Here is a 57,671-nt window from a genome sequence, read left to right on the forward strand (position 1 = left end):
CGCAACGTCCGCCGCCCACGTTTCTCTTTCTCATCTTCAATTGTCAAAAAACAGACAAACCTTACCGGTCCGTCACATCGCTGAATGATCAAAGCTTAAAGCCACAATCACCGCAAAATCTTTCCCGCAAGAGCCTCAAGCTGTTCTGCCTAAGACCGCCAACTCGCTACAAAGTCAAGAAACTTCAGAGCGAGTTCGTTGGTCGCCAGCAGCGCCGCCGCCCTCGTTGGTGTGCGGTTTATAGATCCGAGACAGATGGTTCGTCAACAGCACCCGTCCGAAAAACTTCATAAAAGTGACAAGTACCTGTAATATCTATGGAATTCCAACCGGATGCCATTCCAGCCCGTTTCCACAAACAAAAACGACGCCCGCAGCACAGGCTCGGGCGTCGGTCATGGGCGTTGCGCGGGGTAGCGCCTAAAAGCGAAATCGGCGCGGCTGCGATCGTGTCGCGGCCGCGCCGATGGAGGAGCCTTGCTGGTATCAGGCCGCCTGTTTGGTGGCGTCCAGCGGGATCTCGACGTCGATCTCCAGGATCGACATGTGTTCGTCCCGGTCCATCTTCACATGGACCTTGTCGCTGTCGATCTGCACATGCTTGGCGATGACAGCGAGGATTTCCTCGCGCAGGATGGCGACGAGGTCGGAGCCAGCGGCACCGCGTTCATGCGCAAGCAGAACCTGCAGCCGCTCGCGCGCCATCGGCGCGGACCTCTGTTTGGTGAAAAGGCGGAAAATGCTCATGCAGCCCTCCGTGCGAAGATCTTGCCGAACAGGCTGCGCTTTTCACCGGGGATCGTGACCGGCAGGGTTTCGCCTGCAAGACGACGGGCGGCGTCGAAATAGGCCATCGCGGGCGGGCAACGCACGTCTGCGAGTGTGACCGGTGCGCCGATGTTGGAAGCGCGAAGCACATCCATGCTTTCCGGGATGATGCCGAGCAGCGGGATGGACAGGATTTCGAGCACGTCCTCCACCTTCAGCATGTCACCACGCTCGGCGCGGATCGGATCGTAGCGGGTGAGGAGCAGGTGCTTTTCCATACGCTCGCCGTTTTCGGCCTTCAGCGTCTTGGAATCGAGCAGGCCGATAATGCGATCGCTGTCACGGACGGACGAGACTTCCGGATTGGTGACGACGACGGCGACATCCGCATGGCGCATGGCCAGCGTTGCGCCGCGCTCGATACCGGCGGGGCTGTCGCAGATAATCCAGTCGAAGTGCTGCTTCAGTTCGCCGATGACACGCTCGACACCCTCTTCGGTGAGGTTGTCCTTGTCGCGCGTCTGCGACGCGGGCAACAGGAACAGCGTTTCCAGCCGCTTGTCGCGGATCAGCGCTTGCGGCAACTTGGCATCGCCCTGAATGACGTTGATCAGATCGTAGACGACGCGGCGTTCCGCACCCATCACCAGATCGAGATTGCGCAGCCCGACATCGAAATCGACCACGACGACCTTTTCATTCCTCTGAGCCAGGGCGGCACCGAGGGCGGCCGTGGACGTGGTCTTGCCGACCCCACCCTTGCCTGACGTAACGACGATGACTTTCCCCATCTTGCTCTCCTGTTTTGGCCGTATCCGGCTCACTTGAGTTTCTCTGCCATGATCGCATCGTCCTCCAGCCACAGCTGGACGGGTTGTCCGCGGAGACCAGGGGCCATGTCTTCGGCCATTTTGTAGACGCCATCGATCGCGACCAGTTCGGCCTCGAGCTTCCGGCAGAAGATTCGTGCGCTGGCGTTGCCGACGGCGCCCGCCATGGCGCGGCCGCGCAGTGCGCCGTAAATATGGATCGACCCACCCGCGATGATCTCGGCACCCGAGGCCACGGAACCGACGACGGTGACGTCGCCTTCCGTAAAGACGACGGATTGCCCGGACCTGACCGGTTCGCGGATGACGAGCGACTGGAGCGCCGGGCGGGGTTCTTCCGCACGGACCTCACCGGCCTCACTCGCCATATCGTCCGTCGTCCCGGCTTCGGCCGGATCGCTGGTCGTGACCTCGAAGTCGGACGCCGGACGCCCACCCTTCAGCGCCGGGGGCATTCCGGGCGCGATCGCGGAGGGACGCGCGCCTTCGATGCCCATGATGCTGACATTGCGGCGGGTCAGTTCATCGACCAGTTCCTTCAGCTGGGTCCGGTCGAGCTTCAGGTCGGCGACGTCCAGAACGGCTGGGCGGCCGAAGAAGAAGCCGGCGGAGCGCGCAGCGAGGTCGTCCAGCCGAATCAGCCACGCATCAAGCGGCAGGTCCGGAGAGAGAACGACCGCGAGAAAGGAGCGGCCCTTGATACGGATCGAGCGGGCGTCTGTTGGCACTTTGTTCATCTAGGTTAAGGATTCGTTTACAATATGTATCGCTATGACGGTTAACGAAAGGTTAACAGGAACGGCCTTGCCCAAGGCTTGCGAAACGGTCGAAAGCGGCTGTTTCCATCCCATTTCAGGGGTTTCGTTGATGCGGGCGGAGCCTAGCGGGAACATCCGCGGCAGCGATACGTTGCGACCGCACCTGCAAATGAAGGGATCGATGATTGATGGGTACGTCAAAGACTGCGACACAGGATCAGGCCACCGGCCCCCTGACAAATGGAGCCCTCGACTTACCAGCCCTCATCATCGACGATTACAACATCGAGATTCGCGACAAGGACGGCTTCATCGGCGACAAGGCGACGAAGGGCGAGTTCCGTGAGAAGCTGCATCGCTGGCGAAAGGTGATGCGGGAGGTCGGCATCGACCCGATCGGCAAGGTTGCCACAGCCGATCTTCCCAAGCGCGATATCGATGCGCTGCTCAAGGGCAAGGACGCGCAGGCGGCCGCGCTGGTGTGGAGTGCGATCGAGGACTTTTCACAGGAATTCGCCAATGTGGTCACGCGCTTCCTGAAGCAGAAGCATTGGGCCGGCACCGAGCGGATCGTGGTCGGGGGCGGCTTTCGTCAGAGCCGCTCCGGCGAACTTGCCATTGCCCGTACGGAGATGCTGCTTGCCGAGCGCGACGTGCACGTCCATCTGGTCCCGGTCGTTCACCACCCTGATGATGCCGGGCTGATCGGTTCGGTACACCTGATGCCGGCATGGATGCTGAAGGGGCACAAGGCGATCTTCGCCGTCGATATCGGCGGCACGAACATTCGCGCCGGTGTCGTCGACCTCGGCAAGGCAAAGAGCGACGACAAGCATTATCTGGAAGAGGCGGCTGTCTGGCAGTCGGAGATCTGGCGGCATTCGGATGATCGTCCGAGCCGCAGTGTGGCCGTCGAGCGTCTGATCGCGATGCTGAAAGATCTGATCGCACGCGCCGAGAAGGAGAAGCTGGCGCCAGCGCCGCTGATCGGTATCGGTTGCCCGGGCATCATTCAGGCGGACGGCTCGATCGAGCGCGGCGGGCAGAATTTGCCAGGCGGCAATTGGGAAAGTGACATCTTCAATCTGCCGGCAGCGATCAAGAAGGCCATTCCCGAGATCGGCGGGCATGAGACCTTCGTGATGATGCACAATGATGCCGTCGTTCAGGGGCTGTCGCAGATCCCCTTCATGCACGACGTATCCAAATGGGCCGTGCTGACCATCGGCACCGGCCTTGGCAACGCCCATTTCGTCAACAAGGCGAAGACCCAAGCTTAAGTGCTAAACCCGTCGTTGCCGAACTTGTGAAGCGACGTTCTTCCCGTTCCGCTCTACCTTTGGCGGCAACAGGATGAGAGGGAGACTTTTCCATGACGCGTCTGACGGCCAAGGATTTCGATCCGGAACTGCTGGAACTCTACGATTATTATGCGCATGGAAAGATCTCCAAGCGTGAGTTTCTCGACAGGGCGGGCAAGTTTGCAATCGGCGGACTGACGGCTGCGGCCATCCTCTCCTCTATGAGCCCGGACTACGCACTGGCGCAGCAGGTTGCCTTTACCGATCCCGAAATCGTTGCAGAGTATATTACCTACCCCTCCCCCAAGGGGCATGGAGAGGTTCGCGGCTATCTCGTGCGGCCGGTCAAAGCGCAGGGCGAGGTTCCGGCCGTCGTGGTCGTGCATGAAAACCGCGGCCTCAACCCTTACATCGAAGACGTCGCCCGCCGTGTGGCGAAGGCCGGCTTCATCGCCTTGGCACCCGATGGTCTCAGCTCCGTCGGCGGCTATCCGGGTAATGACGAGAAAGGGCGCGAACTGCAGAAGAGCGTCGATCCGACGAAGCTGATGAACGATTTCTTTGCCGCCGTCGAGTTCATGATGGCGCACGACGCTGCGACCGGGAAAGTCGGCATAACCGGTTTCTGCTATGGCGGTGGTGTTTCCAATGCGACAGCCGTTGCCTATCCGGAACTGGCCGCCGCCGTGCCCTTCTATGGCCGCCAGCCGAAGGCCGAGGACGTACCGCGCATCAAGGCGCCGTTGCTCCTGCACTATGGCGAGCTGGACAAAGGGGTCAATGAGGGCTGGCCGGCCTACGAGGCTGCCCTGAAAGCGGCAGGCACGACCTATGAGGCCCACATCTATCCCGGCGCCAACCACGGCTTCCACAACGACTCGACGCCGCGCTATGACGAGGCTGCGGCCAAGCTTGCCTGGGACCGGACGATCGCCTGGTTTAATCGGTATCTGGCGTAGGACGAGGCTGACGACTGATTACGATGCTGATTCTCAGGCGCCCTCGGCAGACGGCGCCTGAAGACGGCGGTAGCGACTGTCGGGCATCGCAAGCAGGTCGGCATGCGTGCCCTGTTCGGCAATCCGTCCATCCTCCACCACCATGATCCGGTCGGCATTGGCGATCGTCGCCAGCCGATGAGCGATCACGAGGGTCGTGCGCCCTTCCGCAAGCTCGCTGAGGGACTGCTGGATGGCGCGCTCGGTTTCCGTATCAAGCGCCGACGTCGCTTCGTCGAGAATGAGGATCGGCGGGTTCTTGAGGAAGATGCGCGCGATCGCGAGCCGCTGCTTCTGCCCGCCGGACAACTTGACACCGCGTTCGCCGATGACCGTATCCAACCCCTCCGGCAACGCCGCGATGACCGCGTCGAGACGCGCGCGCCGGGCGGCCGCGAGGATGTCCGTCTCGGAGGCCCAGAGGCGCCCATAGGCGATATTCTCACGGATCGTTCCGGCAAAGAGGAAGACGTCCTGCTGGACGATACCGATGTTGGAGCGCAGCGATCGCAGCGTCATGTCGCGAATGTCGATGCCGTCGATGGTGATCGTCCCCTCGGTGACGTCGTAGAACCGCGGAAGCAGCGAGCAGATGGTGGTTTTGCCCGCGCCTGACGGCCCGACGAAGGCCACGGTCTCGCCTGCGCGCACCGAGAGGTCGAGATCGCGCAGGATCGGACGGCCCCCCTGGTAGCCGAAGCCGGCACCGCGATAGACGATATCGCCCCTCAGACGATCGACCGGCACCGCATCGGCGCGATCGGCGATGTCAGGTTCGGTCTGCAGGAACTGCTGGTAGCGCTGGAAGCCGGCAATGCCCTTCGGATAGGTCTCTATGACGGAGTTGATCTTGTCGATCGGCCGGAAGAACACGCCGACGAGGAGCAGGAAGCCGACGAAGCCGCCGGCCGTGAGTTCACCGCGCACGACGAACCAGGCGCCAGCCAGCATCACCGCCACCTGCACGAGGCGCATCGAGAGATAGGAGAGCGAGGTCGATGCGGCCATGAACTTGTAGGCTTCGAGCTTGGTGCGCTGGTAACCGGCATTGTTCTGCGCGAACAGCGCGCGCTCATGATCCTCGTTGGCGAAGGCCTGGACGACGCGGATGCCGCCGACATTCTCCTCGATGCGCGCGTTGAATTCGGCAACCTTGCCGTAGAGCGCATGCGAGTTGACCGTCATCCGCGTTCCATAGCGCGTGGTGACGAAAGCGGCGAGCGGCACGATGAGCGCGGTGATCAAAGCAAGCGGCACATGCACGAACATCATCAGGATGAAGGCGCCGACGAGCGTCATGACCGCGATGAAGACGTCCTCGGGGCCGTGATGCGCGACCTCGCCGATCTCATCGAGATCCTTCGTCAGCCGCGCGACGAGATGGCCGGTCTTCTGGTTGTCGAAATAGCCGAAGGACAGCTTCTGCAGATGGTCGAACGCCTTGCGCCGCATCTCCGTCTCGATGCGAATGCCGAGCATATGCCCCCAATAGGTCACCACGACCTGAAGGCCGGCATTGACGACATAGATGATGAGCAAGCCGAGGCCGGCGAGACCGATCAGGCCGAACTGGTTGGTCGGCAGCAGCCGGTCGATGAAGAGTTTGACGGCAAGGGGAAAGACCAGTTCGAGCAGGCCGGCCGTGATCGCGCAGGAGAAATCCAGCAGGAACAGGCGGCGGTGCGGGCGGTAGTAGGCGGCAAACCGCCTGAGAAGATCATTCATGCCGTGGCTCTTGATATGCGTGTGGCTGCATCGGCAGAACGCCGATGCAGCCTTCTACCGCATGTCGCCCGAAAGTCTGCAGCGGTTTTACGAGACCGTCATGCATGGCGCCAGAGGTCTAAAGCAAGTACGTCACAGGCTGAAAGCGACATGCGGGCAAGCTGGTGGGCTTGTCCGCATGTCCCTCTCCCTTGTGTCATCGCAGGCACGCCGGAGAGAATGTAAGCGAACCTTAGGCTCAGAACTTCTGCGTTAAGGAAATCTTGAAGTAGCGCCCGGCTTCCGTATAGAGCTCGGAGGCGTTGACGATATTCTTGACCTCGAGAGCGTCGAAATAGGTCTTGTCGAACAGATTGTAGATGCCGCCCTGGATGCGCAGGCCCTTGGTCTGTTCCGGCTCCCACCAGCCTGTGAGGTTGACGATGCCGTAGCCGCCGGGGCGGGTCGAGGCGATGGAATCGTCGTCCACGGCAGCCGCGGTGACGAGGCTGAGATCCGTTCCCCAGAACTCGGTGTTGTAGCCGACGCCGACGATCGCCTTTAGCGGTGCAACGGATGCGAGCAGTTCATCCGTGTCGAGATCGGTGCCACGGGCATAGGCCAGCGAGCCATGGAGGTCGATACCGGACGAGAAGGTCTTCTGCGCGCGGGCCTCGATGCCGGAAATCCGGACGCGGTCGCGGTTAAAGTATTCGATGCTCCCGACGCGATAGCCTGCCTCGGGCGTCGTTTCGAAATCGATGAAATTCTTGTAGCGCGTGGTATAGGCCGCAATCCGCCCGCCGAAATCCTCGTCGCCGAAGTTTGCACCCGCTTCGAAGCCGTAGCTCGTTTCAGGGTCGAGATCCGGATTGCCGATCTGCCGGTAAAGCGGCGCATTGTCATAGTTGCTGTAGAGTTGCGAGACGTTCGGCGCCTTGAAACCGGTGGTGACCTGCGCGAACAGTTCGACATCCGAATGGACCTGCCAGGCGGCTCGGAGCTTCGGAGAGAGCCGGAAATCGCTCTGGCCCTCGGGAAGATCCGGGCTGTTGCCGATGCTGGTGTAGGTCGAGGTTTCCTGAGGATCGTGGCGGTACCAGTCGAGGCGCAGGCCGGGGGTCAGGGAGACGCCGCTATTGCCGAGCCCGATCTTGTCTTCCGCAAAGAGGCCGACCATCAGGCTGTCGGTATCCGGCATGTCGGAGCGGTTGTTGTGGTAGTTGACGCAGGTCGGCACGAACAGGACGTCGCAACTGTCGTCACCCTTCTGATACTGGCTCGTCTGGGTGAAGTCGATATTGCCGCCGAAGGTGACCTGATGATTGAGCAGGCCGGTATCGAAGCTGGAATTGGCATAGCCGCTTGCGCCATAGGAGCGTGCTTCGTTATCGCTGGAACGCATGTAGTAGCCCCGCGGCGGGGTCAGGCGGATGCCATGCGTGCCTTCGACGCGCTCCGCCCTCTGGAAATAGACGGTCGCAAAGGCGCTGTCGATCCAGCTGTCGCCGCTCGTCGCGTCGAAGAAATAATCGAGCGACAGGCGATCGCGCTTCTTGTCGGAATCCCGGTCGTAGTCATCGGCCTGGTATGTCGAACCCTGCGTCGCGCGCAGGTCCGTGGTCGTGTTCTGGCCGTAATGCTCGGCGGTCATGCCGATCGTGTGTCCACCTTCGAGCGACTGGCGCACCTTGAAGAGGATATTGCGACGGTTGAGATCCATCGGCTCGGCTTCCGTGCGCGTTGCACCGTAACCACCGACATCCCCGCCCGTCTCGTCTTCATGTCCGTATTTGTAGGAGCTCTGGAAGAGCACGGAGGTGTTGTCGAAGCGCTTGGCGACCGCTGCGGCCCCAGTCAGCGAGCGGTCTGAGCCGTCATAGCCGAGCTTGGCGACGCCACCGACCGTCGCACCGTCCGCAATCAGGTCTTCCGGCTCCAGCGTGCGCAGGATAACGGCACCGCCGAGAGCGCCCGAACCCGCACGGCTGGAATCCGCGCCCCGCAGAATATCGACCGTGCCGAGCGATGCGAAATCATAGGTGTCGACGCCGCCCTGGGAGCCGCGCACGCCGTCCGACAGATAAGGCACCGGAATGCCGTCGATCGTCGTCAGGACGCGGTCGGCTTCCAGGCCGCGGATGTTGACGCTCTTCGTGGCGGAGACGAAGCTGACGCCCGGCTCGGTCGTATCGCCAAGATCGTCAAGATCGTCGATGTCTTTCTCGGCGATCTGTTCTGCGGTGGTACGGGTGGCGAGCGGCGTATCCTCCGGAGCCCCCTGCCGCACGCGCTTGCCCTTGACGATGATCGTCGGCAGCGCCGTCTGCTCCTGGGTCGATGCGGTGCCCTGCGCCGGCGGCGTATCCTGCGCGAAGGCAGGCAACGTCATGGGTGCAAACGCCCCGACGACCATAAGGGATGAGCAGGCAAGGAGTACGGACCGCGAGCCCCGGGATACCATGTTGTTTCCTTTCAGCGGACACACGAAAGCCTTTCGCCGCAGGGGTCCCGCGGAGATGACATGACGTGGCCGACACAATGAACTGACAGACGAATGCCTGCCCCCGGACGACAGCTATTAAACATGAGTATTTGTGTCAATATTAAAAATCAGTGTCTGCGAGGATCGCCGTCGAGGCACGGCACCTGCGAAAACCGGTGGCGACATGGACAAGATTGCGGCCGCTTCTAGTTGGTACGGGATACGCATCCGCGAAAGCCGGAGAACGCCAGACATGACGACGAGGGAGGACTGATCGTGGAAAAGACCGTGATCTCGAAAATCACCTGGAGACTGATGCCGTTTCTCGGCATCCTGTACCTGATCGCCTATATCGACCGTCAGAACGTCAGCTATGCCAAGCTCGACATGGTCGGCGCGCTCGGCATGAGCGAATATGCCTACGGCCTCGGCGCCTCCCTGTTCTTCATCGGCTACTTCCTGTTCGAGGTCCCGAGCAACCTGTTCCTAGAGCGATTCGGCGCGCGAAAGTGGTTCACCCGCATCCTCGTCACCTGGGGCATGGTCACGGTGGCGCTCGCCTACACGTCCAGCCCAACGATGTTCTACATCCTGCGGTTTCTGCTCGGCGTCTGCGAGGCCGGCTTCTTCCCGGGCGTGCTCTACCTGTTGACGCTCTGGTTTCCGTCGTCCTACCGCGCCCGCATGGTCGGCCTGTTCATGATCTTCAGCGCCATCGCCAATGCCATCGGCGCGCCGCTCGGCGGCATCCTGCTCGATCTCGACGGCATGCTTGGCTATGCCGGCTGGGAATGGGTCTTCATCGCGACCGGCATCCCCGCCATCATCGCCGGCATCGTCACGCTGTTCTACCTCGTCGACCGCCCGGAGAAGGCGAACTTCCTTTCTGTCGAGGAAAAGGCGTGGCTGCGCGATACGCTGGCGGCAGAGAATGCCGGGATCGACGACCACGCCGGTAACGGCTTTAAGGCGCTGATCAATCCTCAGGTGCTGCTGATGGCGCTCTGCTACATCGGTTTTCCGCTCGCAGCCTACGGCCTCAGCTACTGGCTGCCGACCATCGTGCGGGAGTTCGGCGTCAGCAACACGGTCAACGGCTTCATCAACATCATCCCATGGCTGCTCGTCGCCATCTCGCTCTGGGCGGTGCCGGCAATGGCCGACAAGGCCTCTTCCAAGACGCCCTACATCGTCATTCCCGCCTTCGTCGGCGCGGCCTGCCTCGTCCTCTCCGCCGTCGTTCCCAATCACACGCTGCAGTTTACTTTCCTCTGCATCGCCGCCGCCGGCATCTTCTCCGGCCAGCCGGTCTTCTGGAGCCTGCCGTCCCGCTTCCTGAAGGGTGCTGGCGCTGCCGCAGGGCTTGCCGCGATCAATTCGGTCGGCAACCTTGGCGGGTTCATCGCGCAGAACGTCGTCCCGTGGATCAAGGACGCGACCGGCAGCACCATCGCGCCGATGTTCTTCCTCGCGGCATGCCTGACCGCCGCCGGACTGCTCGTTATCATGACCGCGCGGATCACGGCCCGGCGGACCGCCAGAGACAGAACGAGCCTCGCATGAACAGAACCGTGCCAAGCCCCTTGATCGGACATTCATGCTCGTCGTCCTAGAAGATGTGTCGAAGAGCTACCGGACGGCGGAAGGACCGCTTACCGTCTTGCAGGGCATCGACCTCTCGCTCGATTCCGGTCAGAGCGTGGCGCTGACCGGTGAATCCGGCAGCGGCAAAAGCACGCTCCTCCATCTGGTCGCCGGGCTCGATCATCCCGACCATGGCCGAATCATCGTCGATGGGCAGGAGATCGGCGGGCTCGACGACAAAGGGCGTGCTGCCCTCCGCCGATCGACGGTGGGGATGGTCTTTCAGCAGTTCAACCTTATTCCCTCGCTGACCGTTGCAGCGAACCTGGCCTTTCACGCGCGCCTCGCCGGGCGTTTCGATGCGGCTTGGCAGCAGGCGTTGACCGCAAGGCTCGGGCTTGAACAACTGTTGGCCCGGTATCCCGAGCAACTGTCCGGCGGCCAGCAGCAGCGCGTCGCCATCGGGCGGACGCTGGCCGCGCGGCCGAAACTGGTGCTGGCGGACGAGCCGACCGGAAATCTGGACGAAGCCACGGGGGACGCTGTGATGGCGCTGATGCTGTCGCTCGTCGCGGAAACCGGATCGTCGCTGCTGATGGTCACACACTCCCATCGCCTCGCAGGACAACTCGATCGTCGCATCCATCTGCGCTCAGGCCGCATCGACCAGTCAGTGGAACGGCCCGCATGATGCGCCGCACGGCGATGAGCGCGCTCCTGTCGCACTGGCGCCGACGGCCCCTTCAGCTGGTCATGCTGCTCCTCGGCCTGTCGCTGGCGACCGCCCTCTGGTCCGGCGTGCAAGCCATCAACGCGGAAGCGCGCGCAAGCTATGATCGCGCCGCCGCAACGCTCGGGCAGGACCGTCTTGACCGGATCGTCAGCGGCACCGGGGCGCCCATCGCGCAATCCGAGTTCATCGCACTTCGCCGCGCCGGCTGGCTTGTCTCCCCTGTGATCGAGGGAACACTCCGTCTCGGGCCGACACGCCTGCACCTCATCGGCATCGATCCTTTGACCATGCCGGCCGAGGGGATGGCGGGAGATATCGGTGCAACAAACGATCTCCTCGCCTTCCTCACGCCACCCGGCCTTCTCTATGTTTCCGCGGAAACGGCGGAGAGACTTTCCGGACAATCCCTGCCACCGCTCAAGGTCTCCGCGTCGCTCCTTGCCGGCATCGGCATGACCGATATCGGCACCGCGCAGCAGCTTCTCGGCAAGCCGGGTGAGATCAGCCAGCTGATCGTAGCGCGCGGACAGCGGCAGGGCCTGCCCCCGGTCGAGCAGATCGCTCCGGGCCTGGTCGCCAAGGCGCCGGACGCGCAGGGCGATCTTGCGCGCCTGACCGACAGCTTTCACCTCAACCTCACCGCCTTCGGATTCCTCGCCTTCGCCGTCGGCCTCTTTATCGTCTATTCCGCCATCGGCCTCGCCTTCGAGCAGCGTCGTGCGACCTTTCGCACGCTCCGCTCGCTCGGCCTGCCGGCAACGACGCTGACCGGCCTGCTTCTTGCAGAACTGGTCGGGTTCTCGATCATCGCCGGTATCGCAGGCGTTCTGCTCGGCTATCTCGTGGGGTCGGTCCTTCTGCCCGGTGTCGCCGCAACCTTGCAAGGGCTCTACGGCGCCAGCGTTCCCGGCACCCTTACGCTGCGGCCGCAATGGTGGGCGTCCGGGCTCGCGATCGCACTTTTCGGAACGCTGGCTGCGGCAGCACAGAGCCTCTGGCGGGTCTGGCGCATGCCGCTTCTGGCACCGGCTCAGCCGCGGGCCTGGGCTCGCGCCTCGGAGTCCGGGCTTCGCCTGCAGGCGGCAGCGGCCATTGGGCTGTTTGTGGCGACAATCGCTCTTGCAGTTTTCGGCTCCGGGCTCGTCGTCGGCTTCTCGGTACTCGGCGGCTTGCTTCTCGGTGCCGCACTGCTGCTGCCGGTGCTCCTTGCCCTGTTCCTCGCCCTCATGCAGCGCCTGACCAGGCGGCCGATTGCCGAATGGTTCTGGGCAGATACGCGCCAGCAACTTCCGGGCCTGTCGCTCGCCCTGATGGCGCTGCTCCTCGCGCTCTCCGCCAATATCGGCGTGGGAACCATGGTTTCGAGCTTCCGGCTGACTTTTACCGGCTGGCTCGACCAGAGGCTGGCCGCAGAACTCTACGTGACCGCGCGCGACGAGGCCCAGGCAGCGGATCTGCGCACTTGGCTCACCGGCCGGGTGGATGCGGCCCTGCCGATCTGGAGCGTTTCCGGCGAGGTGCGCGGCGCGCCTGCAGAGATCTTCGGCGTTGCCGACGATCCGACCTACCGCGGCAACTGGCCCCTTCTCGCACGCGCACCGGACACGTGGGATCGCGTGGCGACGGGGACGGGTGCGCTGATCAACGAGCAATTGTCGCGCCGCGATGGCTTGGTGATCGGCGACAGCCTGATGCTTCCCGGCGGCTGGACGACGACGGTTACCGGCGTCTACTCTGACTATGGCAACCCCCTCCCCCAGGTGATGATCGGTATCGATGCGCTGACGACGCACTACCCGGATGTTGCGCGCCTGCGCTACGGTCTGCGCCTGCCGTCCGACAATGTCGGGGCGCTTTCTGAGGCGCTGCGCGAGCGGTTCGACCTACCGCCGGAAAACCTCGTCGATCAGGCGAGCCTCAAACGGCGCTCGCTCGACATCTTCGAACAGACCTTTTCGGTCACCGCCGCGCTCAACATCCTCACCCTCGGCGTCGCCGGCCTCGCCATGTTTGCGAGCCTCATGACGCTCTCGACCATGCGCCTGCCGCAGCTCGCGCCAATCTGGGCCATGGGTCTGACGCGCCGGCAGCTCATCCTTCTGGAGCTTGCCCGGACCCTTGTCCTCGCCGCGATCACGCTTCTGGCGGCCCTTCCCGTCGGGCTCGGGCTGGCCTGGGTGCTGCTGTCCGTCGTCAACGTCGAGGCTTTCGGCTGGCAGCTTCCGATGCACATCTTTCCCGCCGACTGGGTGCGTCTCGCAGCACTCGCGCTCGCCGCAAGCCTGCTTTCGGCCTTCATCCCCCTGCGCCAGCTTGCAGCGATCTCGCCTTCGGACCTTCTGAAAGTCTTTGCCAATGAACGGTAGGCCCATGACCGCTCGAACCGTCATTTCGTTCCTGATGGCTCTTCTGCTCGGCCTTTGCCCGCCGATCGCCGCAGTGGCTCAGGGATTCGCAGGGCTCGGCACGACGGCGGAAGGCTTTGCCGTGCCACAGCCCGGCAAAGCCTTCGCCTTCCCAAGCGACCATGGCGCACATCCCGACTTCCGCATCGAGTGGTGGTACATCACCGCCAATCTGACCGGCGCCGACGGCAAGGCCTATGGCGTGCAGTGGACCCTCTTCCGCTCGGCCCTGCAGCCGGGTGAGCGCGAGGGCTGGAGCAGCCCGCAGATCTGGATGGGACATGCGGCGGTGACGACGCCGGAGCGGCATTTCGTGTCCGAGCGCCTTGCCCGCGGTGGCATCGGGCAGGCCGGCGTGACGGCGGAACCATTCGATGCCTGGATCGACGACTGGCGGATGCAGGCGGCGGCTCCGGTGGCCGGACGCGATGCAGTGGCGGATGTGACGCTGAAGGCTGCGGGACAGGATTTCAGCTACGCGCTCAACCTCACGGCGGAGGGCCCGATCGTCCGTCAGGGGCAGGAGGGCTACTCGGTCAAGTCGGCGGCCGGGCAGGCGAGCTATTATTACTCCCAACCGTTTTATGACGTGCGTGGCACGCTCTCCCTCCCCGGCGGCGATGTCGCAGTCACCGGACAGGCCTGGCTCGATCGCGAATGGTCCTCGCAGCCACTCGCTGCCGACCAGACCGGCTGGGACTGGTTTTCCCTGCATCTCGACAGCGGCGAGAAGCTGATGGGCTTTCGCCTGCGCGACAGCGGAGCCGGCTACACCTCGGCCACCTGGATTGCGGCCGACGGCACCCCCTCCCCGCTTCCGCCCGGCGCTCTCTCCGTATCGCCGGTGAGTACAGCAGAGGTCGCCGGACGAACGGTGCCCGTCGGCTGGCACCTGACCCTTCCCGCCCGCGGTCTCGACATCACCACGACGGCCATCAACCCGCATGCGTGGATGGCGACCCGCACCCCCTATTGGGAGGGTCCGATCACCTTTGGCGGAAGCCATGCCGGACGTGGATATCTCGAAATGACGGGATATTGATGCGCTGATGAAGTGATGGCGACAACAGAGCATCGTCCGGAGCGGTATTAACGCTGAATTGACCGCATCGTCCCACGAATAGGATTAGACGTTTCAAAACGTAAGAGATAAATTTGCAGACAACGAACGCAGCGATTTCAGTCGAAAACAGAGCAGAGCCGGATTTTCGTTCTCAGGGCGCCGCAGATAAAATAGACGTCGGTGCGTGCGCCGTCGAGGGATGGAAAAGACGATGACCATAGACTTGGGTTCGATGGCCCTGATCGGCGTGAAAGGCCTCGACGACGTGCTTGCCGGTGGATTGTCCCGCCGCCACGTCTTTCTGCTGGAAGGGTCCCCCGGCACCGGCAAAACGACCATATCCTTGCAATTTCTGCTGGAGGGTGCAGCGCATGGCGAACGTTGCCTCTACATCACCCTTTCCGAAACGGAAGACGAACTGCGCAACAGCGCCGCGTCGCACGGAATGGAGCTCGGCGAGGACATCACCATCTTCGAGCTGGTGCCGCCGGAAAGTCTGCTGGATTCCGATCAGCAGCAGAGCCTGCTCTATTCGTCCGACCTTGAACTGGGCGAAACCACCAAGCTGATCTTCGAGGCATTCGAGCGCGTGCGCCCGAGCCGCGTCGTCATCGACAGCCTGTCGGAAATCCGCCTGCTCGCGCAGAGTTCGCTGCGCTATAGGCGTCAGATCCTTGCGCTGAAGCACTATTTCTCGAAATCCGGCGCGACCGTTCTTCTCCTTGACGATCTGACCGCCGACACGCTCGACAAGACCGTCCATAGCGTCGTCCACGGTGTCATCCATCTTGAGGAACTTGCTCCGAACTACGGTGCAGAGCGCCGCCGCATGCGCGTCATCAAGTATCGCGGCAAGGCCTATCGCGGCGGGTATCACGACTACATCATCGAGACAGGGGGCGTCGTGGTCTTTCCACGCCTGCGCGCCACCGAGCATCGCACGGACTTCGAACGGACGGTGCTGAGCAGCGGTATTCCCGCGCTCGATGGCCTTCTCGGGGGCGGCATCTCGCGCGGATCGAGTACGCTCCTGATCGGACCCGCCGGCACGGGAAAAAGCTTGTTCGGGATTCAGTTCGTCGATGCTGCCATCAAGCGGGGCGAAACTGCCGCCATCTTCGTTTTCGACGAGGAACTGGGCCTCCTCTTCTCCCGTACCCGCAGCATGGGACTGGACTTGGAAGCCATGCGCGACGCCGGGAGCCTGTATATCGAGCAACTGGATGCGGCCGAACTGTCTCCCGGGGAGTTCGCACAGCGTGTCCGCGAGAGTGTCACCCGCTTCAACGCGAAGACGGTTCTGATCGATAGCATAAACGGCTACCAGGCCGCCATGCCTGAGGAAAACGCGCTGATCCTCCATATCCACGAGCTGCTGCAATACATCAACCGCCAGGGTGCCAACACCTTCCTGACAGTTGCCCAGCACGGGCTGGTCGGCGATATGAAGTCACCCGTCGATGTCACCTATCTCGCCGACACGGTCATTCTGCTGCGCTATTTCGAGGCGGTGGGAACCGTGCGACGAGCCGTCTCCGTCATCAAGAAACGAACCGGGCAGCATGAGGATACGATCCGCGAATACCGCATCGGCTCCGACGGCCTCCGCCTCGGCGAGCCGCTTTCCGGCTTCCAGGGCGTGCTTCGCGGCGTACCGGTGCTGACCAGCGGCGGCCAGACGATGATGCCGCTTGCCGATGGGAGTGGCGACAATTTCTGATCGCGCTGCGACCGTTCTCGTTCTGGCGCCGGCCGGGCGCGATGCTCAGATTGCCGCATCCCTGCTTGCCGAAGCCGGGATGGCATCCAAGCCTGCGGAGACCATGGGCCAATTCGTTGAGGGGCTAAGCGACGACGTGGCTTTCGGCGTCATCACCGAAGAGACACTCCGCTCCGCCGATCTGAAACCGCTCTCTGGCTGGATTTCGGCGCAGCCGAGCTGGTCGGACCTGCCGTTCATCGTGCTGACACAACGCGGCGGCGGACCTGAGCGCAATCCTGCGGCGGCTCGACTGTCTGAGGTGCTTGGAAACGTCAGTTTCATCGAGCGGCCCTTCCATGCAACGACCTTCATCAGCGTCGCGCGCACGGCGATGCGCGGACGACGCCGCCAGTTCGAGGCGCGGCTGCGCATGCAGGCGCTGGACGATGGCGAAAGGCGGCTGGCAACGGCGCTCGAGGCGGGACGGCTGGGCGCATGGGAGCTCGACCTTGCAACGCAAACGCTCACAACCTCGGTCATGTGCCGATCCACGTTCGGGCGGAGTGCCTCGGAAACGCTGAGCTATGAGGAGCTGATCGCCAGCATCCACCCGGAGGACCGGGAGCGGATGATTGCGGCCGTCGGCAAGACCGTCGAGACGGGGCAGGACTATTCGATCGAGTACAAGGTCATCTGGCCGGATGGCTCGCTGCACTGGGCCGAGATCCGGGCGCAGGTTTATAGGGACCGGAGCGGACGCCCCGCAAAGCTCGTCGGCGTTTCCGCCAATATCACCGAGCGCCGACGAGTGGAGGATCAGCAGCGGCAGATCAACGAAACGCTGGAAGAGCGTGTGACGAAGCGGACGGCGGAGCTTGAGGAAGCCCACGCCGTCGTCATGAGCGAGGTGGCCCAACGCGAGAAAGCGGAGGAGCAGCTGCGCCAGGCCCTGAAAATGGAAGCCATTGGGCAGCTGACGGGCGGTGTCGCGCATGATTTCAACAACCTGCTGATGGCCGTGCTCGGTAATCTTGAGCTCCTCCGCAAACATGTCGATGGCGATGCCAAGGCGGTGCGGCTGATCGACGGCGCCGTTCAGGGCGCGCGCCGCGGCGCCTCGCTGACCCAGCGCCTGCTTGCCTTTGCCCGCCGGCAGGATCTCCAGGTCGGACCTGTCGATCTGCGTAAGCTGGTGAGCGAAATGGAAGACCTGCTGCGCCGCTCGGTCGGCTCCGCCATCACCCTGCAGAGCGAGATCGCGGACGATCTGCCGCCGGCCGAAGCGGACGGCAACCAGCTGGAACTTGCCCTCCTCAACCTCGTCGTCAACGCGCGCGACGCGATGCCGGACGGCGGAACGATCACCATTCGCCTCGATGTGGAGGATCGCCCGACAGCCACGGACGTTCTTTCGGCGGGTCGTTATCTTACGCTGTCCGTTACCGATACGGGCGTGGGGATGAACCCGGACACACTCCGGAAGGCGATCGACCCCTTCTTTTCGACCAAGGAGCTGGGCAAGGGCACCGGTCTTGGACTGTCCATGATCCACGGGCTTGCCATTCAGCTGAAAGGGGCGCTGCAGCTATCGAGCCGCCCCGGAGAAGGGACAACGGCCGTGCTGCGCCTGCCGGTCGCGCGCGCAAGCGATCCTAGCGAAAAGGCGCTGCCGCAGGAGGTTCCACCGGTGGAAAAGTCAGAGAGATCGGAAGCCCTTCGTATTCTCATGGTCGATGACGACGCTCTGATCGCGATGAGCACGGTGGATATGCTGGAAGATCTCGGTCACAGCGTCGTGGAGGCCAATTCCGGACGCCAAGCCTTGGGCGTTTTGGAAAGCGGGGATGCCTTCGATCTGATGATCACGGACTTCTCGATGCCGGGCATGAACGGTGCAGAACTTGCCCGCCAGGCACTTGCCATGCGGCCCGAGCTGAAGATCCTGATCGCAACCGGCTATGCCGAGCTGCCGGCCGGTACCGAGCTGAACATTCCGAGGCTCGGCAAGCCATATTCGCAGGATCAACTCGCAACCGAGATCGCAAGGATCGTCTGCCAGCCTTAAACTCGATGCTTCAGCCCTTGATCCTGAGGATCGTCTCGATCTCGACCGTCATGCCATTGGGAAGCGAGCCCATGCCGATGGCCGACCGCGCATGGCGACCGTCTTCGCCCATGACCTCGATCAGCAGGTCCGAAAAGCCGTTGATGACGAAGGGGTGCTCGGTGAACTCCGGCACGGCATTGACCATGCCGAAAACCTTGACGACCTCGACCACGTCGAGATCGCCAACCGCGTGCTGCACGGTCGACAAAACCTGCAACGCAACGATGCGGGCATGGGCGCGGGCCTCCTCGATCGAAACATCGCGACCGACCTTGCCGGTGTGCCATCCACCCTCGGCACGCGCCGCCCCCTGCCCTGCCAGATAGAGCATGTCACCGGCTCTCTTAGCCGGCACATAATTACCGCCGGGTGCCAGCGGCACAGGCAAGACCAACCCTAGTTCCTCAAGCCGCCGATAGACGCTCATCGCCTCCCCTCCCCTTCTCATACACTGCTTAAAAGCAGGCTCGTCTCGCTGTTCGACACGCCTTCGATCATCCGCACCTCGCGCAGCACTCGGTCGAAATCCGACAAGGTAGCGGACCGCATATTGGCGACGAGATCCCAATTGCCGTTGGTCGTGTGGAGCGCATAGATCTCCGGAATGTCGCGCAAACGACGAATGACCTGCGTTGTCGATTTTCCAACAACCTCGATCATCATGACCGCATGGATGGTCTGCGCATCGAAATCTTCGCGCACGCGCACGGTAAAGCCAAGCAGTGTTTCCCGTCTCCAGAAGGCGATCCAGCCGGTTCTGAACGGTGCCGCGGGCAACACCCAACGCGTCCGAAAGCTTCGACAGCGACGCCCGACCATCGACCCTGAGATGGGCGATGATACGCCTGTCGAGGTCATCAGGGACATAGGTCGCGGATGCGGCATTTCGGGTATATTTCACAGCGTGGCATTCCGTTTGTCCAATCCTCTGACGGATTGAACACTGCTTCTTGCGGCTTGTCATCCCAACTGGCGAATTCCGAATGCAAAATGCCGCCGAACCTTAAGCTCGGCGGCATGTCGTCTCTGACGTTTCTCTGATCCGCTACTCAGCCGGAACCAGATGCGTGTCGTGCGCGTCCGTCGAGGTCTTCAGCGGACGGTTTCCGGCGAGCTTGCGAACCAACACGTAGAAGACCGGTGTCATGAAGATGCCGAAGAAGGTCACGCCGATCATGCCGGAGAAGACGGCGATACCCATGGCGGCGCGCATCTCGGCCCCTGCCCCGGTCGAGATCACCAGAGGCACAACACCCATGATGAATGCCATCGAGGTCATCAGGATCGGCCGCAACCGCAGCCGGCTCGCCTCGACAGCCGCCTGAACCGGCGTTCGTCCTTCGAACTCGAGTTCGCGGGCGAATTCCACGATCAGGATCGCGTTCTTCGCCGACAATCCCACAAGGACCACGAGCCCGATCTGGGTAAAAATGTTGTTGTCTCCCCCCGTCAACCAGACCCCGGTCAGCGCTGCAAGCACGCCCATCGGGACGATCATGATGATGGCGACCGGTAGCGTCAGGCTCTCATACTGTGCCGCGAGCACCAGATAGACCAGCAGCAAAGCGAGCGGGAAGACGAGGAAGCCGGAGCTTCCCGCCAGGATCTGCTGATAGGTCAGATCCGTCCACTCGAAGTCGATACCCGACGGCAACGTTTCCCGGGCGATCTGCTCGACGGCCGCCTGGGCCTGACCGGACGAGAAGCCCGGTGCCGGTGCGCCATTCACATCGGCCGCAAGGAAGCCGTTGTAGCGTGTCGTACGCTCGGGCCCGGTGGTCGCATCCACCTTCAGGAGCGCCGAAAGCGGGATCATCTGACCCGTCTGCGAGCGAACCTTCAGCTGTCCGATATCCTCAGGCTTTGCGCGATACTTCGCATCCGCCTGGACCCGGACGCTGTAGGTGCGGCCGAACGCGTTGAAATCGTTCACATAGAGCGAGCCTAGGTAGATCTGCAATGCATCGAAGACATCGGTGACAGACACGCCAAGCTGTTCGGCTTTCGTCCGGTCTAGGTCCGCGAAAAGCTGCGGTACGTTGATCTGGAAGCTCGAGAAGATACCTGCGAGTTCCGGTGTCTGGTAGGCTTTGGCGATGAACGCCTTCGTCGCTTCGTCCAGAGCCTGATAGCCGAAGCCGGCGCGATCCTCGATCTGCAGCTTGAAGCCACCCGTGGACCCGAGACCGTTGACCGGCGGCGGCGGGAACATGGCGATGAAGGCATCCTGGATGCCAGCATATTTCTGGTTCAGTTGCATGGCGATGGCGCCGCCCGAAAGCTCCGGCGTCGTGCGCTTCTCGAAGTCGTCGAGGATGGCGAAGACGATGCCGGCATTCGAGCCGATCGTGAAGCCATTGATCGACAGTCCGGGGAAGGCAATTGCGTTCTTCACGCCCGGCTGCTGCAGGGCGATATCGCTCATCTTCTTGATGACGCTCTCTGTTCTATCGAGCGTTGCCCCATCGGGGAGCTGTGCGAAACCAATGAGATACTGTTTATCCTGCGCCGGCACGAAGCCCCCCGGCACCGCATTGAACATACCGTAGGTGGCGCCGGCAAGCGCGAGATAGATGACCATGACCACGCTCTTGCGTGACAGGAGCCCGCCGACGCTGCGGCCGTAACCGTTGGATGCGGCGCCGAAGGCACGGTTGAACCCGCGGAAGAACCAGCCGAACGCCTTGTCCATGACGATCGTCAGCTTGTCCTTCTTGGCGTCGTGGCCCTTCAAAAGGAGGGCTGCGAGCGCCGGCGACAGGGTGAGCGAGTTGATGGCGGAAATGACGGTGGAAATCGCGATGGTCAGGGCGAACTGTCGGTAGAACTGCCCGGAAAGCCCCGTAATGAATGCCAACGGCACGAAAACCGCCACCAGAACCAGGGCGATCGCGATGATCGGCCCGGAGACTTCCTGCATCGCGCGATAGGTCGCCTCGCGTGGCGCAAGCCCGTTCTCGATGTTGCGTTCGACATTCTCCACCACAACGATCGCGTCGTCGACGACGATACCGATGGCGAGCACGAGACCGAACAGCGTCAGCGCGTTCACCGAGAAGCCGAAGACATACATGACTGCGAAGGTACCGATGATCGAGACGGGAACCGCGATCAAGGGAATGATCGACGCCCGCCATGTCTGGAGAAACACGATGACCACGACCACGACGAGCGCAATCGCTTCAAGCAACGTATCGATGACCTTCTCGATCGACGCACGAACGAATTCCGTGGTGTCATAGACGATCTCGAACGTGACGCCTTCCGGCATGGCTTTCGACAGCTCCGCCATCGTTGCGCGGACATCGTCGGATATGGCGATGGCATTGGAGCCCGGTGCCTGGAACACGGGCACGGCCACGGCCGGCTCGCCATCCAGCAAGGAGCGGAGCGTGTAATCGGCAGCGCCCATCTCGATACGGGCAACGTCGCGTAGCCGGGTTATTTCGCCGTTGGCGCCGCTTTTGACGATGATGTTACCGAACTGTTCCGGCGTCTGCAGGCGGCCTTGTGCATTGACTGAGAGCTGCAGATCGACGCCGGGCAGTGTGGGCGATGCCCCGATGATGCCGGCGGCCGCCTGAACGTTTTGCTGGCGAATGGCTGTGGTGATATCGCTCGCAGCAAGGGAGTATTCGGCGGCCTTCTGCGGATCGATCCAGACGCGCATGGAGTAATCCCCCGCGCCGAAGACCTGCACCTGGCCAACACCTTCGATGCGGGCAAGCCGGTCCTTGATGTTCAGAACGGCGTAGTTACGCAGATAGGTGAGATCGTAGCGCCCGCCGGCGGAAACGAGGTTGACGACCATCATCAGGTCGGGCGAACTTTTGACCGTGGTAACCCCGAGCGCCCGCACCTCTGCCGGGAGACGCGGTTCTGCCTGCGATACGCGGTTCTGAACGAGCTGTTGGGCCTTGTCGGGATCCGTCCCCAGCTTGAAGGTCACCGTCAGCGTGAGGACACCGTCGGCCGTGGCCTGGCTCGACATGTAGAGCATGTCCTCGACGCCGTTGATGGACTCTTCGAGCGGCGTGGCCACCGTTTCCGCGATGACTTTCGGGTTGGCACCCGGGTAGGTGCCGCGCACGACGATGGATGGCGGAACGACATCCGGATACTCGGAAATCGGCAGTGCGCGCATGCCAATCAGGCCCGCGACGACGATAAGGACCGACAGAACACCGGCAAAGACCGGCCTGTCGATGAAGAATCGGGAAATATTCATGTCATAGCCCCTCTCCGGGAATGATCAGAAGACGAAAGGCCCCGGCTCGCGGCGTTGCGACCGCGAGTTTGGGCAGATGGATGGATGGCATGGCGGCGCAGGTCCCGGGTCGGACCGGCGCTCTGATGGTTTTGAGCAAACTGACCGGGTGCCTCACTCTCTTGAGGCACCCTTAGCTGAAGGCTATTCCGGTCTGACGCCTACTGTTGCGCGACCTTGGCCTCCGTCTGCGGATCGACCAGCGCGCCGGGACGAATGCGCTGCAATCCATTGACCACGATGCGATCGCCGGCGTTCAAGCCCTTCTCGACGATCCTCTGACCATCGACGGCACTGCCGAGTTCGATTTGCCGGTAGGCAACCGTGTTTTGGGGATCGACGACGAAGACGAACTTCTTGTCCTGATCGGTCCCGACGGCCTTTTCGCTGATCATCAGGTGATTTTCAGGCGTGGGGTCGCCCATGCGGATGCGCACGAACTGGCCCGGCAGCAATTGACCGCCCGGATTGTCGAAGATGGCGCGAACCCGCACCGTACCGCTCTGCGCGTTGACTTCGTTGTCGATCAACTGCAGCTTTCCGCGGATGGCCGTCCCCTCCCCTGCTCCGGTGGCCAGTTCCACGGGTATGAGGGCGAGATCCGGTGTTTCCGTGCTGCCTCGGCCAAGTTGCGCGAGCGTGCGGCCGATGAGATCCTCATTGACGTCGAAGCTGGCATAGATCGGATCGACCGACACCAGGGTCGTCAAAACAGGCGATCCGGATCCGGCAGCCACGAGATTTCCCTCGGTGATCTCCCGGCGACCCACCCGTCCCGAAATCGGTGCACGAACTTCGGTATAGCCGAGTTCCAATCCGGCAACGCGCAGGGCAGCTTTGGCGGATTGCACGGCAGCGACAGCTTCGGCTTTGGCGCTGCGACGCTGTGCGAGATCGCTGTCGGAGAGCACGTTCTTCGACGTCAGCCGCTCGCCGCGCTCAAGCTCGGTGGTGGCGTAATCCAGCCGCGCTTCGGCCGATGCGACCTGCCCTTCTGCCTGCGCCACGGCTGCCTTGTAGGGTTCGGGATCGATCGTGACGAGAAGACCCCCGGCCTTGACCAGTGCGCCCTCACGAAATTCAATCGACTGGATCGCTCCGGCCACGCGCGGACGGATCTGGACCCGGCCGACGGCTTCAAGACGACCGGAAAACTCCTGCCAGGTCGCGACGTTTCGCGTCTCGACGGCTGCAACGGTCACAGGAATGGCCTGTGGCGCTGCCGCGGCGGCCGGTTCCGCGGCCACGGCCCCTTCCGTCCTTTCGAAGTAGAACGCTGCCCCCGCAACGGACGCAGCAATGGTCAGGCCGGCGCCCATCAGGGCCCAGCGGTTGTTCTTTGCTGTCATGGTCAACTCCTTGGCTCTCAGCGAGCCGCTCTAAACTCTTGCCCGATCTGCTGATCGGAGTTCATCGACAAAGGCCGAGAATCCGGCGCCTACCGCCTCGATCCACGGCCCCATGTGTTCTCTGTAAATCCCGGTCCACCCGAAGCTCGCGGGCAAAACCTGCTCCCGGACACGAACGCCCGCCCCCCTCAGCCGTTCTGCATAGGACTTGGTTTCGTCTCGAAGGGGATCGTCCTCCGACGTCACCAGAAGAGCCGGGGCTACGCCGGTGAGGCGCGAACATTCGCAAGGGGCAGCATAGGGATGCTGCCCGCCGCAGACGGCCCGCATATAGTGCCGCCAACCATCCGCCCATCGCTCGCGCAGACCGATGTCTGCCTCGCGCATCGAGATCGACGTCATCCGCGGATCGATCAGCGGTGACAGAAGCATCTGTCCAGCCAGACGCCCGGGAAACCGATCTCGGGCCTTGAGTGCGACGCCAGCCGCAATATTGCCCCCAGCCTCGTTCCCCACCACGAAAATAGGTGACTTCGTCGTTCCGCCCAGTTGTTTGCGCTGTTCGTCCACGAAGCGAAGTGCCGAACAGGCATGATCCAAAACCTGAGGAAAGCAGAAATCCGACGCTTCGCCGTATTCGGCCTCCACCACGACCGCACCGGTGTTGGCGATCGCCCTTGGAATGGGCCGCTCCGTCTCTGGGCGCTCCTGACCGAGGAAAGCTCCGCCATGAAAATAGAGAACGAGCGGAAGAGGCTTCTGCGAGTGCTTGCCTTTGTAGACGCGCGCACCCAAGGTTGGACCAACCTCTGCCGAGATATCGATTGTCTGCCAGGGCGCATTCATGTCGATCGTTCCATGTGCGAGCATCTTGCTCTTCGTTGGTCATATCTAGTATTGTTCGTGTCAGCTTCACAAGCTGCCGTTATTCGGTATCAATGTTCCGGAAATTCGAACAATCTAAGCGTAGAGACAGGACACGTTCAAAATGGATCAACTTTCCGCCATGCGTGTTTTTGTACGTGTCGTCGAGACGGGCAACTTCACCCGTGCTGCATCAACGTTGGGCATGCCGAAGACGACAGTCACGAATTTGGTCCAGAGCCTCGAAGCGCGGCTGAAAACCACGCTTTTGAATCGAACGACGCGACGTGTGATTGTGACCACGGATGGTGCCCTTTACTATGAGCGCGCAATCCAGATTCTGTCCGAGCTGGATGAGTTGGACAACAGTCTAAGCAACTCCCAAGCCCAGCCCAGTGGCCGGTTGCGTGTGGAGATGGCGGGTGCCTTTGCCGATCTCGTCGTCATCCCTGCCCTCTGCGACTTCTACCAACGTTACCCGCAGATCAAGCTCGATATCGGTGTTGGCGACAGGCTTGTGGATTACGTTGCCGAGAATGTTGACTGCGCCCTTCGCGGGGGAACGCCGACCGATCAATCTCTCATCGCCCGCAAGGTTGGTGAGATGTCTATGAAGGCTTGTGCTGCTCCGTTCTACCTCCAGAAGTTTGGTACGCCGAGCGAGCCCGAGGATCTTTCCCGTGATCACGTCGCTGTCGGTTACCTGATGGCACAGTCTGGTCGCGTTCTCGATCTTGAATTTGTCAGTGACGAGCGCACCATTGAGATCATCCCGAACTACATTCTCTCCGTGAATGATGCGCGTTCTTATGTGAATGCTGCAATCGGTGGTCTCGGAATTGCCGTCGCACCCGGGTTCATGATCAACAGCGCCATCGAAAGTGGCGCGCTGGTCGAGGTTCTCCCGGGGTGGTCTATCGAACCGGTTCCGCTCTACATCGTCTATCCGCAACGACGGCATCTGAGCAACAAGGTGCGTGTGTTCGTCGATTGGCTCGCCAAGCTCATGCAAACCTTGCCAGCTGACAGGGTTTGAGAAGCATATAGTTGAATTGCCATAGCGGTTGATACGGCGCATCTCAATTCCGTATTAGCTCAGCTATCGCCTGCTCTCTCGTTTTCATCAGTCCCATCAGCATCTGTGCAGCCGAGAATGATCCTGCTTCAGATTGTCGTGTCAGATGTCTCAGATAGCCTCCTGGCGACTGGATATGCTCACTGCGCTCAAGAATGCAGCTAACTGCAACGGCCGTTGAAATTGCGCCCATTGTCGAACATGCCGCCTGATAGGCCGACGGACTGATCCCGAACATGCGGCCGACGACGTTTGCAGCTGCCGACAAGTCTCGCCAATCTCGGATATCCCCGCATGGAGCATAGTCCGCAATCGCTGGACATGCCGAAAGAACCAGTGAAAGCGGAATTGTTCCGTTTGGCGTTCTCGATGATGAACTGTCGCTCCGAACATTCTCGGCAATTTCCGTCACAGTTTCTGGTTCAGAATCAAGAGAAGATTCGGATTCTGATATCTGTATGTGCCGCTCATTCTGAGAGGGATTGCCGCCCAGAATTCTCGAATCTTTCCATGTATCCAATGTGTTGATAATCAGGACCCGAAGAGCGCGAAGTTTTTGAAGCGCTGTCGTGATGAGATCGATATCAGCATTGCGCGGGATGCTGTCGATGATGTCACGGAATGTCTGGTAATGCGCAGGCCATTCCCCCGGCGCATTCTCTATTTCCGCCATAGCGATGAGCTTGGCGATGTCTCGGCGGCAGATGGTGATGCTTTCACGAACGTTCTGAAGGCGCAGGCGATCGGCAATCACGTCTTGAGCCATCGCTTCGATCTCGGATGACCGGGCGAGAAGTGGTGCCAGAGAGAAGCCAAATGCTTCGCGGATCTCGCCATCACGGTGACGACGACTGTAGCGTTTGCCATTCGCGCTGTCTTTGCGCGCAATCAGCCCGGCGTTCACGAGAAGCGCCAGGTGTCGTCGGATGGTCTGTTCGGCCATGCCATTTGCACGCAGAGACAGTTGCTGGTTGGAGGGAAAAACAACGAGCCCCGTCTCGGAGGAGATCTCTGTCTTGGGATAGAAAGAGAGAAGGGCGTTGAGCAACGCCAATGTTCGATCGGATATACCAAGACGCCCGCGTGCCTCGCACAGAGCGCGGTAGAGCTTCCATTTATCGACGGAATGCGCGGGGTTGACGTCGCGTGCCTTGCTCTGTCCTGTGAGCATGGCACGCGTCATCGCCCGCCGCCCAAAGGGCGTCGTCACAAAGTTCGTGTCCATTTTCGTTGCCTCCAAGCGTAGGGCAAACGATTCCAGTCACCAAAGCGGCGTTCTCACATTGACAAGTGATTCGAAGGGAGCTAATCGTTTCTCTGCTAGAAGATAACAAAGGCTCTCAGGTGGTTCGCCGCTTGGGGGCCTTTCGTTTAACCGATACTGCATCCTTTCCTGTTCGTTGTTTCGATAGCCCTTAAAAAGGGGAAACCCTGTCACGTGACAGGGTTTTTAATCGTCCTCGTCGTCCCGACGCTCGAACTTCTCCACCAATCGTGGCATTTCAGCCTGCAGGAAAGCGGAAAAGGCAGCGCCTTTCGGTCCGAGATGGACAATGCGTAATTCTTTCGAAGAAACCTTTACCCGAGCGATATCCTGCCCGTCCGGATCCCGTAACGCGAGAACATCATCCTCCGCGTCTTCAGATCGTGATTTAGGAGCCTTCAGGGCAGCGAGCGCCACTCGGAAACGCTCGTCCGAGCTTGCCACAGGCTTTCCATCGGCCTGCAGGGTCTTCCCCAGAAGGGCCGAGGCATCCTCCGTCGCGGAAAAAAGCTTTGCGAAATCGCCCCACCGCGGTCGCCCGACCTTCGGCGCGCGTCCGATCGCTTCGATGACATCCAGCGGCACCGCGCGGTAGACACCGCGCATGCGCGCGAGTTCGGCGTCATCGATGGCGAGCGCTGCCTTGATGTCCCTTGGCTTGATTTGGGCCTCGTCCATGCGGGCGGCAAAGAGCGCGCGTTCGATCCAGGTGAGGTCCTGGCGCGCCGCATTCTCAATCCCTTGCGAGACGACAAGGTCGCGGTCCGACATCTCGACCACCAGCGCACGCACCGGCAGCTTCAACTCTTTAGCCGCCTTAAGACGACGATGACCATAGATGACCTGATACCGCCCGACATGCTCGGGATGGGGCCGAACCTGTATCGGAATCTTCTGGCCCTCAGCTTCAAAAGTCGCTTTGAAGGCCGCGAAGTCCGCATCATTGTCGTCGGCTAGGCGATCGGGAAACGGCGAGGGGTCGATGAGAGACGCATCGAGCTCAAGACTCGCGCCTGAGCCCGATTCAACAAGCGCCTTCAGACGGTCACGCTCGTCCCGCAGTTCGCCGATCGAGCGTTGCGCGGCACCGATGACGCCGGCACCGACACGCGGCAGCGCAGGCATTGCCTGTGGACTTGCGCCGGCCGGTTGTTCGATCGTCTGCGGGTCTGCTTCGACGGCAGCGGACAAGAGGCCGAAACTGGCAATGATGGATTTCTTGGTCTTGCTCATGTTCTGCCCCAGCTATCGCGGACGAGGTCCAGAATGCTTTCATTGACGGCATCCATCGCCTCGCGTGCGCGCCGATGCGTGTCACGCCCCACCTGCCCGATTTCTAGCTCGTAGAGACTGCGCTTTGCGAGCCCCGCCGCCTCCACGGCCGTGCTCTCGACGGCTGTTGCCAGAAGAACATCCGAACCGAACAAATGCCGAAGCATTGCAACGACTTGCGACTGCGGCTGATCGTTCGGGTCATGCCGCGTGATCAGGTACCGGAAGAAATCCTGGCTCAACTCGGCACCGTTCTCGTTCAGAACCTGAATCAAGTCGCCCATCATCAGGAGAAACTGGCTCATCGACGCGACATCCAGCATGGCCGGATGTACCGTGACGATCATCCCGGTCGCTGCATATATCGCGCCGAGCGTGAGGAAGCCGAGGGAAGGGGGCGTATCGAGAACGACGACGTCATAGTCGGCCTCGACTTCGAGAAGCGCCATTTTCAGCCGCTCGAAGAAAATCCCGCCGCTACCGCCGCCGCCGCGCTGGGCAAGCACACGCGGCGTGTCGTGTTCGTACTCCATGACTTCGAGATTGCCGGGTATCAGGTCGATCCCGTCGAAATAGGTCTTACGAATGATGTCGCGGATTGGACGGCGCTGTTCGTCGTACCGGAGCGCCGCATAGATCGTCTCATTCGGGCCGACATCGACCTCGGGCTGCGCGCCGAACATGGCGGAGAGCGACGCCTGTGGATCGAGGTCGATCGCAAGAACGCGGTATCCGTGGAGGGCAAGGAAGTGCGCGAGATGCACGCTGGTCGTTGTCTTCGCACTTCCGCCTTTGAAGTTCGATATCGCGAGAACCTGAAGATGCTCTCCGCCACGGCGATGCGGCAGGAAACGCTGCGCCTCCGCCGGCTTTTGCTCCGCGAAGAAATTCCGTAACTCGTTGATCTGGTTTAATGTGTAAGCGCGGTGGTTGTTCTCGAGACGGCTCGGCACCGGCCCGCGACCTTCGATCGACAGCAGCTTCAGCGTCGAATCGGGAATGGATGTCAGCTTCGAGACTTCGTTGGTCAGAAAGAAGCGCAGGTTCTTTTCGGCTTTTGGCGGATACATACGGGCGCGCAATTGCTGGAGCTGGTTGGACAGCATTCCAGCATGCCGCATGATCTTTGCGGCGGCATCTTCTTGCCCGGCGGTGTCCCGCCGCAGGTCATCTCTTAGCGCCATTTATCCCTCTTGTCGGCCTATGTGCGTTTTAGCGGCCATTCATCGCTAAGCTACGCCACGATTCTCGCGCGGCGTCCAGCAAAATAGCGAAATCGGCAGCACGCCGGCTAAGGAAGATTTACGACGCTATCCGAGAAATCTTATAGTTAACAGTGTGTTGATACGTATTGGGTCGAAATGTGGCTCTGCCCTCGTTCCGCCGCTATTGAGAGGCGAGAGCGCGGTTGCGCCACCCGTAAACTCTTCGCGAGATGTTTCGATATGAGAATCGCCTTCCCGTTTTGCTCGATTCTTAGACGCGAGAATCCTGCCGTTACCCGTATCCATTTCGCTGTAGCTAACATAAAACGACACTGCGTTGACCTGAACGCCTCGCTCTCCGAGCTTCCTACATAATGGACATGATATCGATGAGCCCTGCGACTGTTTCTTCTGCCGTCTTCCGCATGAATGGTGAACTTGCGGCCGCGGACCCGGCACTCGTTGGAAATGCAGATCTTCTAGCCGCTGTGTTCTCAGGCTCCGGAGACTGCATCAAGATCCTCGATCTGGACGGAAATCTCCAGTTTATGAGCGATGGCGGGAAGCAGGTCATGGAGGTGGACGATTTCAGCGGGATCAAGGGTTGCCCTTGGCCAGATTTCTGGACCGGGGAGGGGAATGATGTTGCGAAGGCCGCCATAGCGTCTGCAAGGGAGGGTATTCCCGCGCGGTTTTCGGGATCGGCTGTCACCGTCAAAGGCAATCCACGCTATTGGGATGTGCAGGTCCTGCCGGTTCCCGGCGCTGATGGGAAACCAACTCATCTTTTGTCGATCTCCAGAGATATCACGGAGACGAAACTCGCCCGGGAAGAGGCGAGACAGCTCACCGTCGATCTTCAAAATGCGGCCTTGCGAGAGGCCGATAGCATGCGCCGCCTTTTTGAGAGTGCTCCAAGTTTCCTTTGTACGCTGGAAGGGCCGCATCACGTCGTCAAGATCGTCAACGGCGCGTTTTCGCGCCTGATTGGCCCCCGCGCGATGGTTGGTCGTCCCTTTCGGTCTGTTCTGCCGGAACTGGAGCGCCAGCAGGTCATCACGCTTCTCGACCGTGTCTACGCCACGGGTGAGGCCATGACAGGTCGGGGCGAGTTGATCCGCTTAATGCGCGTCGAGGGGGGAGGGGAGGAGGATATCTTCCTCAACTTCGTCATCCAGCCCATTCGCGATCTTCAAGGCCAAGTAACCGGCCTCTTCATCGAAGGGCATGATGTGACCGACCTGAAACGCGCTGAGATTGCGTTACGACGGAGAGAACTCCAGCTGCAACTGGCACTTGATTCCGCGGAAATGGGTGTCTGGGAGGCCGTTCTCGTCAATGGACGTATCGTTTCGACGACAGAGGATGCGAGGGCGTCGTTTCTGCTGGGCCAGCCGGCCGATCAGCAGCCATCCTTCGAGACTTTTGTCAGCCGCGTACATCCCGACGACAGACCGGCCCTCAGTCGATCTGTCGAGCAGGCCATGGATCCTCTCGGGGAAGGGCATCTTGATGTCGAATACCGGGTGCTGTCCGGCGAGAACAGGCCGGAGCGCTGGATTCACGCCAGAGCACGGGTTGTTGACGGCAAGGATGCAACGCGGCTCGTCGGCACCGTCCGCGATATCACGGCCATCAAGGATGCCGAAAGCCAATATGCCCTGTTGAATGGCGAACTTCAGCACCGGATCAAGAACACGCTGGCCATGGTCAGCGCCATCGCGTCGCAGACGCTGAAGGGCGACGCGATTCTGGAGCAGCGCGACACCTTCAACGCTCGCCTGCACACTCTGGCTCACGCGCACGACCTCCTGATGGGGGAAGCGCAGGAGAAGGGCAGTATCCGCGAGGTCATCGAAACGGCACTGGCACCGCATCGGGCCGGTGCCGCTCAGTTCGACATTGCCGGTCCCGACCTCCCGCTTTCCCCGAAACAAACGCTTTCGCTCGCCCTCGCCATGCATGAACTGGCCACCAATGCCGCGAAATACGGCGCGCTCTCGTCGCCGAACGGAAAGATTGTGATCAGCTGGGATCAAAACGCGAATGGTTCCGACGCTCAGGCCTTTGCGCTGCGGTGGGAAGAGAAGAACGGCCCACCTGTCGTGCCCCCGACCCGGTCGGGATTTGGCTCCCGGCTGATAACCCGGGTTCTCGCTGCGGACTTCAAGGGCCAGGTCAAGCTCGACTACGTCCCGGGTGGTCTCGTCTGCACGCTCGTTTCGCGCTTTCCCGTCGAATTCATCGCTTAGCAGACACGACAAAGCCGCCGGTCTTGCGACCGGCGGCTTTATGTTTCGGATATCGTTAGCCGGATTTATACGGCGCGGACGTCGTCCAGATCGCGCTTGGTTCCAGCAACGCCGCCGAACCAGGCTGCAATGGCGCCGAGGACGAGAGCGATGAAGCCGAGAATGGCGCCTGTCGATACGGCAGCCGTTGCAGTCTGAGCGGCGTCGATAGCCTGCTGCTTGGCAGCTTCCATGTTCTGGCGATAGGTCTGCTCATACTGCTGAACCTGGGTGCGAGCCTGATCGACCGGGATGTTCTGAGCGCGGGCCAGAGCTTCGGCAGCACGGGTGCGGGCTTCTTCGGCGCTAGCTTCGTCGCCGGTGACGACAGCCTGGATGGCGGATACGGCTGCGTTCTGCAGGGCCTGCGGGTCATTGCCCGTCGTATTGCGGATCTGCTGCTCGATGCCGGCCATCGGGTTGGTAACGTCGGAAAGTGCCGGTGCCGCAGTTGTTGCAGCTGTGGCAGCCGTACGGCTAACACCACCGACGACGCTGGAAATGCCGTTAAAGGCACCGCCGACGATCGCGCCGACCGACGTGGTCAGCAGGTAGAGAACGACGAGAGCAGTCACAGCCCAGGCGGTAACACCATGGTAGCCACCGGTCGACTTGCTGGCGCGACCCGAAAGACGGCTTGCGACATAGCCACCGACAAACGAAGCGATGATGCCAGAGACCACAAACCACGCGCCGCCGGCGATGGAGAAGGTGCTTGCCTGAGGATTATCGTACTGTGCAGGATCGATCACGGCAGCGCCGATGCCGACGCCAAGCAGATTGAGGAGAAACTGAACGGCAAGTGCCAGTGCGACACCGGCGAAGATGGAACCCCAGGATACTTTGTGCAAAGACGCAGTTACTGAAGGCACACCACCGTAGACGGTTTCGGTCGGACGATAGGGAGAAGCTGGGATTGTCATGATCATCGGGTCCTTTAGATCGTATCGCAGACGTGCGAGCGGTCGAAGAACGCAAGATTTCGCAACAAGTTCCAGACATTAGAAAAACATGAACATATGGAGCGTTTTTCGTCGGGATCGGAGGCGGGTATTCTCGAAATCTCCATTGTTCATTAATGGTTACGGCGGTTTGCGACCTCGGCCTTCGATCATCGAGAAAGCGTGTCGCGTTCAACACCATCATGCGATCTGGAGTGACAGCATGCGCGCTTTTCCACCCGCCACCATTCTGCTGTCTGCAATGTGCCTGATCGCGGCACCGGTTGCACATGCGGAAGACATCGATCACGGCCGTCGGATCTTCCAGACCTGCGCCTCCTGTCACGTGCCGGATGCCGAGACGAACAAGTACGGCCCCCATCTGAAGGGCATCTTCGGGCGGAAGGCGGGCGCGGTGCCGGATTTCCGATATTCACAGGCGATGACGGACGCGGGCGCCGCAGGTCTCGTCTGGGACGACGAGGCGCTCGCCGCTTTTCTCTACAGCCCGAAGAAGAAAGTGCCGGGCACGAGCATGCGTTTCTGGGGCCTGTGGAGCGAGGCGGAGATCCGCGACGTCATCGCGTATCTCAAGACGTTCCCGTGACGAACGCGGCTGCCAAAGGCAGCCACATTTATCGTGTCACTCCGCCGCAAGAGCCGGCATTTCCTTGAGATCGTCCGGGCGGCCTTCTGTCTCCTGCTCGGGCGCCGGCTTTGCCTGCTTCGGATCGCGGCCGAAGAACAGGGCGTAGGCTGCCGGCAGCACGAAGATGGTCAGGACCGTCGCCACGAGGATCCCGCCCATCATGGCGTAGGCGAGGGGGCCCCAGAAGACGCCGCGTGAGATCGGGATCAGCGCGAGAACCGCCGTCAGCGCCGTCAGCATGATCGGGCGGAAACGTAGAACGGCACCGCCGATGATCGCATCCATCCGGTTCATGCCAGCCGCGATGTCCTGATCGATCTGGTCGATGAGGATGATCGAGTTTCGGATGATGATGCCGAGCAGCGCGATGACGCCGAGAATGGCGACGAAGCCGAAGGGAGCGCCGCTGATCAGCAGCGCCGCGCTGGCGCCGATGATGCCGAGCGGACCCGTGGCGAGCACCAGCATGGCCTTGCCGAAGTGCTGCAGCTGGATCATCAGCAGGATGACGATGATCATCAGCATGATCGGCGCCTTGGCCGCAATCGAGGCTTGGCTTTCCGCCGCATCTTCGGCACCGCCCTGGATTTCCACCTTATAGCCGGGCGCCAGGCCGTCGCGCAGATCCTGCATGCCGGCATACATCTGGCTCACCACATCGTTCGGCTGCACGCCGTCGGGCAGGGTACCGCGCACGGTGATGGTGGGCAGCCGGTCGCGCCGCCAGACGACGCCCTGTTCGAGCACCGGAACGACCTTGGCGATCTGCGAGAGCGGGATGAATCCGCCGAAATCGGTCGGGATATAGACGGAATTCACGGCCGACAGCAGCTTCCGGTTTTCGTCCGGTTCGCGCGCGACGATCGAAATGGTTTCCTCGCCATCGCGGAAATCGCCGAGCGGTGCGCCATTCGTTGTGGTCTGCAGCATCTGGCGGATGCGCTGGGAGGTCACGCCGAGCGCGCGGGCGCGGTCCTGATCGACGATCAGGCGCATGGCGGGCACGGGCTCCAGCCAATCGTCATGGACGGCACCGAGCATCGGATTGTATTGGAACCGCTTCTTCACCTCGTCTGCAATGCGGCGCACTTCAGCCCTATCCGAGCCGCTGACGCGCATCTGCACGGGCCATCCGGTCGGCGGGCCGAGGAAGAGGCGATCGACCTTGGACCGGATCGCGGGAAAGTCGCTGGCAAGAATGTCGCGCAGCTTCAGGATCAGGCGTTCGCGCGCCGGTTCGTCGTTGGCCATGACGAGGAGCTGGGCGAAGTTCGGATTGCGAAGCTGCTGGTCGAGCGGCAGGAAGAAGCGGGGTGCGCCTTCGCCGATATAGCTTGCGACGAACCGCTTATCTGGATCCTCCATAATACGGGCTTCCATTGCCTTGGTCTGGGCCTCGACGTCCTTGATGCTCGTACCCTCTGGCAGCCAGAGATCGACCATGATTTCCGGACGGGAGGATTGGGGGAAGAAGTTCTGCGGGATGAACTGGAAGGCCCACAGGCTGGTGACGAACGTGCCAAGCGTCAGCGCGATGACGATCAGGCGATGGCGCACGCTCCAGCTGACGGTGGCACGCAGGCGCCGGTAGAACCGCGTATCGAAGACGTCATGGTGCCCGCCGGCGTGGCTACGCTGCTTCAGGATCATGTAGCCGAGCCAGGGCGTGAAATAGACCGCCACGAACCAGGAAACCACCAGCGCGATGCCGACGACGTAAAAGAGCGAACGGACGTATTCGCCGGCAGTCGAGGCAGCAAACCCGACCGGGATGAAGCCTGCCGTGGTGATCAGCGTGCCGGTGAGCATGGGAAAGGCGGTCGAGGAGTAGGCAAAGCTCGCCGCCTCGATCTTGACGAGCCCCTCGTCCAGTTTGCGTTCCATCAGTTCGACGACGATCATGGCATCATCGACCAGAAGCCCGAGAGCAATGATGAGGGCGCCGAGCGAGATGCGTTGGAGATCGATGCCGATCTCGTACATGATGGCGAAGGTGGCGGCGAGGACGAGCGGAATGGCGATGGCGATGACCAGACCCGAGCGCCAGCCGATCGAGAGGAACGACACGACGAGGACGATGATCAGGGCTTCCGCCAGTGCCTTCATGAACTCTCCGACGGCCTCGTTCACCACCTCCGGCTGGTTGGAAATCTGCTCGATCTCGACACCGTAGGGCAGCGATGCCTCGAAACGCGCATAGGTCGCCTCCACGGCCTTGCCCACGTCGATGACGTTGAAGCCCTTGGCCATGACCACGCCGAGCTGAACGCTGTCCTGCCCGTTGACCCGGTACTTGCGGGCAAAGGGATCCTCCAGGCCCGACGTCACCGCTGCGATATCGCCGAGGCGCGTGACCTGGTCGCCTGACCGCAGGCGCAGGTTCTGGATGTCCTCGACCTTGCGAACGTCGCCCTCGACGGAGATGCGCACGGAGCGGTCCCCTGTATCGACATTTCCGGCCGGATCGATCGCGTTCTGTCCCGCCAGCGTATCCCGAAGATCGTTCAGCGTTAGTCCGCGTTCGGCGAGCGCCTTGGAGGAGACGTCTATGAAGATTTTTTCCGGCTGGTCGCCGATGATGAGGGCCTTCTCCACGCCGGGCGTCGAGAGGAGCATATCGCGCGCCTTGATGGCGTAGCTCTTGAGCTCGGGAAAACTGTAGCCGTTGCCCATCAGGGCGTGAAGCGTAATGAACGTATCGCCGAATTCATCGTTGAAGAAGGGGCCGACGATGCCGGACGGCAACTCGGAGCGGATGTCGCCGACCTTCTTGCGCACTTGATAGAAGGCGTCGGCGACCTGCTGGGCATTTGTATCGCCTTTCACCTGCAGCGTGATGATGGTGCTTCCCGCACGGCTGTACGAGCGCACGAAGTCGAGATGCGGGGTTTCCTGCAGTTTGCGCTCGATCTTGTTCACCACCTGGTCCTGCATGTCCTCGATCGAGGCGCCGGGCCAGAGCGCCTGGATGACCATGACGCGGAATGTGAAGTCGGGATCTTCCTTCTGGCCCATATTCATGAGGCCGAACACGCCGGAGAGAATGATCAGCCCGAACAGGAAGCGCGCGATGCTCGGATGGCCGATGGCCCAGCGCGAGAGATTGAACCGCTGACGACCGCTTGCGCCGGACGATAGCCGGTCGTCGGAAACGCTCGGGGAGCCGTTCTTCGGGCCGGAAAAGGGACCTGTGGACATCATGACGTCGTTCCGTTGTCGGTTGCCAGCGCGTGGTAAGAGGCGGGGCCAGGCGTTTCGGCTGGGGTTCGTTATGCTCGATGCAGTCTTGCGAAAGCGATCAGCGGGTGGCTGCGGCCGATCCCTCCGCGCTGGCCTGATGGGCCAGTGCCTCGTTCGGCAGTTTCACCTTCAGGTCTTCGCGCATGAACTGCGTGCCGGCCGTTACGACGATGTCGCCCGGCTTCAGGCCATCGGCGATGCGGACGGAGACGCCGGTGAAATCGGCGACCGAGACGGGCCGTGCATGCACGGTTTCCGTCTCCGCATCGACCATCCAGACAAGCGTCTTGTCGCCGTCCTTGGCGAGCGCACTCAACGGCACGGAGACGAGGGCAGGGCCGTTCTCCTGCGCAGCCGTGACCGATGCCGTCATGCCAAGGCGAACGCGCTCGTTTTCCGGCAGGCTGATACGGACCGCAAACGTGCGCGAACGGGCATCGGCGCTGCCGGCGACCTCGCGGACCTTGCCCGGCAGCGTCAGGCCGGCGCTCGACCAGAGCGTGACATCGACCGTCTTGCCCGGCGTAAAGGCGAAGATATCCGTCTCGGGCACGCCGACGAGAACTTCCTTCTCGCCATCGGCCGCAACGGTGAGGACCGGCGTTCCCGCCGCAACCACCTGTCCGACCTCAGCATCGACAGCGGTGACGATCCCGTCACGATCGGCCGGTAGCGCGCCGTAGGAAACCTGGTTTTGCGCCTGCTCAAGCGCGGAGCGGGCGGAATCGCGGGTGGAGACCGCCTGATTATAGGTCAGTTGCGTCTGTTCTAGCTGAGACTTGGGAGAGACCTGAGCCGCAAACAGATCCTCGGCGCGCTTGCGGGAGAGTTCCGCCGTCTCGACCTGTCGTTCGGCGGCAGAAAGATTGGCCTCTGCCGAGCGCACGGACAGGGCGTAATCCGTGGTGTCGATGCGGGCAAGGATCTCTCCCTTCTGCACATGATCTCCGACATCCACGAGACGCTCCGTCACCTTGCCGGCCACACGGAAGCCTAGGGCGGTTTCCGTGCGCGCCCGGACGGAGCCAGAATAGTCCAGCGTGCGGCTGGTCTGGTTTTGCGCCACGGTCATCACCCGCACCGGGCGTACCACCTCCGCCTTCACCTCTGCCTTCTCCTCGGAGCATCCTGCAAGAAGCAAACCCGTTGCTGCGACCAGAGCGATCATGGCCGCGTGGCGGGTCGCTGGGGCGAATGGTTTCGACATGGTCGTATTCCTGTTGCGTGTGGGGCGTGCGGTCCGGTGTTCCGCGTCGGCGTGGTCGTGAAGGTCGGTCATGGCTTCAGCGCTCGGACCGCGAAATCGACGAGATCTTCCGGCTGGGCGCGATTTTCCTTCGCAACACACTGAGCCGCCATCTGCGGATGACAGAGCGTCACGGTGGCTGCGCCGAAACACTTGGCCGCGATATGCGGGTCTTGATCCAGAAACTCTCCGGCAGCGATGCCTTCGGCGATAACGCTTGCGACCAAGTCGTTGAGGCGATCGATGTGTCGTTCGATGACATGCCAGTCGCGCTCTATGGCGACGATGACCATCTCATGGACTTTTTCCTCGTCCATCATGGTTTCCATGGTCTGGCGGTGCTGATCGAGCGCATATCGGCGCAGCCGTTCACTCGCGCTCAAGGGCAAGGCAGCGCTGCGCAGCGCCAGATCATAGCTGGCCCCCAGCATGCGGCTGCAGAGCGCCTGATGGATCTCGACCTTCGAGGCGAAGAAACGATAGATATTGGCTGTTGACATGCTGAGTTCGCGCGCAATGTCGGCGACGTTGGTCTTGCTGTATCCGTAATGCCGGAACAGCGTCTCGGCGGCATCGAGAATGCGCATGACGGTATCCTGCCGCGCGCTATCGATCTCGATCGTTTCCATGCTCATGTTGCCAAGACCTTACGACTAACGAATTTTGTATTTCGTCAGTCGTAAGCCGGAATGTGGCATTCGTCAATGCTACGGCAGTGTGCTTGATAAGATGCTGGGCGAAGGGGTGTTTTTAGAGTGGGAAAATAGGGGCTGCGACAGAAAATATCGCTCAGGCGCACTTTGCTTATGATGGCGTTAAAGGTTGTGCCGTTGACCTCGCGCAGTAAGAACCCGCGCGAGTTTTCACTGAATTCTCGCTTATTGCGAACGAGTTTCGGTCAATTGATCGAGCCGATGGCCGTGCCCGCGTTCAGATACGTCCCCTGTTCGGCCGTGATACGCAGACGCCCTGTGCGATGAGCGGTGACCTGGGTTTCCATCTTCATGGCCTCGAGAACGACGATGAGATCGCCCTCCTGAACCTCCGCGCCGTCCGCAGCCTTCCACACCTGTAGCGTTCCCGAGATCGGTGCGGCGACGATTGCGGGGTCGGTTTCGGACGGTGCCGTTGCTGGCGTTGCGCCGTTCGAGCCGTTGCCCGAGCCGAAGCCCGCCAGCAGCATCGCCGGCAGGCCGACGGCGTGGAGGCGCCCGTCGATTTCGATGTGGGTTCGGACGATTCCGGAGGGGGCAGGTTGGAGGGGGCGGGGGGCGGCCTCCGTCAGGGCGGCGAAGTCCGTTTCGATCCACCTTGTGTGCACCTTGAAACCGGCGTCGCCGCGAAAGTCGGCCGTGTCGATAGCGGCGCGGTGGAAGGGGAGGACGGTGGCGATCCCTTCGATGCGGAACTCGGCCAGCGCCCGCCGGGCGCGCGCCAGCGCCTGCTCGCGGTTCGCTCCGGTCACGATCAGCTTCGATGTCAGGGAATCGAAGGTGCCGGGCACGGTCGAGCCCGTGACGACGCCACTATCGAGGCGAATGCCGGGCCCGGAGGGCGGGCTGAACTCGGTGATGACGCCGGGCGTGGGCAGGAAGCCGCGGCCCGGATCTTCGGCGTTGATGCGGAACTCGATCGAATGGCCGCGGGGCTCCGGCGGTTCCGTGAATGCGAGGGGCAGGCCGTCGGCGATCCGCAACTGTTCGACAACGAGGTCGATGCCGGTCGTTTCCTCCGTCACCGGGTGCTCGACCTGCAGGCGCGTGTTGACCTCCAGAAACGAGATCGTGCCATCGACGCCCAGCAGGAACTCGACGGTGCCCGCACCGGTATAGCCGGCGGCTTTGCAGATCTTGGCCGCAGACTGATGGATCTCGTCGCGTTGTGCGTCGCTGAGGAAGGGGGCAGGGGCCTCTTCGACGAGTTTCTGGTTGCGGCGCTGCAGCGAGCAGTCGCGGGTGCCGAGCACGACGACATGGCCGTGACGGTCGGCAAGGACCTGCGCCTCGATATGGCGCGGCCGGTCGAGGAAGCGCTCAAGAAAACACTCGCCGCGGCCGAAGGCAGCGGTGGCCTCGCGCACGGCGGACTCGTAGAGATCGGCGATCTCCTCGCGTTTCCAGGCGACCTTCAAACCACGCCCGCCGCCGCCATGCGCCGCCTTGATCGCCACCGGAAGGCCATGGGCATCGGCAAAGGCGATAACCTCGGCTGCGGTCTCGACCGGACCGTCGCTACCGGCCACGAGCGGCGCACCGACGCTGGTCGCGATGCGCCGTGCCTGGACCTTGTCGCCCAGCGCCTCGATGACCTCAGGGTCGGGGCCGATCCAGATGAGGCTGGCCTCCTGTACGGCGCGCGCGAACTCGGCGCGTTCCGAGAGGAAGCCGTAGCCGGGATGCACGGCATCCGCACCGGAGCGCTTGGCGATCGCGATCAGCTTGTCGATGTCGAGATAGCTGTCGGCAGGGCGGTCGCCGTCGAGGCCATAGGCCTCGTCCGCGAGACGCACATGCAGCGCATCGATATCGCAATCGGCATAGACCGCGACGGAGCCGACGCCGTAGTCGCGGCAGGCGCGGATGATCCGGACGGCGATTTCGCCGCGGTTGGCGATCAGAACTTTTTTCATGACAATCCTCCCTCTGAGGTGGGCCTCGGCCGTTGCATAAACATGCGCATCAGGCCTTGGCCGGCACGATGTCGGTGAACGGCGCAATCGGCCGGAAGCGGATGTGAGCGTTGACCGGAATCTGTCCGGCGAGATCGAGGTGGTATTCGGCAACCGTCGCAATGACGGGGTAGCCGCCCGTCAGCGGGTGGTCGGCAAGGAAAAGCACCGGCTGGCCGCTATGCGGCACCTGTATCGCGCCGGTCGCCGTGCCTTCGCTCGGCAGCTCGGCCTTGTCCTTGCGTTCCAGCGGAATATCGCCGGAGAGGCGGATACCGACCCTGTTGGATTGTGGCGTCATGCGGAAGAGCTGGGACGACAGCGTGTCGATGCCCGCCTGTGTGAACCAGTCGCTGCGCGGCCCCATGACGACATCCAGCGTCACGACATCGTCCGAACCGGGATGCGCGAAGGCCGGCGTCTCCTCAAGCGACACCGACATGAGATTGCTCGTGTCGGTATTGACCTTGAGCACGGCGCCCTTGGTGACCGGATCGGGCCCGACCACGGCCAGCGTGTCCGTGGATGTGCTGCCGAGAACGGGCGCGACATCGAAGCCGCCGCGCACCGCGAGATAGCTGCGCATGCCCTTCGGTGCCTGACCCAGCGTGACGACGTCGCCAGGCTCCAGCGATATCGGGCGATACGTCTTGCCCTGCTGCACCCGCCCCTCGGCGTCGCGGATCTCGATAGGGCAGGGGGCGCCGGTGACGCCGATGACGGTGCGACCGGAAACAGCGACTGAGAAGCCACCGAGCGTGATCTCAAGACAGGTGGCGCCTGACGGATTGCCGACGACGCGGTTGGCCGCTTGAAAAGCACCCTGGTCGAGCGCGCCGGCGGACGAGACGCCCTGACCGGTCTGGCCGAAGCGGCCTGCATCCTGGAACAGTGCGGGCATGGGGGCAGCAAGGACGGTGAAGGAGACGCCGCCCGGTGCCTCTGCCGATGCAACGCTGTCGGTTGTTGCGACCGGTGCGGCGGCGGTGTAGGCGCGCTTTGCCAGATCGTAGAACCGCACGCCGTATCCCGGCTGGAACAGGGCCGGGGGATCGCGGGAGAGATCCCACATCTTTTCGGGCGTCACGCCGATGATCTGCCAGCCGCCCGGGCTTTCCTGCGGATAGACGCCGCTGAAGGCGCCGGCGAGCGCCACCGCGCCGGCGGGGATGCGGGTGCGCGGGCTCTGGCGGCGCGGTACGTGCAGGGCAGGGTCTCCGCCGACGAGATAGCCGAAGCCGGGCGCAAAGCCGCAGAATGCGACGGTGAACTCGCTCTCCACATGCCGGCGCACGACCTCCTCAACGGACAGGCCGGTGAGGTCCGCGACGTCGGCCAGATCCTCGCCGTCATAGCGCACGGGGATCTCGACGAGCTTGTCGGAGGGCGCGATCCGTGCGGACAGGTCGCGTGTTGCAACCTGCCGCGCCAGTGCCTCCGGCGTCGTTGCGCCAGGATGAAACCGGATCATCAGCGTCCGCGCGGCCGGCACCATGTCCGCGATGCCGGGCACCGGATCGGCCTCCAGCGAGGCGAACAGGGCCAGCGTTTCCTGGAGGTCGGCAAGCTCGACGAGCAGTGTGGTCAGGCTGACGGGAAGAAAGCGCATCGTGAACCTCAGGCGTGGTAGGCGGAATCCGGAATGTCGGTGATGAACATGTGCCCCGGCGCGTGGGTGATGGCAAACGGGACGCCAGACGCCATGACGGCGGCTTGCGGGGTGACGCCACAGGCCCAGAAAACGGGAACTTCGCCCGGCTCGATCCGCACCGCATCGCCGAATTCCGGTTTGCCAAGATCGGCGATGCCGATCTCGTCCGGCGCGCCGACATGGACGGGAGCGCCGTGCACCGCGGGGAAGCGCCCGGAAATGGTTGCGGCGTCCGCGACACGGCCGGCCGGGATCGGGCGCATGGACACGACGAGATTGCCGTGGAGACGCCCTCCCGGGCGGCAGGGCCTGTTGGTCAGGTACATCGGCACGTTGGACCCGTCGGTGATGTGACGGATCTCGATGCCGGCCTCGGCCATCGGCGTCTCGAACGTAAAGCTGCATCCGATGAGGAAGCTCACGAGATCGGGATGCTCGGCCCAGGCGGCGCTGGCATCGGCGGTTTCTTCGGCCAGCTTTCCGTCCCGCCAGATGCGGTAGAGCGGCAGGTCGGTGCGCAGATCGGCGCCGGGTGCCAGCAGCGTCGCGTGGGAACCCGGGTCCGACACATCGAGAACGGGGCAGGCCTTCGGGTTGCGCTGCGCGTAAAGCAGGAAGTCGAACGCCCAGTCGCGCGGCAGGACGATCATGTTGGCCTGGGTGAAACCGGGCGCCACGCCGGATGTCGGCGCGACGCTGCCGGTGCGGTAGCGTTCGCGTGCCGTTCGCGCAGGCGTGGCATCGATATGGCGGAGATGCTCGATAGCAATCATGACACTCTCCCTCCGGAATTATCGATTGTCGAGGAAGGACGCGACGTGCAACCCGTCCGCCTCGAAGGCACGCCGGATTTCGCGGGCAATCGATACCGCACCCGGGCTGTCGCCATGGACGCAGATCGACTGGGCCTCGATGCGGATGGTGGAGCCGTCGATGGCCGTCAGCGTGCCATCGCGCGCGAGTTGGACCATGCGCTGGGCGATAGCTTGCGGGTCGTGGAGAACGGCGCCCGCTTCCCGACGGGAAACGAGCTGGCCGTCCGGCGTGTAGGCGCGATCGGCGAAGGCTTCGGCGACGACGGCAAGGCCGGCGCGCCGGGCGAGATCGAGGATCGGTGTGCCGGCAAGGCCCATCAGGACCAGCGACGGATCGACCGACTTGATGCCGTCGATGACGGCTTGACCCTGTTTCGCGTCGTTGGCGATGCGGTTGTAGAGAGCACCGTGCGGCTTGACGTAGCGCACCGTGGTGCCTGCAGCCGCAGCAATGCCTTTCAACGCACCGATCTGGTAGATCACGTCGGCGATAAGCTCGTCCGGGGTCACATCCATGTCGCGCCGGCCGAAGCCGACGCGGTCGGGATAGGAGACATGGGCACCGATCGCGACGCTCTTCTCGGCGGCTGCCCTGACGGTTTTCAGGATACCGGCGGGGTCGCCGGCGTGAAAGCCGCAGGCGACGTTGGCGCTGGAGACGATGGCGAGCATCGCCGTGTCGTCGCCCATGCCCCAGGCGCCGTAGCTTTCGCCGAGGTCGCTGTTGAGATCGATGGCTTTCATGTCAGTCTCTCCCTTTCCCGTATCAGGCCGTCAGCATCGCGAAGATCGCGCCGACCGACTTGTACGCCATAAACCACGTCAGACCGCAGGTCAGGACGCCGAGGCCGATCAGCCAGCGCGGGTAATGATAGCCGTGCATCAGGTCGGCGCGCTTCCAGGCGGCATACATGAAGATCGACAGGCCGATGGGCAGAACCAGGCCGTTGAGCCCCCCGACGAAGACCAGCATGGCGGCCGGCGGCGTCGTGATCAGCATGTAGGCAACGAGCGAGAAGGCGATGAAGCCGACGGTCGCATTGTTGCGCTGTCGCTCGGTCAGGTCCGGCTTGAAGGCGGTCAGGAACGAGACCGATGTATAGGCTGCGCCGATGATGCTGGTCATGGCGGAGGCGAGGAAGACCGCGCCGAACAGACGGTAGCCGATATCGCCGGCCGCTGCATGGAACGCTTGTCCCGCAGGATTGGCCCCCTTGCCCGAGAGGTCGATGACCACGCCGCTGGCTACGACACCGAGAATGGCAAGGAACAGGATGTAGCGCAGAACGCCAGTAATCGCGATGCCGGTGAGAGCCGCACGATTGACCGCGCCGATGTTCTCGACACCGACCGTGCCCTTGTCCAGCAGGCGGTGTGCGCCGGCATAGGTGATGTAGCCGCCGACCGTTCCGCCGACGATGGTGGTGATGGTGAAGAAGTCGATGTTCGACGGCAGCACGGTCTCGTAAAGGGCCTGCGCAACCGGCGGACCGGACACGAACGCCGCGTAGAGGATCAACGCCAGCTTGATGAAGGCGGCGACATAGACTACGCGGTCCATGGCGACGCCGGCCCGGCGCGACAGGAAGATCGCGATGGCGGCGAGGGCCGCAGCTGCGCCGCCGATCTTCGGGTCGAGATCGATCATGGCGTTGAGGCCGAGACCGGCACCGCCGATGTTGCCGATGTTGAAAAACAGGCCGCCGATGATGACGAGGATGGCGAGCAAGTAGCCTGAACCGGGAATGGCGGCATTGGCGATGGCCGGAGCGCGCATGCGCGTCACGGTGACGATCCGCCAGACATTGGCCTGCACCACGAAATCGATGAGGACCGAGGCAAGGATGGCAAAGGCGAAGGCCGCGCCATGCTTGATCGTGAAGGTTGCGGTCTGGGTGATGAAGCCGGGACCCACGGCCGACATCGACATGAGGAAGATGGCGGCGATAAGCGCCGCGCGGCGCGATTTTGCCGACATGCCTTCCGGTGCGGGACTGCCCTGGGATGGTGGTGCGGGGGATGCCGATGTATCTGCCATGTTGCCCTCTTCGTTGGCCGCTCCTGCTGCACATCCTGCAGAGAGCGATTGTTATGACAGCAGCGTCGTCCCGTTTCACAATTCTGTCAATATCGTTCAACAATTTTACTGTATCGTTCTACCAAGTTGTTCAAACACGCGGCAGCTTGCTGAGAGAACGGGCAGGAAATCGTGGCCTCCGCGCATCTTTTAGGCGATCCAAAACGGCTCTTCCTGCCTCGACAGTGGCGCGTTCCCAGCCGGACGCCGTCGAAATCGAAGAGAAGGCGCCTTGCAAACGTCATGGGGAGGTTTCCCTCCTGCGTGATCCGCGATATCGCTGCGGCCGTGGCGCACCTGAACGGACGCGCGCCCGGGGGATCGAGTTTTTCGATGGCAGAGCAGGACACGATATCGGCGCTGGCGCCACGGTTGGCAGAGGAGATCCGGGGCAGGTTGATCGCCGGCGAACTCAAGCCGGGACAGCGCCTGTCGGAGGCGGCGCTCAGCGCGGATTTCTCCGTGTCCCGCAATTCCCTGCGTGAGGCCTTCCGGCTGCTGACGAAGGAAGGCCTGCTGCACCACGAGCCCAATCGCGGCATGTTCGTCGCCACGCCCAGCATGGCCTCGATCATCGATATCTACCGGATCCGGCGGATGATCGAATGTCAGGCGCTGGCCAAGGCCTATCCGCACCACCCCGCCGTCGCCCGAATGCGGGCCGCTGTGGAGGCCGCGCGGATCGCACGCGGTGAGAAGGCATGGGGCATGGTGGGCAGCCAGAACATGGTGTTCCACGCCGCCATCGTCGATTTGGCGGACAGCCAGCGGCTGAACGCGTTCTACGCCCAAATCGCCGCCGAACTTCGGCTGAGCTTTGGCCTGCTCGACGATCCCGAGCTTCTCCACGCCCCCTATATCGATCTGAATGCGGCCATTCTGGAGCACTTGGAAGCCGGCCGGACGCAGGCGGCAGCAGACATGCTGGAAGTGTACCTCACCCAGTCGGAGCGAACCGTCTTGGCCGCATTCTCCCGTATCGGCTAAACGGCGGCTCAGGCGTCCTTGCGGCGTCCGGCCTCATCGAAGAGATGCAGCGCCTGCCGGCTGGCGGCGACGGGCACGATGTCATCCATGAGGATACGGGAGCGCCCGGCGACGCGGAAGATGATCGGCTGGCCGTCCGTGAGATGTCCGTGGACATAGCTCTCCGCGCCGACCAACTCGACGGCGGCGACCTTTACGTCCGCCCGGAATGCCTCAGTAGCGCCGTCGCCGTCTGCCACGTGCAGATCCTCCGGTCGTATGCCGAGCGTGGCGCTGCCCTGCGGCAAGTTGATATCCGGCGCGAGGCTCCAGGCAGAGCTGGAGAGACTAGGCAAGAGGTTCATGGAGGGTGAGCCGATGAAGGTCGCGACGAAGGTGGTCGCGGGCTTTTCGTAAAGCTCGATCGGTGTTCCCACCTGCTCGATGACACCGCTGTTGAGCACGACGAGCCGGTCTGCGAGCGTCATCGCCTCCATCTGGTCGTGCGTGACGTAGACGCTCGTCGTCTGCAGCGATTTCTGCAGACGCTTGATCTCGACGCGCATCTGCACGCGCAGCTTGGCGTCGAGGTTGGACAGCGGCTCGTCGAACAGGAAGGCGGCGGGTTCGCGCACGATCGCCCGGCCCATCGCCACGCGCTGACGCTGGCCGCCGGAAAGCTGGCGGGGTTTGCGCTCCAGAAAGGTTTCGATCTCCAGCGCCTTGGCCGCATCCGAGATGCGCCGGTCGATCTCGGCCTGCGGCGTGTTGCGGTTCTTCAGGCCGTAGGCGAGGTTCTGGCGCACCGTCATATGCGGATAGAGGGCATAGTTCTGGAACACCATCGCGATGTCGCGCTCGGACGGCTCCAGCGTGTTGACGACGCGGCCGCCGATCGAGATTTCACCGCCGGTAATGCTCTCGAGCCCGGCGATCATGCGCAGCAGTGTCGATTTTCCGCAGCCCGAAGGGCCGACGAGCACGAGGAACTCGCCGTCGGCGATATCGAGCGAAATGCCCTTGATGGCATCGATATTGCCGTATTTCTTGCGGACGTCGTTGAGGACGATATTGGCCATTATTTTTCCGTCTCCACGAGACCTTTGACGAACCAGCGCTGCATCAGCACCACGACGAGAATGGGGGGAATGATCGCAAGGATCGCCGTGACCATCACATAGTTCCACGGCGTCGAGGCATCGGTGAAATCCACCATGCGCCGCAGGCCGATGATGACGGTGTTCATCTTCGCATCATTGGTGACGAGCAGCGGCCAGAGATATTGCGTCCAGCCATAGATGAACAGGATGACGAACAAGGCGGCGATGTTGGTGCTCGACAGCGGCAGCAGGATATCCCGCATGAAGCGGAACGGGCCGGCATTGTCGATGCGCGCGGCTTCCACCAGTTCGCCCGGAATGGTCAGGAAGAACTGGCGGAAGAGGAATGTGGCTGTTGCTGAGGCCATCAGGGGCAAGGTCAGGCCCGCATAGGTATCGATAAGCCCGAGATCGACGATGACCTTGTAGGTCGGCAGGATGCGGACCTCGACCGGCAGCATCAGCGTGACGAAGATCATCCAGAAGAAGGCCATGCGGAACGGAAAGCGGAAGAAGACGATCGCGAAAGCCGATAGGAACGAAATGACGATCTTGCCGACCGCGATCGCCACGGCCACCACGAACGAGTTGAACAGCAGCCGTTCCAGGCTGACGCCGACGACGCGCTCGACGCCGCCGGTCATGGCCTCCGTGTAGTTTTCGACGAAATGACCGCCCGGTAGCAGCGACATCGGCGGGCGGATGATGGCCTCCGACGTCGCCGTGGAGGCGATGAACGTATAATAGATCGGGAAGGCGACGACGATGATCCCAAGGATCAGGATAAAGTGGCCGACGAGATTGGCGATGGGGCGTTTTTCGATCATCTCGGGGCCTCAACCATAATGCACGCGCTTCTCGACGAAGCGGAACTGGAACGCCGTCAACGCGATCACGATGACCATGAGGATGACGGACTGGGCCGCCGAGGAGCCGAGGTTCAGATTGACGAAGCCGTCATTGTAGACCTTGTAGACCAGCGTTTCCGTGGCCTTTGCCGGCCCGCCGCCGGTGACGGAATGGATGATGCCGAAGGTGTCGAAGAACGCGTAGACGGTGTTGACGACCAGCAGGAAGAAGGTGGTCGGCGCCAGCAGCGGGAAGACGATCGTCCAGAACCGCCGCGCACCGCGCGCTCCATCGATCGACGCCGCTTCGATGAGCGATTTCGGAATGGCCTGCAGCCCGGCGACGAAGAACAGGAAATTGTAGCTGATCTGCTTCCAGGCGGCAGCGACGACGACGAGCCCCATGGCCTGATCACCGTTCAACAGCGGATCCCAGCCGAAACCGTTCCGGCGCAGCAGATAGGCAAACGTGCCCATGGCCGGGTTGAACATGAAGAGCCAGAGCATGCCCGCGACGGCCGGCGCCACGGCATAAGGCCAGATCAGCAGGGTGCGATAGAAGGTCTGTCCGCGGACGACCTTATCGGCTGCGGTCGCCAACAGCAGCGCCACGCCCATGGAGACAAGTGCTGTGAGAATGCTGAAGACCACGGTGACCTGCAGCGCGTGGATATAATTCGGGTCCGAGAGCACGGCGCGGAAATTGGCAAGGCCGACGAAGCCGCTCTTCAGGCCGAACGGGTCCTCGCGCATGACGGATTGATAGAGCGCCTGACTTGCCGGCCAGAAGAAGAAAATGACCGTGAGGATGATCTGCGGGGCGACCAGCAGGTAGGGAAGAATCTTGTTGGGGAAGGCGACGTTGTGCACCGGGTGCTCCTCGGAACGGCAGGCAAGCGTATCGCCGGCCCGTGAAGCGGGGCCGGCGATACGGTCAGGTGCGGATCAGTTGCCGATGGCTTCGGCAATCGCCGCATTGCCCCGCTCGACAGCCTTGTCGAGGGCGGCCTTCGCATCCTGCTTGCCGGCGAGCATCGATTCGAACTCCTCGTTCATGATGTCGCGGACCTGCGGCAGGTTGACGAGGCGGACACCTTTGGAGTTCTCGGTCGGCGCCTTGCCCATCATCTGCAGGATCGGCGTCTCGCGGCCGGGGTTCTTGTCGTAGAAGCCGGACTTCTTGGTTTCCTCATAGGCAGCATTGGTCACCGGCATATAACCCGAGACCTGATGCAGACGTGCCTGGGTCTTCGTCTGAGACAGGAAATTGAAGAACTGGGCGATGCCCGCATATTCCGCATCGCTCTTGCCGCCGAAGACCCAGAGGCTCGCGCCGCCGGGGATCGTGTTCTGCGGTCCATGGCCCTCGTAATAGGGCAGCTGGCCGATGCCGTATTTCACGCCCGACTTGACGATATCACCGAGACCACCGGAGGATTCCGTCAGGATCGCGCATTCGCCCGACATGAAGAGCTGCTTGGCTTCGGATGTGCGGCCCCCATAGCGGAAGGTGCCGTCTTTTGCGAGATCGGCAATGGCCTGGAAATGCTCAACGAAGAGCGGGGCGTTGAACTCAAGCTTCACGTCGCTGCCGCCGAGCCCGTTCTCGTTGGTGCCATAGGCGACGTTGTTCCAGGCAGCCAGATTTTCGGTCTGGATCCAGGTGAGCCAGGTCGATGTGAAGCCACAGGATGCGGCACCGCTCGCCTTGATCTTCTTTGCGGCCTCGAACACTTCAGGCCATGTCTTTGGTGGGCCTTCGGCGTCAAGCCCAGCCTTCGCGAAGATATCCTTGTTGTAGTAAAGGATCGGCGAGGACGAGTTGTAGGGGAAGGACAACATCGTGCCGTCCGGCTTGGAATAATAGGCCGCGATGCCGGCGAGATATTGCGACTTGTCGAAGGTGAAGCCACCCTTCTGCAGCACGTCTGCCGCGGGCATGATCGCACCCTCGGCCCCCATCATCACACCGCTACCAGCGTCGAACACCTGAATGATCGCCGGCGGCTGCTTGGAGCGAAAGGCAGCGATGCCGGCGTTCAGCGTTTCCGGATAGGTGCCCTTGAACACGGGCGTGATGGTGTATTCGCTCTGGCTTTCGTTGAATTCCTTGGCGAGCTGGTTGACGACCTCGTTGTTCGCACCGGTCATCGCATGCCACCATTGCAGATCGGTCGCCGCAGACGCGGCCAAAGGTCCGGTAGCCGACAAAGCAAGCGCGGCTGCTGTCGCCTTCAGGGTCGATGCCTTCAGGATTGTCTTGAACATGAACGTCCTCCCGTTTTGGCGAAGCAGGACGTGCCGCTCCGCGATATCAGCATGACGATCCTCCTCGACCGTCACGAGACAGTTACATATGCCGGGCTTTTGTCCGGGCGGCAACCGCCAATCGGGCCTCCTACACGATCATGCTGCTTTGCGGCCTATGTAGTACAGTTTGGAAGGGCGGCGTGGTTTTCTCGGTTAATACTTTGTTAACACCTGCAATAGTGCGCGCATTTAAATAAAATTTGGAACAAAATCTTGTTCCGGCCATTTCAGCTGCAGTCTCAATGTCGAATGGGTATAGCGTCATGACCGAGAACACAGTCCGCCGGTGGCAGAGCCGTCCGATCATCGACTATCCCGTCGTGATCATCGAAGATCACCTCCTTCTCGCACTCGATCTGGAAGATGCCGTCTCGGCCGCGGGGCTGAATGCCGGCGTCGTCGGCTTCGCGAGCCGCAGGAAGCATGCCTTGCAGATCGGCAGCCTTGCCGCCATCGCCTTCGTCGATGTGAACCTTGCCGACGGGCCGAGCGGTCCGGAGATCGGGCGCATCCTGGCCGAAGATCACGATGTCACCGTTATCTTCACCACGGCGGACCCGGAAATGCTCGGCACCGGCGTGCCCGGCACCATGGGTGTCCTGAAGAAGCCTGTCAGCCCGGAAGCCGTGCGCGGCGCCTTGACCTACGCGATTGCCCGCAGGCGTGGCGATCTGGCGATCGTGCCGCCCGAATTGACGCTTTTTGTCGGCTGAAGACTTCCTCAAGGTCTTCGCTGTAGTCTTCTGACGAAGGGTCGAGCTTTTCAAAGCCCGGCCTTCATCGAATCCGTCTTTCCTCCATACATTCCATTGCTTTCACCTCAGACAGAGGCGCCCCGCGCCTGTCCAACTTCAAGGCTCCACGATGACGACCATCGTTTCGCTTTCGCGCCGACGCTTTCTCGGATGCGCAGGTGTCGCTTCCGCGACGTTTCTCACTGGCTGCTCCACGCAGGGCATCGGCACGTTCTTCGAACCCGTCGTCAACGCAATCGTGCCGAAGACCTATGACGGCGAACAGCCCGATCCCGCCGTCATCTACGCGGCCCGCACGGATGAAGGCTTCAGCCTTCCAGCCATTCCCTACAAGAACATCCCGCAGCGCTTCTACCGTCAGCGCGTCATCGATCCCACGGGTGAAGCGCCCGGCACCGTCGTCGTGGATACCAAGGCCCGTTATCTCTATCTAGTGGAGAAAGGCGGTACCGCGATGCGGTACGGTGTCAGCATCGGCAAGGATGGCTTTGCCTGGCAGGGCGAAGGCGTCATCCAGTGGCGCAAGAAATGGCCGCGCTGGACGCCGCCCGACGAGATGGTCGCCCGTCAGCCGAAGCTTGCCCGCTACTCCATCGGCAATGGCGGCCAAGCACCGGGCATCACCAATCCGCTGGGCGCCCGCGCACTCTACATTTTCCAGAACGGGCAGGACACGCTCTACCGCCTGCACGGCAACCCGGACTGGCGCTCCATTGGCAAGGCTCAATCTTCCGGCTGCGTTCGCTTCATCAACCAGGATATCATCGATCTCTACGATCGCGTGCCGGAAGGCGCCCGGATCGTCGTGCGGCAGTAACGGCAACAGAGACCTGAAGGGTCTTGAAAACCAGCGAAGGCCTTGGGAACCTACCCCAAGGCCTTCGCTGAAACGCGTTACCTTTTGCCTCGGACCTCAGTTCCTCGTCGCGATGGCGGACGGTGTTGCCGCGCGGGCGTTGGCAAGACCGCGAATGGCCTCCTGATTGCCGGTCGCCGCCAGTGTTTCGAAGGTCCGGATCGCTTGGCCATAGCGGTTCAGCCCGAGAAGGGCGTAACCGCGCAGCACCATCAGATCGATGCGTTCGGGTGCCAGTTGCGCGCGGCGGTCGAGGAGGATCAGGGCCTCTGAAAACCGCTTCTGGTCGAAAGCAACCAAAGCGCGGTTGGAGAGGAGGGCGATCTGCAGTTCCGTCGCCTTCTGCGCATCCATCGGTCCACGCGTCGCGGCAACGGAAGCTTTGTCGGTCAGGCCCTGACGCAGATAGGCAAGGCTCTGGCCGTAAGCGGCTTCGCTGCGGATGCGCGTGTCGCCGGTGCGGATCGCTGCGTCGAAATGGTGAACGGCTTCGAGTGGCCGGTTCAACTCCATCAGGCACCAGCCGCGCCGCAGCGCTTCACCGGCCGAAAGTCCGGAAGCGTCGCCGAAGGTGCTGCAGCCTCGGCCGGATGTCGGCGCCGCGCCACGATTGGCAGGGACAGCACGAGCGGTGCGTTGGCGCACCGGCGCTGCCGGCTCGGCGCTCGTCTGCGCAGATACGGTCCGCGCGGGCTGCCGCGCGGGTGACCGCGATGTCTCGCGAACGGGTTCATCGGCCACCGTTCCGGCTTGCGCCATGCGCTGAGGCTGGTTCGGGTCTTCTTCTTCGCCGAGCATGGCGATCCGCGGGGAACGTCCGGCCCATTGTCTCTGGATTCGCGCGACATCGTTCGTCATGCCAAGCTGATTTGCGGTGATCGCAAGCCCATAGGCAGAGGCTTCGGTATCGGGCTTCCAGGTCAGCGAGGTCGAGAACCATTGCAGCGCGAGCTGCGGCTGTTCGAAGGCGCGGGCGTACCAGCCGAACTGCTGGGCGACGTCGGCATTGCGGGAGCGCATCGCTTCCTGCGCCATGCGTTGCAGCACGTCCGCTGCGATCACGATGGGCGGGTCGAGGGCCAGGAGGTTCGAGGCGGCGGCGAGATAGGTAGCGCGCGTGTCGTCGGACGTATCCCGCCAGGGATAGAGCGTGGCTTCAGCCTCACCCGGATTGTTGCGTGCGATCAGCGTCAGGGCGAGGCCCTGCGACGCTGCTGCGGAATCTTCTGCCGTCCGTGCCCGCCGGAACCAGGTTTCCGCCTGTTCGGCACCGTTGCGGCGCACGTAGTACCAGCCAAGCAGCAGCGCGTCGGAGGCTTTACCACCCACTTCGGAGACGCGCTCCAGCCGGGTCAGATAGGCCGGGGGAACGGTGAGCTTTGGATCTTCGCCGGCGGCGGCGACGAACTGGCGGGCCAGATCGTCCTTCACGGGCTCGAATTCGCCCTTGCCGGACGGATCGGTCTTTTCCTGCGTCAGCAACTGCTCGACCATCGGGCGCGGCAGCAGGGATGCAGCCTTCTGCAAGGTCGCCAGCCGGTCGGGGCCCTCGGTGCAGCTGGAGAGGATATAGGTATAGGCATCCAACGACCGCTGCTGCCGGTCGGTTTTTGCGAAGGCCTCCGCGAGGCGCCAGAGAATGTCGATTTCGCTGCAGACGAGAAGCTGCGGCGTTTCCGCGGCGACGTCGATGACGGTCGGAAACTGCTGGAGGTTGGAGGCGTTGACGAGACGCTGACGGGCTTCACCGAGCGCCAGCATCGACAGAAGATTTTCCGGCGGCTGCCAGCCGGGTTCGCGCGCCTGTCTCTCGGTGATGGCCTTGCGCACCTCTGCATAGCGCGTCTGTCCATAAAGCGCCCACATGGCTTCCAGCTGCGTATCGACATTCTGCGGCACGGCGAGCGGATCGGCCGGAGGTTCCCAGTCGGGATAGAGCGTGCGCAGGCGTGCGATCTCGGCCTGTAGGCGCACGGTGTCGCCCAGACGCGCGAAGTAGCGGAGCGCCCCTTCATCCACGGTCGGCTTCGGCGGCGCGGATGCTGCAGGGGCCGCGGGCGCAGTGGGTTGGGTTTGTGCGGGCACAGGCGGTTGCGATTGCAACTGCGCCTTGATCACGGGTTCGGCGCCTTGCAGCTCCGGCTCCGCTGCCGCTTCCCCGGACATATCCGGTGTGGTGGCCTCGGTCGCAGTCTCAGTATCTGCGGCGGGAACGGCAGGCGGAAGCGCCTGCGATAGGTCGGCCGGTCGCCGGTCGCCACGGCGCACGGTCGGGCTCGGCGGCACCAGGCTCAGCCGGTTGCCTTTCTCGTCGACGGCGGGCGGGGCGGCGATCGTGCCGGTCGTCAGTTCTCTCTCGGGCAGCAGAGCGGGGCCGTAATAGATCGCCGTTGCGGTTGCTGCGGCCAGCGTCGAGAAAAGCAGGATGCGGGCGGTTGTCATGGGAACTCCCGGTGAACTGTCCGAGGAAGAGAGAACGCCCGGGGGGCGTGCGTCGATGCGGAGCCGCTTGTCGTCCTCATCGGCTGCGCCCCAGGAGGCGCAGCATCAGCGTGGTGATGATGCCGAGAAGGGCGAAGCCGGCGATGAACATCACGGCGAAGAAGAGGATGTTGGTCGACAGCCAGTTTGCCGCGATCAGGCGCCAGTTGGCGATCGAGAAGGGTTGCGTCGGGTTCAGATGCAGGTCGTGCACCGGTACCATCGCCACGTTTCCGGTCGCCTCCTCGAAGGTCGTGATCCGGCCTTCGATGCCATTCCAGCGCGCCTCTTGCACCATGGCGCTCATGCCGGTCTGAAGACTTGCCGGCGTTGGCCCGGTTGCAAGCGTCCATGTGCCGGCGCCCGACGGGCTGCGGCCCTGGGCGATCATGAAACTGACGTCGTCTGCCGGAGAGAAATTCTCTTCCTCGCCGGGCAGGAAGCGTAGCGAGTCCATCGACAGGTCGAGATCGCTCTTCAGCCAGGCTTCGAGACGAGACCCCTGACCGAGCCAGCTGCCACCGGAAACCTTGTGGCGCCATTCCTCGAACAGGGTGCCGCTGTCGCCGTTTGCCGGCCCGCCCGCATGGTGTGTGCCCCAGTTGGCGGGCGCCGCACCGATCTGCATCTGGGTCAGCAAGGGCGGGGGAAGCTGCGACATCGTGCCGACGATCAAGGCGTTGCGATCGCCGAGAGCCGCCGGGGAGGCTACGGTTTCCAGCGCGAGCGGGTTGCCCGCGGCAACGGCGAGGCGCCCGACGAGGGTGGCTGCGGCCGACAGCGTCTCGGGATCGAGGCGGTCGAGATAGAGCGCCGTCGGCTGTTCGGCCCGACGATAGGGCTGGCCCGTCGAGGACGTGGCCGCAAGGCTGGGGCTGCTGTCGATCCGCGCGAAATCCGGCATGTGGAATTCGGTGGTGTCGAAGAGCGCGAAGCGCGGCGTGGTCTGCGCCGGCGTGCCTGTGGCGCAAGCGTCGTCGTCTTCCGTCAGCAGCACGGCTTCGATCGAGATCCGGTTCACGCCGGGCACGAAGTGGCGCAGCGTCACGGTGATCGGGAGATGGCTGAGGATGCCTCCACCGGCCGTGGAGAGTGGCGTGGTGGTGGCGATATTGCCATTGACATAGACGTCGATGCGGCTGCCCGGCAGGACCGACGCGGCATAGCCGGCATCGAGCAGGATCACGGCATCGCCATAGGCGCTGGCGTAGAAGTCCGCGGGAACGCCAAGCATGAACTCCGTACGGAACCGGCGACCCGAGAACTCGCTGGTGGTGATGCCGAGTTGCGAGAGCGGCATGCGCGTCTCGCCGACGAGGATCGGCGCATCCGGCGTGTTCCACGCCTTGGTGGAGAAGGTGGTGCGCGAGGTGCCCGGCGCCGTGTCGAGAGGGCTTGCCAGGGTTTCCACCGCCTGTCGGAGAGCTTCGGCCGTCGGGCCGGTAACGACAAGGGTGCTCAAGCCGGGCATTGCGGCAGGCGCAAACGTTACGGTCGGACCGACCGCGGTGCCTGCCGGCAAAGCCGGGATCAGGCCCTCGATCTCAAGCTGCGTGCCGACCAGCACGGTCAGGGTGCCTGCGACCGGTGCCGTGGGCATGGTCGCGTGGAAGGCAACGGTCTGGTTCGGCATCTGCACGCGCAAGGCCAGAGCCTGTGCGAGACGCAGCAGCATGTTCGACCGGCTCGGGTTCGTCAGTGCCGGCGCAATGATGTCGATCGTCGTCGCACCCGTGGCGTCGAGGCCAACGGCCGGGATATCGTCGATGCTGGAGAAGCCATTGCCGACCGGTGCGTTGAAGGTCAGATATGTCCGGCTCGGGTCGATATTGGTCCAGAGATCATAGGTCGACTGAATGCTGCAATCGGTGCGGTGGCGCTGTTGCGTGGCGAGGCGCACGACGTTCGCGCCGGCCTGCAGCGCGCCGGCCGGAAGCGGCAGCACGAGATCGCTGACCGCATCGGCCGAGGCGACCGGCACCTGGCCGATGACGCTGCCGTTGAGCTCGACAGAGAAGGTGGAGGCCTCCGGTGCGACGACGATGGAGTTCTGGTAGCCGATGGTGATGGCCGTGGCAGCGCTCGCCTGTTCGGGCGTCACATAGATCGTCCATGTCCGCCGGTCGGCCTCGCCGGAGAGGCTGAGCTTGCCGAACGGCAGGATGTAGCGGCGGCTGGCGTCCGTGTCGGAAGCTGTCTGGACACGCGGTTTCGCCTCGGCCTGCGGGGGAGCCGTCGGTGTGGCCGGCGTTGGCCGTGTTGGCTGGGGCGCCGGGCGTGTGGGCGCTCCGGGCGAGACCTGGAAGGGCGCCGGCTGCGTTGCTGGTTGCTGTGGGCGTGCCTCGGGTGCCGCTGCGGGCGGCTGTGCTTGCGCCGGAACTTGCGCCGGCGGCTGGCCCGGGGCGGGCGACGGTGCCGGCTGAGCCGGGGTTGCCGGCCGCTCGCGAGACATGTCGAAGGGAGTGGTCTGAGCGAGGAGCTGCGACGGTGCGAGGAGGGCGAGCGTGCAGGCGATAACGAAGGGCTTCATGGTCTCGCTGCCTCCTTCTTGACGGGGGCCGCTGCTTCCTTCGCGCCACCAAGGCTGCGGAAGAAGTAGAAGAGGCCGCGATTGGTCTGGTAGAGCGCAATGGCGAAGAAGCTGATCGTGCCACGGATAAGGCCGGGATTGCGCCGCCGGCCCATCTGGAACTCCGTCCACTGTGCAGAATTCGCAAAGATGATATCGGCAAGCAGCCGCCGTTCCTGCGGTTCGCGCGGCGCGAACGTGCAGCCGACGAGCACGAAGCCGTCGCCCCGGCCACTACGCACGATCTTGACCGGCATGGAGGACGGCGCGCCCGGGCTGAACGTCTCGACGCGGATCTCCTCCATAGCCCCCACCGTCAGCGGCTGCATGGAGCGATCGTAGACGTGGACGAGAAGACCGTTGACCGAGACGTTTTCGATGACGCCCGGGAACCACTGGTCGCCCACGCGGAATTCGCACCGCCGTTTGACGTTGACCCGCCGGGACGACGACTTTTCGCGCCGTTCCGACACC

At 62.5% G+C, this 57,671-nt stretch carries 43 protein-coding genes and 1 pseudogene (1 of these 44 running past the window's edge); 15 read left to right on the forward strand and 29 right to left on the reverse strand.

The features are described 5' to 3' along the window. The coding region (locus C8J33_RS27345; RefSeq protein ID WP_132664991.1) for a hypothetical protein at positions 1 to 293 on the forward strand (293 nt) is incomplete at its 5' end. Between the two features lie 193 nt (positions 294 to 486). Here the strand turns inward: C8J33_RS27345 and minE are convergent. The 3 genes from minE to minC are packed head-to-tail and all read right to left on the reverse strand — an operon-like array spanning position 487 to position 2,335. Further along, positions 487 to 747 carry a cell division topological specificity factor MinE gene (minE, locus tag C8J33_RS17780; protein WP_092937262.1) on the reverse strand — a complete coding sequence of 87 codons (261 nt, stop codon included), beginning with the start codon at positions 745 to 747 and terminating at the stop codon, positions 487 to 489. Further along, a complete protein-coding gene (gene minD, locus C8J33_RS17785; protein WP_110729294.1) occupies positions 744 to 1,559 on the reverse strand; it encodes a septum site-determining protein MinD in 816 nt (271 codons plus the stop codon). The genes minE and minD overlap by 4 nt, the downstream gene beginning before the upstream one ends. 29 nt (positions 1,560 to 1,588) lie before the next feature. Next, on the reverse strand, positions 1,589 to 2,335 hold the full coding sequence (gene minC / locus C8J33_RS17790; RefSeq protein ID WP_110801489.1) for a septum site-determining protein MinC: 747 nt from the start codon (positions 2,333 to 2,335) through the stop codon (positions 1,589 to 1,591). Positions 2,336 to 2,544: 209 nt separating this feature from the next. On the opposite strand from minC, the gene C8J33_RS17795 reads away from it, so the two are divergent. Continuing rightward, a complete protein-coding gene (locus C8J33_RS17795; protein ID WP_132664992.1) occupies positions 2,545 to 3,636 on the forward strand; it encodes an ROK family protein in 1,092 nt (363 codons plus the stop codon). A gap of 92 nt (positions 3,637 to 3,728) precedes the next feature. Further along, on the forward strand, positions 3,729 to 4,616 hold the full coding sequence (gene yghX, locus C8J33_RS17800) for a YghX family hydrolase (protein ID WP_110801491.1): 888 nt from the start codon (positions 3,729 to 3,731) through the stop codon (positions 4,614 to 4,616). A 33-nt stretch (positions 4,617 to 4,649) separates the two neighbouring features. On the opposite strand, the gene C8J33_RS17805 is transcribed toward yghX, so the two are convergent. Both C8J33_RS17805 and C8J33_RS17810 read right to left on the reverse strand, forming a co-directional pair. Beyond that, entirely contained in the window at positions 4,650 to 6,380 is a 1,731-nt protein-coding gene (locus C8J33_RS17805; RefSeq protein ID WP_110801492.1) for an ABC transporter ATP-binding protein, read from the reverse strand. Between the two features lie 238 nt (positions 6,381 to 6,618). Continuing rightward, positions 6,619 to 8,751, reverse strand: a complete 2,133-nt coding sequence (locus C8J33_RS17810; protein ID WP_343289882.1) for a TonB-dependent hemoglobin/transferrin/lactoferrin family receptor — start codon at positions 8,749 to 8,751, stop codon at positions 6,619 to 6,621. A 408-nt stretch (positions 8,752 to 9,159) separates the two neighbouring features. Between C8J33_RS17810 and C8J33_RS17815 the strand changes: the two genes are divergently transcribed. The 6 genes from C8J33_RS17815 (at position 9,160) to C8J33_RS17840 (ending at position 18,396) form a co-directional block, all read left to right on the forward strand. Next, positions 9,160 to 10,407 carry an MFS transporter gene (locus tag C8J33_RS17815; protein WP_422038645.1) on the forward strand — a complete coding sequence of 416 codons (1,248 nt, stop codon included), beginning with the start codon at positions 9,160 to 9,162 and terminating at the stop codon, positions 10,405 to 10,407. A 34-nt stretch (positions 10,408 to 10,441) separates the two neighbouring features. After that, a complete protein-coding gene (locus C8J33_RS17820) occupies positions 10,442 to 11,119 on the forward strand; it encodes an ABC transporter ATP-binding protein (protein ID WP_110801494.1) in 678 nt (225 codons plus the stop codon). After that, positions 11,119 to 13,527 (forward strand): ABC transporter permease, encoded by a 2,409-nt coding sequence (locus tag C8J33_RS17825; protein ID WP_110801714.1) that lies wholly within the window; start codon positions 11,119 to 11,121, stop codon positions 13,525 to 13,527. Before C8J33_RS17820 ends, C8J33_RS17825 begins: the two co-directional genes overlap by 1 nt. A 4-nt stretch (positions 13,528 to 13,531) precedes the next feature. Further along, positions 13,532 to 14,608, forward strand: a complete 1,077-nt coding sequence (locus C8J33_RS17830; protein WP_110801495.1) for a lipocalin-like domain-containing protein — start codon at positions 13,532 to 13,534, stop codon at positions 14,606 to 14,608. A gap of 232 nt (positions 14,609 to 14,840) precedes the next feature. Continuing rightward, positions 14,841 to 16,349 (forward strand): ATPase domain-containing protein, encoded by a 1,509-nt coding sequence (locus tag C8J33_RS17835; protein ID WP_110801496.1) that lies wholly within the window; start codon positions 14,841 to 14,843, stop codon positions 16,347 to 16,349. Continuing rightward, positions 16,327 to 18,396: a hybrid sensor histidine kinase/response regulator gene (locus C8J33_RS17840; protein WP_132664993.1), complete on the forward strand. Its 2,070-nt coding sequence runs from the start codon at positions 16,327 to 16,329 to the stop codon at positions 18,394 to 18,396. Before C8J33_RS17835 ends, C8J33_RS17840 begins: the two co-directional genes overlap by 23 nt. 10 nt (positions 18,397 to 18,406) lie before the next feature. Here the strand turns inward: C8J33_RS17840 and C8J33_RS17845 are convergent, their stop codons facing one another. From C8J33_RS17845 to C8J33_RS17865, 5 genes and pseudogenes are all read right to left on the reverse strand, one after another. Continuing rightward, entirely contained in the window at positions 18,407 to 18,886 is a 480-nt protein-coding gene (locus C8J33_RS17845) for a RidA family protein (RefSeq protein WP_245420128.1), read from the reverse strand. Then, positions 18,883 to 19,339, reverse strand: a pseudogene (locus C8J33_RS17850) (Lrp/AsnC family transcriptional regulator). The gene C8J33_RS17845 and the pseudogene C8J33_RS17850 overlap by 4 nt, the downstream one beginning before the upstream one ends. A 144-nt stretch (positions 19,340 to 19,483) precedes the next feature. Continuing rightward, on the reverse strand, positions 19,484 to 22,666 hold the full coding sequence (locus C8J33_RS17855) for an efflux RND transporter permease subunit (protein ID WP_110801500.1): 3,183 nt from the start codon (positions 22,664 to 22,666) through the stop codon (positions 19,484 to 19,486). Positions 22,667 to 22,866: 200 nt separating this feature from the next. Further along, on the reverse strand, positions 22,867 to 24,054 hold the full coding sequence (locus tag C8J33_RS17860; protein WP_110801501.1) for an efflux RND transporter periplasmic adaptor subunit: 1,188 nt from the start codon (positions 24,052 to 24,054) through the stop codon (positions 22,867 to 22,869). A 30-nt stretch (positions 24,055 to 24,084) separates the two neighbouring features. After that, positions 24,085 to 24,900 (reverse strand): alpha/beta hydrolase, encoded by an 816-nt coding sequence (locus C8J33_RS17865; RefSeq protein ID WP_110807803.1) that lies wholly within the window; start codon positions 24,898 to 24,900, stop codon positions 24,085 to 24,087. 142 nt (positions 24,901 to 25,042) lie between these two features. On the opposite strand from C8J33_RS17865, the gene C8J33_RS17870 reads away from it, so the two are divergent. Beyond that, complete coding sequence (locus C8J33_RS17870; protein ID WP_110801502.1) at positions 25,043 to 25,954, forward strand: LysR family transcriptional regulator; 912 nt, start codon at positions 25,043 to 25,045, stop codon at positions 25,952 to 25,954. A gap of 43 nt (positions 25,955 to 25,997) precedes the next feature. Here C8J33_RS17870 and repC read toward each other — a convergent pair whose 3' ends face one another. The 3 genes from repC to repA all read right to left on the reverse strand — a co-directional run bounded on the left by repC (position 25,998) and on the right by repA (position 29,713). Beyond that, positions 25,998 to 27,218: a plasmid replication protein RepC gene (gene repC / locus C8J33_RS17875; RefSeq protein ID WP_110801503.1), complete on the reverse strand. Its 1,221-nt coding sequence runs from the start codon at positions 27,216 to 27,218 to the stop codon at positions 25,998 to 26,000. 225 nt (positions 27,219 to 27,443) lie between these two features. Then, positions 27,444 to 28,490, reverse strand: coding sequence for a plasmid partitioning protein RepB (gene repB / locus C8J33_RS17880; RefSeq protein WP_110801504.1), 1,047 nt, complete (start codon positions 28,488 to 28,490; stop codon positions 27,444 to 27,446). After that, the gene (gene repA, locus C8J33_RS17885) at positions 28,487 to 29,713 is read right to left on the reverse strand and encodes a plasmid partitioning protein RepA (protein WP_110729309.1); all 1,227 of its coding nucleotides are present in this window, start codon (positions 29,711 to 29,713) and stop codon (positions 28,487 to 28,489) included. Before repA ends, repB begins: the two co-directional genes overlap by 4 nt. Before the next feature lie 410 nt (positions 29,714 to 30,123). On the opposite strand from repA, the gene C8J33_RS17890 reads away from it, so the two are divergent. Next, a complete protein-coding gene (locus tag C8J33_RS17890) occupies positions 30,124 to 31,986 on the forward strand; it encodes a PAS domain-containing protein (protein WP_165910810.1) in 1,863 nt (620 codons plus the stop codon). A 65-nt stretch (positions 31,987 to 32,051) separates the two neighbouring features. On the opposite strand, the gene C8J33_RS17895 is transcribed toward C8J33_RS17890, so the two are convergent. Continuing rightward, the gene (locus C8J33_RS17895; RefSeq protein ID WP_110801716.1) at positions 32,052 to 32,948 is read right to left on the reverse strand and encodes a PhnA-like protein; all 897 of its coding nucleotides are present in this window, start codon (positions 32,946 to 32,948) and stop codon (positions 32,052 to 32,054) included. 241 nt (positions 32,949 to 33,189) lie between these two features. Between C8J33_RS17895 and C8J33_RS17900 the strand changes: the two genes are divergently transcribed. Beyond that, positions 33,190 to 33,573: a c-type cytochrome gene (locus tag C8J33_RS17900; RefSeq protein ID WP_110801506.1), complete on the forward strand. Its 384-nt coding sequence runs from the start codon at positions 33,190 to 33,192 to the stop codon at positions 33,571 to 33,573. Positions 33,574 to 33,609: 36 nt separating this feature from the next. Here the strand turns inward: C8J33_RS17900 and C8J33_RS17905 are convergent, their stop codons facing one another. The 8 genes from C8J33_RS17905 to C8J33_RS17940 all read right to left on the reverse strand — a co-directional run bounded on the left by C8J33_RS17905 (position 33,610) and on the right by C8J33_RS17940 (position 45,273). Continuing rightward, positions 33,610 to 36,813 carry an efflux RND transporter permease subunit gene (locus C8J33_RS17905; protein WP_132665036.1) on the reverse strand — a complete coding sequence of 1,068 codons (3,204 nt, stop codon included), beginning with the start codon at positions 36,811 to 36,813 and terminating at the stop codon, positions 33,610 to 33,612. Between the two features lie 100 nt (positions 36,814 to 36,913). Then, positions 36,914 to 38,062 carry an efflux RND transporter periplasmic adaptor subunit gene (locus C8J33_RS17910; protein ID WP_110801718.1) on the reverse strand — a complete coding sequence of 383 codons (1,149 nt, stop codon included), beginning with the start codon at positions 38,060 to 38,062 and terminating at the stop codon, positions 36,914 to 36,916. Positions 38,063 to 38,130: 68 nt separating this feature from the next. Next, a complete protein-coding gene (locus C8J33_RS17915) occupies positions 38,131 to 38,736 on the reverse strand; it encodes a TetR family transcriptional regulator (protein ID WP_110801507.1) in 606 nt (201 codons plus the stop codon). A gap of 263 nt (positions 38,737 to 38,999) precedes the next feature. Continuing rightward, a complete protein-coding gene (locus C8J33_RS17920; RefSeq protein WP_132664994.1) occupies positions 39,000 to 40,730 on the reverse strand; it encodes an acetyl/propionyl/methylcrotonyl-CoA carboxylase subunit alpha in 1,731 nt (576 codons plus the stop codon). A gap of 49 nt (positions 40,731 to 40,779) precedes the next feature. Then, entirely contained in the window at positions 40,780 to 42,378 is a 1,599-nt protein-coding gene (locus tag C8J33_RS17925) for a 5-oxoprolinase/urea amidolyase family protein (RefSeq protein WP_110801509.1), read from the reverse strand. Between the two features lie 8 nt (positions 42,379 to 42,386). Further along, positions 42,387 to 43,193 carry a putative hydro-lyase gene (locus C8J33_RS17930; protein ID WP_110801510.1) on the reverse strand — a complete coding sequence of 269 codons (807 nt, stop codon included), beginning with the start codon at positions 43,191 to 43,193 and terminating at the stop codon, positions 42,387 to 42,389. Positions 43,194 to 43,211: 18 nt separating this feature from the next. Continuing rightward, positions 43,212 to 43,979 carry a LamB/YcsF family protein gene (locus C8J33_RS17935; RefSeq protein ID WP_132664995.1) on the reverse strand — a complete coding sequence of 256 codons (768 nt, stop codon included), beginning with the start codon at positions 43,977 to 43,979 and terminating at the stop codon, positions 43,212 to 43,214. A gap of 22 nt (positions 43,980 to 44,001) precedes the next feature. Next, positions 44,002 to 45,273 carry an NRAMP family divalent metal transporter gene (locus tag C8J33_RS17940; protein WP_110801512.1) on the reverse strand — a complete coding sequence of 424 codons (1,272 nt, stop codon included), beginning with the start codon at positions 45,271 to 45,273 and terminating at the stop codon, positions 44,002 to 44,004. 372 nt (positions 45,274 to 45,645) lie between these two features. Between C8J33_RS17940 and C8J33_RS17945 the strand changes: the two genes are divergently transcribed. Then, positions 45,646 to 46,299, forward strand: coding sequence for a GntR family transcriptional regulator (locus C8J33_RS17945; protein WP_110801719.1), 654 nt, complete (start codon positions 45,646 to 45,648; stop codon positions 46,297 to 46,299). An 8-nt stretch (positions 46,300 to 46,307) separates the two neighbouring features. Here the strand turns inward: C8J33_RS17945 and C8J33_RS17950 are convergent, their stop codons facing one another. The 4 genes from C8J33_RS17950 to ugpB form a co-directional block, all read right to left on the reverse strand. Beyond that, on the reverse strand, positions 46,308 to 47,357 hold the full coding sequence (locus C8J33_RS17950) for a sn-glycerol-3-phosphate import ATP-binding protein UgpC (protein ID WP_110801513.1): 1,050 nt from the start codon (positions 47,355 to 47,357) through the stop codon (positions 46,308 to 46,310). Beyond that, complete coding sequence (ugpE, locus tag C8J33_RS17955) at positions 47,357 to 48,205, reverse strand: sn-glycerol-3-phosphate ABC transporter permease UgpE (RefSeq protein WP_110729321.1); 849 nt, start codon at positions 48,203 to 48,205, stop codon at positions 47,357 to 47,359. Before ugpE ends, C8J33_RS17950 begins: the two co-directional genes overlap by 1 nt. Before the next feature lie 9 nt (positions 48,206 to 48,214). Continuing rightward, on the reverse strand, positions 48,215 to 49,096 hold the full coding sequence (gene ugpA, locus C8J33_RS17960; RefSeq protein ID WP_110729322.1) for a sn-glycerol-3-phosphate ABC transporter permease UgpA: 882 nt from the start codon (positions 49,094 to 49,096) through the stop codon (positions 48,215 to 48,217). Positions 49,097 to 49,171: 75 nt separating this feature from the next. Beyond that, positions 49,172 to 50,494, reverse strand: a complete 1,323-nt coding sequence (ugpB, locus tag C8J33_RS17965; RefSeq protein WP_132664996.1) for a sn-glycerol-3-phosphate ABC transporter substrate-binding protein UgpB — start codon at positions 50,492 to 50,494, stop codon at positions 49,172 to 49,174. 305 nt (positions 50,495 to 50,799) lie between these two features. Between ugpB and C8J33_RS17970 the strand changes: the two genes are divergently transcribed. Both C8J33_RS17970 and C8J33_RS17975 read left to right on the forward strand, forming a co-directional pair. After that, positions 50,800 to 51,249 carry a response regulator gene (locus C8J33_RS17970; protein WP_110801720.1) on the forward strand — a complete coding sequence of 150 codons (450 nt, stop codon included), beginning with the start codon at positions 50,800 to 50,802 and terminating at the stop codon, positions 51,247 to 51,249. Between the two features lie 151 nt (positions 51,250 to 51,400). After that, positions 51,401 to 52,108 (forward strand): L,D-transpeptidase, encoded by a 708-nt coding sequence (locus tag C8J33_RS17975; protein ID WP_110801515.1) that lies wholly within the window; start codon positions 51,401 to 51,403, stop codon positions 52,106 to 52,108. A 96-nt stretch (positions 52,109 to 52,204) separates the two neighbouring features. Here the strand turns inward: C8J33_RS17975 and C8J33_RS17980 are convergent, their stop codons facing one another. The 3 genes from C8J33_RS17980 to bcsA all read right to left on the reverse strand — a co-directional run. Then, complete coding sequence (locus C8J33_RS17980; protein WP_132664997.1) at positions 52,205 to 54,589, reverse strand: tetratricopeptide repeat protein; 2,385 nt, start codon at positions 54,587 to 54,589, stop codon at positions 52,205 to 52,207. A 76-nt stretch (positions 54,590 to 54,665) separates the two neighbouring features. Beyond that, entirely contained in the window at positions 54,666 to 57,158 is a 2,493-nt protein-coding gene (locus C8J33_RS17985; RefSeq protein ID WP_132664998.1) for a cellulose biosynthesis cyclic di-GMP-binding regulatory protein BcsB, read from the reverse strand. Then, positions 57,155 to 57,671: the 3' portion of a UDP-forming cellulose synthase catalytic subunit gene (gene bcsA / locus C8J33_RS17990; protein ID WP_110801518.1), read on the reverse strand. It continues 1,679 nt past the right edge of the window; the window shows 517 of its 2,196 coding nt (coding positions 1,680-2,196); the start codon falls outside the window, past its right edge; the stop codon is at positions 57,155 to 57,157. The genes C8J33_RS17985 and bcsA overlap by 4 nt, the downstream gene beginning before the upstream one ends.

Source organism: Rhizobium sp. PP-CC-3G-465, assembly GCF_004343445.1.
In the GTDB taxonomy this organism is placed as follows: domain Bacteria; phylum Pseudomonadota; class Alphaproteobacteria; order Rhizobiales; family Rhizobiaceae; genus Ferranicluibacter; species Ferranicluibacter rubi.

What these genes read in the sequence shown, in the direction of transcription:
- minE (WP_092937262.1), bottom strand. Translation starts at nt 747, where the DNA reads ATGAGCATTTTCCGCCTTTTCACCAAACAGAGGTCCGCGCCGATGGCG.
- minD (WP_110729294.1), bottom strand. Translation starts at nt 1,559, where the DNA reads ATGGGGAAAGTCATCGTCGTTACGTCAGGCAAGGGTGGGGTCGGCAAG.
- minC (WP_110801489.1), bottom strand. Translation starts at nt 2,335, where the DNA reads ATGAACAAAGTGCCAACAGACGCCCGCTCGATCCGTATCAAGGGCCGC.
- C8J33_RS17795 (WP_132664992.1), top strand. Translation starts at nt 2,545, where the DNA reads ATGGGTACGTCAAAGACTGCGACACAGGATCAGGCCACCGGCCCCCTG.
- yghX (WP_110801491.1), top strand. Translation starts at nt 3,729, where the DNA reads ATGACGCGTCTGACGGCCAAGGATTTCGATCCGGAACTGCTGGAACTC.
- C8J33_RS17805 (WP_110801492.1), bottom strand. Translation starts at nt 6,380, where the DNA reads ATGAATGATCTTCTCAGGCGGTTTGCCGCCTACTACCGCCCGCACCGC.
- C8J33_RS17810 (WP_343289882.1), bottom strand. Translation starts at nt 8,751, where the DNA reads ATGACGTTGCCTGCCTTCGCGCAGGATACGCCGCCGGCGCAGGGCACC.
- C8J33_RS17815 (WP_422038645.1), top strand. Translation starts at nt 9,160, where the DNA reads ATGCCGTTTCTCGGCATCCTGTACCTGATCGCCTATATCGACCGTCAG.
- C8J33_RS17820 (WP_110801494.1), top strand. Translation starts at nt 10,442, where the DNA reads ATGCTCGTCGTCCTAGAAGATGTGTCGAAGAGCTACCGGACGGCGGAA.
- C8J33_RS17825 (WP_110801714.1), top strand. Translation starts at nt 11,119, where the DNA reads ATGCGCCGCACGGCGATGAGCGCGCTCCTGTCGCACTGGCGCCGACGG.
- C8J33_RS17830 (WP_110801495.1), top strand. Translation starts at nt 13,532, where the DNA reads ATGACCGCTCGAACCGTCATTTCGTTCCTGATGGCTCTTCTGCTCGGC.
- C8J33_RS17835 (WP_110801496.1), top strand. Translation starts at nt 14,841, where the DNA reads ATGACCATAGACTTGGGTTCGATGGCCCTGATCGGCGTGAAAGGCCTC.
- C8J33_RS17840 (WP_132664993.1), top strand. Translation starts at nt 16,327, where the DNA reads ATGGGAGTGGCGACAATTTCTGATCGCGCTGCGACCGTTCTCGTTCTG.
- C8J33_RS17845 (WP_245420128.1), bottom strand. Translation starts at nt 18,886, where the DNA reads ATGAGAAGGGGAGGGGAGGCGATGAGCGTCTATCGGCGGCTTGAGGAA.
- C8J33_RS17855 (WP_110801500.1), bottom strand. Translation starts at nt 22,666, where the DNA reads ATGAATATTTCCCGATTCTTCATCGACAGGCCGGTCTTTGCCGGTGTT.
- C8J33_RS17860 (WP_110801501.1), bottom strand. Translation starts at nt 24,054, where the DNA reads ATGACAGCAAAGAACAACCGCTGGGCCCTGATGGGCGCCGGCCTGACC.
- C8J33_RS17865 (WP_110807803.1), bottom strand. Translation starts at nt 24,900, where the DNA reads ATGAATGCGCCCTGGCAGACAATCGATATCTCGGCAGAGGTTGGTCCA.
- C8J33_RS17870 (WP_110801502.1), top strand. Translation starts at nt 25,043, where the DNA reads ATGGATCAACTTTCCGCCATGCGTGTTTTTGTACGTGTCGTCGAGACG.
- repC (WP_110801503.1), bottom strand. Translation starts at nt 27,218, where the DNA reads ATGGACACGAACTTTGTGACGACGCCCTTTGGGCGGCGGGCGATGACG.
- repB (WP_110801504.1), bottom strand. Translation starts at nt 28,490, where the DNA reads ATGAGCAAGACCAAGAAATCCATCATTGCCAGTTTCGGCCTCTTGTCC.
- repA (WP_110729309.1), bottom strand. Translation starts at nt 29,713, where the DNA reads ATGGCGCTAAGAGATGACCTGCGGCGGGACACCGCCGGGCAAGAAGAT.
- C8J33_RS17890 (WP_165910810.1), top strand. Translation starts at nt 30,124, where the DNA reads ATGAGCCCTGCGACTGTTTCTTCTGCCGTCTTCCGCATGAATGGTGAA.
- C8J33_RS17895 (WP_110801716.1), bottom strand. Translation starts at nt 32,948, where the DNA reads ATGACAATCCCAGCTTCTCCCTATCGTCCGACCGAAACCGTCTACGGT.
- C8J33_RS17900 (WP_110801506.1), top strand. Translation starts at nt 33,190, where the DNA reads ATGCGCGCTTTTCCACCCGCCACCATTCTGCTGTCTGCAATGTGCCTG.
- C8J33_RS17905 (WP_132665036.1), bottom strand. Translation starts at nt 36,813, where the DNA reads ATGTCCACAGGTCCCTTTTCCGGCCCGAAGAACGGCTCCCCGAGCGTT.
- C8J33_RS17910 (WP_110801718.1), bottom strand. Translation starts at nt 38,062, where the DNA reads ATGTCGAAACCATTCGCCCCAGCGACCCGCCACGCGGCCATGATCGCT.
- C8J33_RS17915 (WP_110801507.1), bottom strand. Translation starts at nt 38,736, where the DNA reads ATGAGCATGGAAACGATCGAGATCGATAGCGCGCGGCAGGATACCGTC.
- C8J33_RS17920 (WP_132664994.1), bottom strand. Translation starts at nt 40,730, where the DNA reads ATGAAAAAAGTTCTGATCGCCAACCGCGGCGAAATCGCCGTCCGGATC.
- C8J33_RS17925 (WP_110801509.1), bottom strand. Translation starts at nt 42,378, where the DNA reads ATGCGCTTTCTTCCCGTCAGCCTGACCACACTGCTCGTCGAGCTTGCC.
- C8J33_RS17930 (WP_110801510.1), bottom strand. Translation starts at nt 43,193, where the DNA reads ATGATTGCTATCGAGCATCTCCGCCATATCGATGCCACGCCTGCGCGA.
- C8J33_RS17935 (WP_132664995.1), bottom strand. Translation starts at nt 43,979, where the DNA reads ATGAAAGCCATCGATCTCAACAGCGACCTCGGCGAAAGCTACGGCGCC.
- C8J33_RS17940 (WP_110801512.1), bottom strand. Translation starts at nt 45,273, where the DNA reads ATGGCAGATACATCGGCATCCCCCGCACCACCATCCCAGGGCAGTCCC.
- C8J33_RS17945 (WP_110801719.1), top strand. Translation starts at nt 45,646, where the DNA reads ATGGCAGAGCAGGACACGATATCGGCGCTGGCGCCACGGTTGGCAGAG.
- C8J33_RS17950 (WP_110801513.1), bottom strand. Translation starts at nt 47,357, where the DNA reads ATGGCCAATATCGTCCTCAACGACGTCCGCAAGAAATACGGCAATATC.
- ugpE (WP_110729321.1), bottom strand. Translation starts at nt 48,205, where the DNA reads ATGATCGAAAAACGCCCCATCGCCAATCTCGTCGGCCACTTTATCCTG.
- ugpB (WP_132664996.1), bottom strand. Translation starts at nt 50,494, where the DNA reads ATGTTCAAGACAATCCTGAAGGCATCGACCCTGAAGGCGACAGCAGCC.
- C8J33_RS17970 (WP_110801720.1), top strand. Translation starts at nt 50,800, where the DNA reads ATGACCGAGAACACAGTCCGCCGGTGGCAGAGCCGTCCGATCATCGAC.
- C8J33_RS17975 (WP_110801515.1), top strand. Translation starts at nt 51,401, where the DNA reads ATGACGACCATCGTTTCGCTTTCGCGCCGACGCTTTCTCGGATGCGCA.
- C8J33_RS17980 (WP_132664997.1), bottom strand. Translation starts at nt 54,589, where the DNA reads ATGACAACCGCCCGCATCCTGCTTTTCTCGACGCTGGCCGCAGCAACC.
- C8J33_RS17985 (WP_132664998.1), bottom strand. Translation starts at nt 57,158, where the DNA reads ATGAAGCCCTTCGTTATCGCCTGCACGCTCGCCCTCCTCGCACCGTCG.